This window comes from Alcaligenes sp. DN25 (genome assembly GCF_023674485.1).
In the GTDB taxonomy this organism is placed as follows: domain Bacteria; phylum Pseudomonadota; class Gammaproteobacteria; order Burkholderiales; family Burkholderiaceae_B; genus Alcaligenes; species Alcaligenes phenolicus.
The window spans coordinates 115,344-172,604 of record NZ_CP098408.1; the positions used below are offsets into that span (position 1 = coordinate 115,344).

Annotated in this window: 49 protein-coding genes and 1 pseudogene (2 of these 50 running past the window's edge); 22 read left to right on the forward strand and 28 right to left on the reverse strand. The window is 57.8% G+C overall.

Annotated features, from left to right (window positions below):
* From NBV64_RS00495 to NBV64_RS00515, 5 genes are all read right to left on the reverse strand, one after another.
* Window positions 1-928: the 5' portion of an ABC transporter ATP-binding protein gene (locus NBV64_RS00495; RefSeq protein WP_250756409.1), read on the reverse strand. It extends 77 nt beyond the left edge of the window; only the first 928 of its 1,005 coding nucleotides appear in the window; its start codon is at window positions 926-928; its stop codon lies off the left edge, out of view.
* The gene (locus NBV64_RS00500; protein ID WP_250756410.1) at window positions 925-1,899 is read right to left on the reverse strand and encodes an ABC transporter ATP-binding protein; all 975 of its coding nucleotides are present in this window, start codon (window positions 1,897-1,899) and stop codon (window positions 925-927) included. Before NBV64_RS00500 ends, NBV64_RS00495 begins: the two co-directional genes overlap by 4 nt.
* A 3-nt stretch (window positions 1,900-1,902) precedes the next feature.
* Window positions 1,903-2,817: an ABC transporter permease gene (locus tag NBV64_RS00505; RefSeq protein ID WP_009461211.1), complete on the reverse strand. Its 915-nt coding sequence runs from the start codon at window positions 2,815-2,817 to the stop codon at window positions 1,903-1,905.
* Between the two features lies 1 nt (window position 2,818).
* On the reverse strand, window positions 2,819-3,805 hold the full coding sequence (locus tag NBV64_RS00510) for an ABC transporter permease (RefSeq protein ID WP_009461210.1): 987 nt from the start codon (window positions 3,803-3,805) through the stop codon (window positions 2,819-2,821).
* 155 nt (window positions 3,806-3,960) lie between these two features.
* Window positions 3,961-5,532, reverse strand: coding sequence for an ABC transporter substrate-binding protein (locus NBV64_RS00515; protein WP_250756411.1), 1,572 nt, complete (start codon window positions 5,530-5,532; stop codon window positions 3,961-3,963).
* Between the two features lie 213 nt (window positions 5,533-5,745).
* Between NBV64_RS00515 and dinB the strand changes: the two genes are divergently transcribed.
* Window positions 5,746-6,915, forward strand: a complete 1,170-nt coding sequence (gene dinB, locus NBV64_RS00520) for a DNA polymerase IV (protein WP_274984787.1) — start codon at window positions 5,746-5,748, stop codon at window positions 6,913-6,915.
* Window positions 6,916-7,188: 273 nt separating this feature from the next.
* On the forward strand, window positions 7,189-8,379 hold the full coding sequence (locus NBV64_RS00525) for an acetylornithine transaminase (protein ID WP_035269332.1): 1,191 nt from the start codon (window positions 7,189-7,191) through the stop codon (window positions 8,377-8,379).
* A 116-nt stretch (window positions 8,380-8,495) separates the two neighbouring features.
* Here NBV64_RS00525 and NBV64_RS00530 read toward each other — a convergent pair whose 3' ends face one another.
* Entirely contained in the window at window positions 8,496-8,822 is a 327-nt protein-coding gene (locus NBV64_RS00530) for a helix-turn-helix domain-containing protein (protein WP_250756412.1), read from the reverse strand.
* A complete protein-coding gene (locus tag NBV64_RS00535; protein ID WP_035269329.1) occupies window positions 8,806-9,069 on the reverse strand; it encodes a type II toxin-antitoxin system RelE family toxin in 264 nt (87 codons plus the stop codon). Before NBV64_RS00535 ends, NBV64_RS00530 begins: the two co-directional genes overlap by 17 nt.
* A gap of 335 nt (window positions 9,070-9,404) precedes the next feature.
* Between NBV64_RS00535 and NBV64_RS00540 the strand changes: the two genes are divergently transcribed.
* The 10 genes from NBV64_RS00540 (at window position 9,405) to NBV64_RS00585 (ending at window position 20,202) form a co-directional block, all read left to right on the forward strand.
* Window positions 9,405-10,232 carry a MetQ/NlpA family ABC transporter substrate-binding protein gene (locus tag NBV64_RS00540; RefSeq protein ID WP_250756413.1) on the forward strand — a complete coding sequence of 276 codons (828 nt, stop codon included), beginning with the start codon at window positions 9,405-9,407 and terminating at the stop codon, window positions 10,230-10,232.
* The gene (locus tag NBV64_RS00545; protein ID WP_250756414.1) at window positions 10,232-11,074 is read left to right on the forward strand and encodes a MetQ/NlpA family ABC transporter substrate-binding protein; all 843 of its coding nucleotides are present in this window, start codon (window positions 10,232-10,234) and stop codon (window positions 11,072-11,074) included. The genes NBV64_RS00540 and NBV64_RS00545 overlap by 1 nt, the downstream gene beginning before the upstream one ends.
* A gap of 1 nt (window position 11,075) precedes the next feature.
* Window positions 11,076-12,281, forward strand: coding sequence for a methionine ABC transporter ATP-binding protein (locus tag NBV64_RS00550; protein ID WP_131071128.1), 1,206 nt, complete (start codon window positions 11,076-11,078; stop codon window positions 12,279-12,281).
* Window positions 12,253-12,915 (forward strand): methionine ABC transporter permease, encoded by a 663-nt coding sequence (locus NBV64_RS00555; protein ID WP_009461203.1) that lies wholly within the window; start codon window positions 12,253-12,255, stop codon window positions 12,913-12,915. The genes NBV64_RS00550 and NBV64_RS00555 overlap by 29 nt, the downstream gene beginning before the upstream one ends.
* A gap of 155 nt (window positions 12,916-13,070) precedes the next feature.
* Window positions 13,071-14,336: an SfnB family sulfur acquisition oxidoreductase gene (locus NBV64_RS00560; protein ID WP_250756416.1), complete on the forward strand. Its 1,266-nt coding sequence runs from the start codon at window positions 13,071-13,073 to the stop codon at window positions 14,334-14,336.
* Between the two features lie 4 nt (window positions 14,337-14,340).
* On the forward strand, window positions 14,341-15,540 hold the full coding sequence (locus tag NBV64_RS00565) for an SfnB family sulfur acquisition oxidoreductase (RefSeq protein WP_250756417.1): 1,200 nt from the start codon (window positions 14,341-14,343) through the stop codon (window positions 15,538-15,540).
* Between the two features lie 165 nt (window positions 15,541-15,705).
* A complete protein-coding gene (locus tag NBV64_RS00570) occupies window positions 15,706-16,530 on the forward strand; it encodes a MetQ/NlpA family ABC transporter substrate-binding protein (protein WP_250756418.1) in 825 nt (274 codons plus the stop codon).
* 16 nt (window positions 16,531-16,546) lie between these two features.
* Window positions 16,547-17,974, forward strand: coding sequence for an LLM class flavin-dependent oxidoreductase (locus NBV64_RS00575; protein ID WP_250756419.1), 1,428 nt, complete (start codon window positions 16,547-16,549; stop codon window positions 17,972-17,974).
* A 71-nt stretch (window positions 17,975-18,045) separates the two neighbouring features.
* Window positions 18,046-18,891: a MetQ/NlpA family ABC transporter substrate-binding protein gene (locus NBV64_RS00580; protein WP_250756420.1), complete on the forward strand. Its 846-nt coding sequence runs from the start codon at window positions 18,046-18,048 to the stop codon at window positions 18,889-18,891.
* 12 nt (window positions 18,892-18,903) lie between these two features.
* Entirely contained in the window at window positions 18,904-20,202 is a 1,299-nt protein-coding gene (locus tag NBV64_RS00585; protein ID WP_250756421.1) for an acyl-CoA dehydrogenase family protein, read from the forward strand.
* 123 nt (window positions 20,203-20,325) lie between these two features.
* On the opposite strand, the gene NBV64_RS00590 is transcribed toward NBV64_RS00585, so the two are convergent.
* From NBV64_RS00590 to msuE, 6 genes and pseudogenes are all read right to left on the reverse strand, one after another.
* A complete protein-coding gene (locus NBV64_RS00590) occupies window positions 20,326-20,883 on the reverse strand; it encodes a recombinase family protein (RefSeq protein WP_009461194.1) in 558 nt (185 codons plus the stop codon).
* Window positions 20,877-21,062, reverse strand: a pseudogene (locus NBV64_RS00595) (HepT-like ribonuclease domain-containing protein); the annotation flags it as partial. The pseudogene NBV64_RS00595 and the gene NBV64_RS00590, both read right to left, overlap by 7 nt.
* 32 nt (window positions 21,063-21,094) lie before the next feature.
* Window positions 21,095-21,385: a nucleotidyltransferase family protein gene (locus NBV64_RS00600; protein ID WP_250756423.1), complete on the reverse strand. Its 291-nt coding sequence runs from the start codon at window positions 21,383-21,385 to the stop codon at window positions 21,095-21,097.
* 84 nt (window positions 21,386-21,469) lie between these two features.
* Window positions 21,470-22,324 (reverse strand): amidohydrolase family protein, encoded by an 855-nt coding sequence (locus NBV64_RS00605; protein ID WP_250756425.1) that lies wholly within the window; start codon window positions 22,322-22,324, stop codon window positions 21,470-21,472.
* Window positions 22,321-23,481: an FMNH2-dependent alkanesulfonate monooxygenase gene (gene ssuD / locus NBV64_RS00610; protein ID WP_021447128.1), complete on the reverse strand. Its 1,161-nt coding sequence runs from the start codon at window positions 23,479-23,481 to the stop codon at window positions 22,321-22,323. Before ssuD ends, NBV64_RS00605 begins: the two co-directional genes overlap by 4 nt.
* Window positions 23,478-24,065, reverse strand: a complete 588-nt coding sequence (gene msuE / locus NBV64_RS00615) for an FMN reductase (protein WP_250756426.1) — start codon at window positions 24,063-24,065, stop codon at window positions 23,478-23,480. The genes ssuD and msuE overlap by 4 nt, the downstream gene beginning before the upstream one ends.
* A 432-nt stretch (window positions 24,066-24,497) precedes the next feature.
* Here msuE and NBV64_RS00620 point away from each other — a divergent pair, with 432 nt between their 5' ends.
* Complete coding sequence (locus NBV64_RS00620) at window positions 24,498-25,010, forward strand: 2,4'-dihydroxyacetophenone dioxygenase family protein (RefSeq protein ID WP_009461189.1); 513 nt, start codon at window positions 24,498-24,500, stop codon at window positions 25,008-25,010.
* On the opposite strand, the gene NBV64_RS00625 is transcribed toward NBV64_RS00620, so the two are convergent.
* Window positions 25,007-26,014 (reverse strand): AraC family transcriptional regulator, encoded by a 1,008-nt coding sequence (locus NBV64_RS00625; protein ID WP_250756427.1) that lies wholly within the window; start codon window positions 26,012-26,014, stop codon window positions 25,007-25,009. The genes NBV64_RS00620 and NBV64_RS00625 overlap by 4 nt on opposite strands.
* A 329-nt stretch (window positions 26,015-26,343) precedes the next feature.
* On the opposite strand from NBV64_RS00625, the gene NBV64_RS00630 reads away from it, so the two are divergent.
* A complete protein-coding gene (locus NBV64_RS00630; protein WP_250756429.1) occupies window positions 26,344-26,895 on the forward strand; it encodes a LysR substrate-binding domain-containing protein in 552 nt (183 codons plus the stop codon).
* Window positions 26,896-27,142: 247 nt separating this feature from the next.
* On the opposite strand, the gene modD is transcribed toward NBV64_RS00630, so the two are convergent.
* The 4 genes from modD to NBV64_RS00650 all read right to left on the reverse strand — a co-directional run bounded on the left by modD (window position 27,143) and on the right by NBV64_RS00650 (window position 31,854).
* On the reverse strand, window positions 27,143-28,045 hold the full coding sequence (gene modD / locus NBV64_RS00635; RefSeq protein WP_250756430.1) for a ModD protein: 903 nt from the start codon (window positions 28,043-28,045) through the stop codon (window positions 27,143-27,145).
* Window positions 28,042-28,695 carry a molybdate ABC transporter permease subunit gene (modB, locus tag NBV64_RS00640; RefSeq protein WP_250756432.1) on the reverse strand — a complete coding sequence of 218 codons (654 nt, stop codon included), beginning with the start codon at window positions 28,693-28,695 and terminating at the stop codon, window positions 28,042-28,044. The genes modD and modB overlap by 4 nt, the downstream gene beginning before the upstream one ends.
* A gap of 11 nt (window positions 28,696-28,706) precedes the next feature.
* Entirely contained in the window at window positions 28,707-29,417 is a 711-nt protein-coding gene (gene modA / locus NBV64_RS00645) for a molybdate ABC transporter substrate-binding protein (protein WP_021447124.1), read from the reverse strand.
* Between the two features lie 271 nt (window positions 29,418-29,688).
* On the reverse strand, window positions 29,689-31,854 hold the full coding sequence (locus NBV64_RS00650; protein ID WP_042484830.1) for a malate synthase G: 2,166 nt from the start codon (window positions 31,852-31,854) through the stop codon (window positions 29,689-29,691).
* Window positions 31,855-32,855: 1,001 nt separating this feature from the next.
* Here NBV64_RS00650 and NBV64_RS00655 point away from each other — a divergent pair.
* Both NBV64_RS00655 and NBV64_RS00660 read left to right on the forward strand, forming a co-directional pair.
* Window positions 32,856-34,358, forward strand: a complete 1,503-nt coding sequence (locus tag NBV64_RS00655) for an AMP nucleosidase (protein WP_026483878.1) — start codon at window positions 32,856-32,858, stop codon at window positions 34,356-34,358.
* Window positions 34,359-34,505: 147 nt separating this feature from the next.
* Window positions 34,506-34,964, forward strand: a complete 459-nt coding sequence (locus NBV64_RS00660) for a PaaI family thioesterase (protein WP_250756433.1) — start codon at window positions 34,506-34,508, stop codon at window positions 34,962-34,964.
* A 292-nt stretch (window positions 34,965-35,256) separates the two neighbouring features.
* Here NBV64_RS00660 and NBV64_RS00665 read toward each other — a convergent pair whose 3' ends face one another.
* The 4 genes from NBV64_RS00665 to NBV64_RS00680 form a co-directional block, all read right to left on the reverse strand.
* Complete coding sequence (locus NBV64_RS00665; RefSeq protein ID WP_009461178.1) at window positions 35,257-36,282, reverse strand: DctP family TRAP transporter solute-binding subunit; 1,026 nt, start codon at window positions 36,280-36,282, stop codon at window positions 35,257-35,259.
* Between the two features lie 45 nt (window positions 36,283-36,327).
* Complete coding sequence (locus NBV64_RS00670) at window positions 36,328-37,629, reverse strand: TRAP transporter large permease (RefSeq protein ID WP_009461177.1); 1,302 nt, start codon at window positions 37,627-37,629, stop codon at window positions 36,328-36,330.
* The gene (locus NBV64_RS00675; RefSeq protein WP_250756434.1) at window positions 37,626-38,147 is read right to left on the reverse strand and encodes a TRAP transporter small permease; all 522 of its coding nucleotides are present in this window, start codon (window positions 38,145-38,147) and stop codon (window positions 37,626-37,628) included. The genes NBV64_RS00670 and NBV64_RS00675 overlap by 4 nt, the downstream gene beginning before the upstream one ends.
* Window positions 38,148-38,475: 328 nt before the next feature.
* The gene (locus NBV64_RS00680) at window positions 38,476-39,276 is read right to left on the reverse strand and encodes an SET domain-containing protein (RefSeq protein ID WP_250756435.1); all 801 of its coding nucleotides are present in this window, start codon (window positions 39,274-39,276) and stop codon (window positions 38,476-38,478) included.
* Window positions 39,277-39,332: 56 nt separating this feature from the next.
* Here NBV64_RS00680 and ilvB point away from each other — a divergent pair, with 56 nt between their 5' ends.
* The 5 genes from ilvB to NBV64_RS00705 all read left to right on the forward strand — a co-directional run bounded on the left by ilvB (window position 39,333) and on the right by NBV64_RS00705 (window position 44,512).
* A complete protein-coding gene (gene ilvB, locus NBV64_RS00685; RefSeq protein ID WP_009463611.1) occupies window positions 39,333-41,102 on the forward strand; it encodes a biosynthetic-type acetolactate synthase large subunit in 1,770 nt (589 codons plus the stop codon).
* A 110-nt stretch (window positions 41,103-41,212) separates the two neighbouring features.
* On the forward strand, window positions 41,213-42,178 hold the full coding sequence (locus NBV64_RS00690; RefSeq protein ID WP_250757274.1) for a TRAP transporter substrate-binding protein: 966 nt from the start codon (window positions 41,213-41,215) through the stop codon (window positions 42,176-42,178).
* Between the two features lie 12 nt (window positions 42,179-42,190).
* Window positions 42,191-42,688, forward strand: a complete 498-nt coding sequence (locus tag NBV64_RS00695) for a TRAP transporter small permease (RefSeq protein WP_009463607.1) — start codon at window positions 42,191-42,193, stop codon at window positions 42,686-42,688.
* An 82-nt stretch (window positions 42,689-42,770) separates the two neighbouring features.
* Window positions 42,771-44,048 (forward strand): TRAP transporter large permease, encoded by a 1,278-nt coding sequence (locus tag NBV64_RS00700; RefSeq protein WP_009463605.1) that lies wholly within the window; start codon window positions 42,771-42,773, stop codon window positions 44,046-44,048.
* Between the two features lie 29 nt (window positions 44,049-44,077).
* The gene (locus tag NBV64_RS00705; protein WP_009463604.1) at window positions 44,078-44,512 is read left to right on the forward strand and encodes a CopD family copper resistance protein; all 435 of its coding nucleotides are present in this window, start codon (window positions 44,078-44,080) and stop codon (window positions 44,510-44,512) included.
* A 990-nt stretch (window positions 44,513-45,502) separates the two neighbouring features.
* On the opposite strand, the gene NBV64_RS00710 is transcribed toward NBV64_RS00705, so the two are convergent.
* A complete protein-coding gene (locus tag NBV64_RS00710; protein WP_009463602.1) occupies window positions 45,503-48,094 on the reverse strand; it encodes a DNA topoisomerase III in 2,592 nt (863 codons plus the stop codon).
* A gap of 113 nt (window positions 48,095-48,207) precedes the next feature.
* On the opposite strand from NBV64_RS00710, the gene NBV64_RS00715 reads away from it, so the two are divergent.
* Window positions 48,208-50,718 (forward strand): GDYXXLXY domain-containing protein, encoded by a 2,511-nt coding sequence (locus NBV64_RS00715; protein ID WP_250756436.1) that lies wholly within the window; start codon window positions 48,208-48,210, stop codon window positions 50,716-50,718.
* 245 nt (window positions 50,719-50,963) lie between these two features.
* Here NBV64_RS00715 and NBV64_RS00720 read toward each other — a convergent pair whose 3' ends face one another.
* The 5 genes from NBV64_RS00720 to NBV64_RS00740 all read right to left on the reverse strand — a co-directional run.
* Window positions 50,964-51,422 (reverse strand): Smg family protein, encoded by a 459-nt coding sequence (locus NBV64_RS00720; RefSeq protein ID WP_009463598.1) that lies wholly within the window; start codon window positions 51,420-51,422, stop codon window positions 50,964-50,966.
* A 389-nt stretch (window positions 51,423-51,811) separates the two neighbouring features.
* A complete protein-coding gene (gluQRS, locus tag NBV64_RS00725; protein WP_250756438.1) occupies window positions 51,812-52,720 on the reverse strand; it encodes a tRNA glutamyl-Q(34) synthetase GluQRS in 909 nt (302 codons plus the stop codon).
* A gap of 110 nt (window positions 52,721-52,830) precedes the next feature.
* On the reverse strand, window positions 52,831-54,843 hold the full coding sequence (locus NBV64_RS00730) for an acetyl/propionyl/methylcrotonyl-CoA carboxylase subunit alpha (RefSeq protein WP_250756440.1): 2,013 nt from the start codon (window positions 54,841-54,843) through the stop codon (window positions 52,831-52,833).
* Window positions 54,844-54,857: 14 nt separating this feature from the next.
* Window positions 54,858-56,465 (reverse strand): carboxyl transferase domain-containing protein, encoded by a 1,608-nt coding sequence (locus NBV64_RS00735; RefSeq protein ID WP_021447122.1) that lies wholly within the window; start codon window positions 56,463-56,465, stop codon window positions 54,858-54,860.
* Window positions 56,466-56,537: 72 nt separating this feature from the next.
* Window positions 56,538-57,261: the 3' portion of an acetyl-CoA C-acyltransferase gene (locus NBV64_RS00740; RefSeq protein ID WP_250756441.1), read on the reverse strand. Its footprint extends 458 nt past the window's final position; only the last 724 of its 1,182 coding nucleotides appear in the window; its start codon lies off the right edge, out of view; its stop codon occupies window positions 56,538-56,540.

Here is a 57,261-nt window from a genome sequence, read left to right on the forward strand (position 1 = left end):
CGCGGCGGCAGCGATCATTGGCCAGCGGGCAGCGTGGATGGAAGGTACAGCCCGATGGCGGGTTCAGTGGATTAGGCACTTCACCAGCGACCGGGATGCGGCTTTTGCCCGCTCCGCTCATGTCGGGAATGGCTCCCAGCAACATGCGCGTGTAGGGGTGGCGAGGCTGCGCGAACAAATCGTCGCGTGGCGCAATTTCCACAATCCGGCCCAAATACATGACGCCAACTCGGTCGGCCACGTGATGCACCACGGCCAGGTTGTGTGAGATGAACAGATAGGTCAGCCCCAGTTCGCGCTGCAAATCCTTCATCAGGTTCAGGACCTGGGCCTGCACCGACACGTCCAGCGCCGAGGTGGGCTCGTCACAGACGATGAATTCGGGTTGCAGAGCCAGAGCACGGGCAATGGAAATACGCTGGCGCTGGCCACCGGAGAACTGGTGCGGGTAACGCTGGGCGTCGCTGGGGTTCAGGCCCACTTGCGTCAGCAGCTCAGCCACTTTGGCGTCTTGCTGGGCGCGGCTCATGTCCGTGTGGGTGACCAGTGGTTCGGCAATGATGCGGCCCACGCGCCAACGAGGATTCAGGCTGGCATAGGGGTCCTGAAAAATCATCTGACGGCGTTTGCGCATGGCCTTCTGGCTGGCTTTGTCCATGGTTTTCAGGGACTGGCCATCAAACAGAATCTCGCCGCGTGTCAGCGAATACAGGCCCGTCAGCAAACGGGCCACGGTGGATTTCCCGCAGCCGGATTCGCCTACCAGGGCCAGGGTTTCACCCTTGTTCAAGGTGAAGCTGACGCCATCGACCGCGCGCAGGTTTACTTTGGGTTTGCGGTAGACCAGGCGCTCCAGCAAGGGCGGGGACACATCAAACCAGCAGGCAGCGTCCTTGACCTGGACCAGGGCTTGTTTAGGGGCGCTCATGCGGACTCCTGTGCATGCAGCCAACAGGCCGCCTGTGTTTGTGGGGGAACAGGCATCAGCTCGGGGCGTTCGACCAGGCAGCGATCAAAGCGACGATCACAACGCGGATTGAAGGCGCAGCCGGGCGGGATGGCGTTCAAGCGTGGCATGCTGCCGGGGATTTGCTCCAGACGCTCCAGCCCCGCGTGCAGATTGGGAATGGAACGCATCAAGCCACGGGTATAAGGGTGGCTGGGTTTCTGGATCACATCCTGTACAGGGCCGATCTCGATAATGCGACCGGCGTACATCACGGCCACACGGTCGGCGGTTTCCGCAATCACCCCCATATCGTGGGTAATCAGCATGACCGAGGTGCCTTGCGAGCGACAGAGTTTTTTCAGCAGGTCGATAATCTGCGCCTGAATGGACACGTCCAGTGCCGTGGTGGGTTCGTCCGCCACGATCAGCTTGGGCTCGGCCGCCAGGGCCAGCGCAATCACCACCCGTTGGCGCATGCCGCCGGAGAACTGGTGCGGATAGTGGTCGATACGCTCGCGCGCTGCCGGAATGCCGGTAGCTTCCAGCAATTCGATGGCGCGTTCCTGTGCCTGTTTCCAGGACAGGGGAAGGTGCGTGACGATGGTTTCAGCCAGTTGATGGCCCACGGTATAGAGCGGGTTCAGCGAGGTCAGCGGGTCCTGGAAAATCGCGCCAATCTTGCGGCCACGAATCTTGCGCATCTGGTCCTGGTTCAGATTATCGATGCGCTCGCCTTCCAGCAGAATCTGGCCGCCGCTGATGCGACCGGGGGCATCGAGCAAACCAATAATGGAGGAACCCGTCAGGGATTTGCCGGCACCGGACTCCCCCACCACTCCCAGCACTTCGCCGGGGGCGATGGAAAAGGACACATGATCCAGGGCTTGGAGCACACCACGCCGGGTCGGGAATTCGACACACAGGTCTTGGACAGTTAAGAGTGCAGTCATGGCTTAGCTCAATTTGGGGTTCAGGGCGTCACGCAACCAGTCGCCCAGGAGGTTGACCGACAGCACCAGCAGCACCAGCATCAGGCCAGGGAAAATCGTGATCCACCATTCGCCCGAGAACAGGAAGTCGTTACCGATCCGGATCAGGGTGCCCAGAGAGGGTGAGGTGGCCGGAACGCCGACGCCCAGAAAGGACAGCGTGGCTTCGGTAATGATGGCGGTGGCCAGATGCACGGTGGCCAGCACCAGCACGGGGCCCATCACATTGGGCAGCACATGACTGAACATGATGCGCGGCGAAGACACGCCAATGACGCGGGCAGCCTGCACGTACTCACGGTTTTTCTCCACCAGCGTGGAGCCGCGCACGGTACGGGCATATTGCGGCCAACCGGCCAACGCAATCGCTCCGATCAGCACCGGAAAGGCGACCACATCGTGCATGTTCAAGGGGAACACGGCACGGGCTACACCGTCGATCAGCAAGGCAATCAGGATGGCCGGGAAGGACAGCTGCACATCGGCCACACGCATGATGAAGGCATCCACACGGCCACCGGAGTAACCGGCCAGCAGGCCCAGCACGATACCGACCACCATGGACAAGGCTACCGAGGCCAGACCGATCAGCAAGGAGGTGCGCGTCCCGTACAACAGGGCCGAATACAAGTCACGCCCCTGGCTGTCTGTTCCCAACCAGTATTGGGGTGAACCGTTTTCCGACCAGGCCGGGGCCAGCAAGGCATCCATCAGGTCGATGGAGGTCAGATCGAAGGGATCGTAAGGAGCCACCCAGCGGGCACCCAGCGCGCCGATAAACAGCAGCAAGGCCATGATGGTGGCCGCAATGGCGACGGGAGAGTGGCGCCAGGACCAGACCAGATCGCTATCCCAGGCGGTTTTCAATTTAGCGAACATATTAGTGCCCCTTGGCGCCCGACAATTGGGTGCGCAGACGTGGATCGACCAGGAAGTACAGCAGGTCTACCAGCAGGTTGATCACAACAAATACCAGGGCAATCAGACAGAGATAGGCCGCCATCACGGGGATGTCGGCAAATTGCACGGCCTGGATAAACAGCAGACCCATGCCCGGCCATTGGAAAACGGTTTCCGTCACGATGGCAAAGGCGATGATGCCGCCCAGTTGCAGCCCCGTGATGGTGATAACCGGCACCATGGTGTTTTTAAGGGCGTGACCAAAGTGGATGGCGCGTTGCGACAGGCCACGGGCACGAGCAAACTTGATGTAGTCGGCGCGCAGTACTTCCAGCATCTCGGAGCGCACCAGACGCAGGATCAGCGTGAGCTGGAACAAACAGAGCGTGATGGCGGGCAGGATCAAATGCTTGATCCCGTCCCAGCTAAGCAGGCCGGTACTCCACCAGCCAAACTTCAGGACTTCGCCCCGGCCATAGCTGGGCAGCCAGCCCAATTGCACGGAGAAGATCAGGATCAGCAAGATACCGATCAGGAAGGTGGGCAGAGAGATCCCCAGCAATGAAAAGGCCAGAATGCTCTGCGCCATGAACCCATTGCGCTTCAAGGCGGTGTACACCCCTAGCGGCAGGCCTATCAGCAAGGCCAGTATGGCGGCCACCACGGACAGCTCTACCGTGGCAGGCAGGCGGTCTTTCAGTAGCGTGGAAACCGGTTGGGCTTGCCGCAGGGACAGGCCAAATTCGCCTTGTACGGCCTGGGATACAAAGCGTCCGAATTGCACGGGAGCGGGTTGGTCCAGCCCCAGGCTGGCACGCAGTTCCACGCGATCTTGTTCGGTGGCGTCCTGTCCCAGCATGATGGTGACCGGGTCACCAATGTAGCGGAACAGCACAAAAGCCAGAAGGCTGACCGTCAGCATCACCAGAACAGCCTGGATCAGACGGCGAATAATAAATACCAGCATAGGCGGTCTCCTGGTAGAGCGCGAGGATCACTCGCGACCAGTGTCGTCCTTAATGTGTAAAAAGGGCCCGGCAAGGGGGCTGGTGTAGAAACGGATGACTACAGCGTAATGGGAACCAGCCCCGCACGGAGGCGGGGCTGGGGTATGAAAACAACTTAGTCGATGGTGGTCCATTGGGCCAGCATGCGGTTGTCCGCACGGTGTACCACGTTGACCTTCTTGGCCATGGCCCAAGGAATGATCTGGTCATGCAGGGGAATGTGGCCCACTTCCTTGGCATGAATTTCCAGAACCTTGTGGATGGCCGCATCGCGCTTGGCGGTGTCGGTTTCGGTCTTGATCTGGTCGATCAAGGCGTCCACTTCGGCGTTTTCGTAGTTACCGAAGTTAAAGGAGCCGTCAGCGCCCTCGCCCTTGCTGTGCATCAGGCTTTGCAGGGTGTAGAGCGCATCAAAGGTTGGAACGCCCCAGCCAAACATGTAGGCGCTGCTGTCGTAGCTCTGAACTTTGGGGAAGTAGGTGGCGCGCGGCATGGCGTTCAGGTTGGCTTTCACGCCGACTTTGGCCCACATGCCCACAATGGCTTGGCAGATGGCTTCATCGTTGATGTAGCGATCGTTCGGGCAATCCAGGGTGAAGGTCAGGGAGTTGTCGTAACCGGCTTCTTTCAGCAGTTCCTTGGCACGATCCTGGCTGTAAGGCAGGCGCTGGGCCAGTTCCTTGGTGTAGCCGTGAACCTGAGGGGCCACCATGGTGCCGGTGGGGGCGGAAGAACCGCGCATTACGGCTTTCTTGATGGCTTCAATGTCGATGGCCACGTACAGGGCTTCACGCACACGCTGGTCAGCAAAGGGGTTCTTGCCCTTGATGCTGCTGTACTTCAGTTCCGGATTCTTTTGGTCCAGACCCAGGTAGATGGTGCGGTACTCGTTGCCTTCCACAATCTTGGTTTGCTGGCGCAGACGCTGCAAGTCCTGCGCAGGCGGGTCCAGAACCAGGTCCACTTCGCCCGACAGCAAGGCGGCGGTACGGGTGGCGTTCTGCTTGATGGGTACGTAGATCACTTCGGTGACGTTACCCACCTTGTTGCCCTTGTTCCACCATTCTTCGTTTTCGACAAAGACGGTGCGTACGTCCACTTCACGCGACTTCAGCTTGTAAGGGCCAGTACCGTTGGTGTTGCGAGCCGAGAAGGTTTCTTCGTTCTTGTTGAAGTCCTGGGGCTGGGTCACATTGTTCTTTTCCGACCAGGCCTTGTTCATGATGAACACACTGGTCAATTGGCGCAGCAGAACCGGGTTGGGAGCGGCAGTAACAATGTCCACCGTCTTGTCGTCCACTTTTTCTGCCTTGACGATGCCGTTCACGTAAGCCTTGAAGTTGGACGTAGGGGCCATGGCGCGCTGAATGGAGAACACCACGTCATCGGCGGTAAAGGGAGCGCCATCGTGGAATTTCACCCCTTCGCGCAGCGTAAAGCGCCACACAGTAGGTTCACGTTGTTCCCAGGCCGTGGCCAGGCTGGGCACAATCTGGAAATCCTTGTCGTAGTCCACCAGCGCCTCATAGACATACATGCTGCCTGTGATCGTGAGGTTTTCGTTCTGTGCGTGTGGGTCCAGCGTCATGAAGTCGCCCTGGCTGGACCAGGTAAGCGTTTTGCTGTGGCCCACCAAGGGCAGGGCGACCAGAGCTGCCAGCGCAGCAGCCAATACTGTTTTTTTCATGAAAACCTCCTGTTGGGGTGCTTGGTGTCGCTGATAGAGAGGCTGCATAGTAACCGGGCGCTTGCTGCCGATTCAATACGTAGTTTCAGCCTGCTGTCAGCTTAATGATGTTTAGTGATTTATATCATCCCGGCGCTTATTCAGTGGCTCTCGGTGCACCGCTGACTTGTCGCTATAATGGTGTACATATATACAGTTAACAGGCTGATCAAGGTGGCGGCACAAGAAGAAAAACCTCTGGAGCGGCGTATTGCTCATGTGGATATGGATGCGTTTTATGCCTCGGTGGAGCTGCTGCGCTACCCGCATTTGCGCGGCAGTCCCGTGGTGATTGGCGGGCGCAGTGCTGATGCGCCCAGGCAATTGTCCGATGGCAGCTGGCAACATGCCCGTCTGGCCGATTATGTTGGGCGCGGGGTGGCCACGACTTCGACCTATGAAGCGCGTCAGCTGGGTGTGTTCTCGGCCATGGGTTTAATGAAGGCGGCCCAACTGGCCCCCGATGCCATCTTGCTGCCTGCCGATTTTCAAGCTTACCGCCATTATTCGCGCTTGTTCAAACAGGCTGTGGCCACGGTCTCGGACCATATCGAAGATAGGGGTATCGACGAGATCTATGTGGACCTCAGCCATAAAACCGAAGACAGCCACGAGCTGGCCGAGCAGATTCGTCAAGCCGTGAACCAGGCTACGGGCCTGACCTGTTCGGTAGGCATCACTCCCAACAAATTGCTCTCCAAAATTGCCTCAGAACTGAACAAGCCCAATGGGGCCTGTGTGCTGACCATGGACGATGTGCCTACCCGCATCTGGCCGCTGGCTGTGGGCAAGATCAATGGCATTGGTCCCAAGTCGGTCGTGAAGCTGACGGAAATGGGCATACAGAAGATCGGGGAACTGGCCGCCACACCTGCAGAAAAATTGCAGGAACATTTTGGCCTGCGCTACGCGCAATGGCTGATGGCCGTGGCTCAAGGCCAGGACGAGCGCCCCTTATCCACCGACCGCACGCCTAAATCCATCAGTCGTGAAACCACCTTCGAGCGTGATCTGCACGTGCGCATGGATCGGTCCCGCCTGTCTGCCGTGCTGGAGTCCCTGTGTGAAAAGCTGGAGCAGGATTTACGCAAATCCGCCATGTGCGCCCAAACCATAGGCATCAAGCTGAAGTTCGAGGACTTCAAAACCGTGACGCGCGACCTGTCCCTGCCCGCTCCCGTGCTGGCGGCGGATGCCATTTTGGCCGCCGCCCGCCAGAATCTGAAACGCGCCGTGCTGGATAGACGCCTGCGCCTGCTGGGTGTGAAAGCCAGCGCTCTGCTGCCCATCAGTGAAATGCCGCAGGAGCAGCCTCGTCAACTGGATCTGGACGGTTTGTTTTAAGCAGGCAGATCTTTGGAAAGCCGCTTGGATGACAGGTTTTATACAAACGCGTCCCGGCGACTCCCACCCCGATACCGTGCAAAGATTTCAGGCTTAAAACGCTTTGGCGCCTGCCAGGGCGCGGATGTGTACCAGAAAAGGGACAATCCACGGCCAGATGGCCATTGTCCCAGGCATAAGCGTCCTGCTGGGGGTGTGCTGCGTTAGAATTAATTGTCCAGCCGCCGGGCTGGTTTATTTTTTCTTCTTTCATTTTCATCAAGGTTTGCCGTTATGGAATTCGATCGGGCCGGTGTACGTGCATTAATGGAAATTACCCAGCGTCCGGAGTTGGTCTTTGTGCGAGGAGAAGGTTCCTGGCTGCAAGATCACAACGGCAAGCGATACCTGGACACCGTCCAGGGCTGGGCCGTGAACGCGCTGGGCCACAGCCCTGCCAACGTGATCAAGGCGATCACCGAACAAGCGTCCAAATTGATCAACCCCTCGCCTGCGTTCTACAACGAGCCCTCTATCGAGTTGGCCAAGCGCATCGTGGAGCACTCCTGCTTTGACCGCGTGTTCTTTGCCAACAGTGGTGGCGAAGCCAACGAAGGCGCCATCAAGCTGGCGCGCAAATGGGGTCAGATCAACAAGAACAACGCTTACAAGATCATTTCTTTTGAGCACTCTTTCCATGGCCGTACCCTGGCCACCATGTCCCTGTCCGGCAAACCCGGCTGGGATCGCATGTTCGCCCCTCAGGTCGACGGCTTTCCTAAAGCCAAACTGAACGATCTGGAATCCGTGCGCGCGCTGATCGACGATCAAACCGTGGGCATCATGCTCGAACCCGTACAGGGCGAGGCTGGTGTTATTCCTGCGACCGTGGAATTCATGAAGGGCCTGCGCGCTCTGGCTGACGAGCACAAGCTGCTGCTGATCGTGGACGAAGTGCAAACCGGCATGGGCCGTACCGGCACCATGTTTGCCTACGAACACTCGGGCATCCGTCCTGACATCATGACCCTGGGTAAAGGCATTGGTGGTGGTGTGCCTTTGTCGGCACTGTGTGCCCGCGAAGAAGTGTCCTGCTTCCAGCCAGGCGACCAGGGCGGTACCTACAACGGTAACCCCCTGATGACCGCTGCTGGCGTGGCCGTGTTCGACGAACTGGCTGCTCCTGGCTTCCTGGCTTCGGTCAACGCCCGCGCCAAGCAGCTGTCCGAAGGCCTGCTGGCCATCAGCGCCAAGTGGGGCATGAATGGTGAGCGTGGTGAAGGCCTGTTGCGTGCTCTGATCCTGGATCAGGACGACGGCCCGGAAATCGTGGCTGCTGCTCGCGACCGTGCTCCAGAAGGCATGCTGCTGAACTCGCCACGTCCTAACCTGCTGCGTTTCATGCCAGCTCTGAACATCACGGCCGACGAAATCGACCTGATGTTGGCCTGGCTGGACGAAATCCTGGTCAAGGTTCGCGGCTAAGCGGCCAGCTTGCTGTAAAGAAATCCGCCTTCGGGCGGATTTTTTTTGGTCTTTGAATTTTTGTAGCCCTGCGGGTCTGGCGGCTTGGAGGGGGCCTGCAAGCTGCCGTTCCTGGCTTAGAAGTCGAGTTGCTCAGGTGTAATCCCAAGCGCAGCTGCAATGCGCTCCAGGCTGCTTTTTCGCAGTCGTTCGCTGCTTTCCTGCTGTGCATAGGCAGATTGGCTGATACCCAGACGAGCGGCCAGCTCTGCCTGTGTCAGCCCAAGGTGTTCACGCCATGCCCGAACCGGTGTTGCACCGTCGATCGTGCTGCTGACGACGGCGTGGGGGATCAGCCCGCCGTCTTGGGTCTGGCTGGCGATGTAGTCCTGGTAGGGAATCACGACAAAAGCGGGATTGCCGTCCGGGCCATTGATGATCTGAATATTAGTACGTGCGTTCATCGCGCTTTCTCACTTCCTGGATGTCGATAATTCTTATCTCTACGTCCCAATCAAACAGGACGCGATAGTTTCCGATGCGCAGGCGATAGCCATACTGGTGATTCGTCAGCGCTTTGATGTTCTGCGATCCGGAGCAATTGGGCATGTCAGCCAAGTTGCCGACACCGTCGCGGATAGCGCCCTGGTGTTGCCTGTCGATCTTGCGCAGTTGTTTGGCGGCTTTGGGTGTCCAAAATATCGAGTTCATGGACAAAATATAAGTTAATTATAAGTTAAGTTACTTGATATAAGTTTGGAAAAATTGCGCGGAGGACGGCAAAAAACCATTTTTGACTCCTGTTCTTGCACTCCCACGGCTAACTTGAAACGCGCATGAAATATCACAAATGCCATCGTTGGCAGTATTTAGTTTATTTTAAAAAATAATATAAATATCAATAACTTGAAGTAATTTCATCCAGCAGTTAGCCAGCATAAGTAAATGATTGTTCTGTTGTGGTGCCAAGGGAATGGAGTCGATGTAATAGAAGCTTCCAAGATTTGCCTGCAAGCGCAGGCCCACCCCGTGAGGCACTGTTTACCATGCTCCAGCAACTGTCCAAACTCATCGTAGCTAGTGCCCTTGTGCTGGCTGTTTCTCCGGCCATTGCCGCCGACTCCTTACGCATTGGCGTGGTGCCGGGCGCCTATGCCGATTCCATCAATGCCGCGGCCAAGGATGCCAAGGCCCAAGGCATTAATGTCGAGGTGATCGAGTTCACCGACTGGACCACGCCCAATGTGGCGGTGGATAACGGCGATATTGATCTCAATTACTTCCAGCATCAGCCTTTCCTGAAGAACGCCATCGAGAAAAACGGCTACAAGCTGGCCAGCGCGGGCACGGGTATTTTGGCCAATGTGGGAGTGTATTCGCTCAAGCATCAGGCGGTGGACCAGGTCCCCCAGGGCGGTAAGGTAGGCATTGCCAACGACCCCGTGAACCAGGGGCGTGGTCTGCTCCTGTTGCAAAAAGTCGGGCTGATCAAGCTCAAGCCAGAGGTCGGTTATCTGGGCAGCCTGGATGACATTGCCGAGAACCCCAAAAAGCTCAGCTTTGTGGAAGTAGAAGGCCCGCAACTGGTGCGTATTACGGGGGATGTGGATATTGCCCAGGGCTATCCGCATTTCATCGTGGCGGCCAAAGCCTTTGATCCTTCCAGTGGTCTGGCCTACTCCGGTATTGAAGATGCGCAGTTTGCCATTCAGTTCGTGGTGAACGCGGACCGTACCAACGATCCTGTCATTCAAAAGTTCATTTCCATCTATCAAAACTCGCAGTCTGTGCGTGACGTGTCGCGTGCGGCATTCAATAACGACGAGCGCCTCTACACCCTGGCCTGGCTGAATGCACAAGGAGGGGCGAAATAATGGCTGCGATCTTCTCCTCTCGCCTGCAGCGTTGGGCGCTGGGCATTCTGTTTGCCGCTGCCCTGCCGTTCAGCAGCTCTGCCGCCGTGATCAAAGTGGGCTCCATTCCCGGTGCAACCTCGGATGCGGTGCAAGCGCTGATCCCGGAAGGCAAAAAGCAGGGTCTGGATATTCAGTTGGTGGAATTTACGGATTGGACGCTGCCCAACGAGGCTGTCAACAACCGCGATATTGATGTGAATTTCTTCCAGCACCAAGCCTTTTTGAACAATGCCATCAAAGAGCGTGGCTACGACCTGGAATTGATTGGTCTGGGCTTGCTGCAAAACATTGGCCTGTACTCGAACAAGTATCAGTCTCTGGACCAGGTTCCCAAGGGCGCAACCGTGTCCTTGCCGAATGATCCGGTCAATCAGGGCCGTGGCCTGTTGCTGCTGCAAAAAGCGGGCCTGATCACCTTGCGTCATGGTCTGGATACCGGAGCCACGGTCAATGATGTGGTGGACAACCCCAAGCAGCTCAAGCTGGTGGAAATTGAAGGCCCGCAACTGATCCATTCCCTGCCGGATGTGGACCTGGCTGTCGTCTGGCCCAGCTATTTCGTCAGCGCTGGCCGCAAGGCGGATGCGGGCAAGGCCTTGGTCTATTCCGGCATTGCCGACACCTTTTATGCAATGGGTTTTGTCACGCGTAAAGACCGCGTCAACGACCCTGCCCTGAAACAGTTCGTGGAGCTGTTCCAGCAGTCGCAAGCGGTACGCAACACGATTGCAGACCGCTTTGATCACAACCCCCATCTGTACACCTTGCCCTGGCAAGGCAGCAGCACAGCGAGCAAGTGATATGGCATACACATCAGCACTACGGCGTAATTTGGACGAGCTGCGGGACACCGCCGAACAGGCCGCAGGACAGCGCGAGGTTCACAAGGCCAGTGCGTCTGTCAAAGCGGAACTGGAACAGCAGCCCAGCGTCGTCAAGGCGGGCAGCGTGGCCTTCCGTAATCTGTCCAAAATCTATCAGTCCTCGGCAGGTGCCGTGCCTGCCTTGCAGGACATTGATCTGGACATCGCGCCAGGCAGCATCTTCGGCATTATTGGCCGTAGCGGCGCGGGTAAATCCAGCTTGCTGCGCACCATCAACCGGCTGGAGCGCCCGAGCAGCGGCCAGGTACTGGTGGATGGCGTGGATATTGCCCGCTTGAATGAATCGGAACTGGTGCAGCTGCGTCGCCGCATTGGCATGATTTTTCAGCACTTCAATTTGTTGTCTGCCAAAACGGTGTACGAGAACGTGGCTTTGCCCTTGAAGGTGGCCGGGGTGTCGGCACAAGACATTGCTCAGCGTGTTCAGGAACTGCTGCAACTGGTCGGCTTGCAAGATAAGGCCGATACCTATCCCAGTCGTTTGTCGGGTGGGCAAAAGCAGCGCGTGGGCATTGCTCGCGCCTTGGCAACCGGCCCGGAGATTTTGCTGTGTGACGAAGCCACTTCGGCGCTGGACCCGGAGACTACGCAATCCATTCTGAGTTTGCTCAAGGACATTAACCGCCGCCTGGGCATTACCGTCGTGCTGATTACGCACGAGATGAGCGTGATCCGTGAAATTGCCGACCGCGTGCTGGTGCTGGAAAAAGGCCGCATTGCCGAACTGGGCGAGGTCTGGCGTGTGTTTGGCAAACCGCAGCATGACGCCACCAAGGCGCTGCTGGCCCCCTTGCAGCACACACTGCCGGAGGACTTGCAGGCACGTCTGGTACAGCAGCCTCCTGAAACTGGCACGTACAGCCGCATCCTGCAATTGAGCTATAGCGGCGAAGGTGGCTGGGAGCCGGATTTGCTGCGCATTGCCCGCAGCCTGCCCGGCCAGCCGCAGCTGGTTCATGGTGGCGTGGACCGCATTCAGGGCCATGCACATGGACGTTTGCTGGTCGCCATTGAGGGGCATGTGAGCCTGCCCGATTTGACATCTTTGACGCAAGGCCCGGCGGCCATCGCGCATCACATTGAGGACATTGGATATGTTGTGGAATCTGAGTATCCCCGCTGAGCGTTATTGGCAGGCTTTTCTGGACACGTTGATGATGGTGGGCGTGTCTGGGGGCATTGCCTTTCTGGCCGGTATTCCGCTGGCAGTGCTCTTGATTGTGACGGCCCCCCATGGGTTTTGGGAGTCGCCCAAGATCAACCGGGCGGTGGGTAGCGTGGTCAATGGTTTCCGGGCCACGCCCTTCATTGTTTTGCTGGTTGCGTTGATTCCTTTCACGCGCTTGCTGGCAGGCACCACGATTGGGGTGTGGGCGGCCATTGTGCCCTTGGCAATCAGCGCCACGCCTTTCTTTGCCCGTATTGCCGAGGTCAGCCTGCGCGAGGTGGACTCGGGCCTGATTGAAGCGGCTCAAGCCATGGGCTGCAAGAAGTGGGACATCGTGCGCCACGTCTACTTGCCCGAGGCACTGCCCGGCATTGTGGGTGGCTTCACCATCACCATCGTGGCTTTGATCAGCTCGTCTGCCATGGCCGGTGCGGTCGGTGCCGGTGGCTTGGGTGACTTGGCGATCCGCTACGGCTACCAGCGTTTTGATACGCAGGTGATGTTGATCGTGATTGCCGTGTTGATTGCTTTAGTGACTGTGGTGCAGTTTGCTGGCGACCGCTACGTGCAGTGGCTGCGCGCACGTTGATCCGAGTTCAGCCAAGGGCTGGCGCACGTAGTGGCGTCGCCTTGGCAACGAGTGTGATGTTCTTTGTTTGCTCGGACGCTCTGTCTTGAGCCGGGACGCAGGTGCTGGAGGCTGCGTCTATCCCTACCGTTTTTAGTCATTGAAAAGAGTGCCGTATGAATGATCGGATTACTCAGGGCGGAGCTTTGCCCGAAGCATCTGCAAAGCAGCGTCTGCCCTTGCCCCCCCAACAGCCTCATGTGATTGGCAGCGAGGCCGAAGCCCTCGCCATTGCCCGGCAATTGGCTGCTGAATTTGCCCAAACTGCTGCCGAGCGCGATCGCCTGCGCCAGCTTCCCTGGGACGAGATAGAGCGCTATACCGCCAGCGGCTTGGGTGCCATCACTATTCCCAAAGCCTATGGCGGCCTGGAAGTTTCCAATGAAACGCTGGTACAGGTTTTTGCCATCATCAGCGCGGCTGACCCTTCTCTGGGGCAGATCCCGCAAAACCATTTCGCGCTGATCCAGAACCTGCAAGACACCGGCACTGAATCTCAAAAGCAGCGTTGGTTCAAGGCGGTGCTGCAAGGCGCGCGTTTAGGTAATGGCGGGCCGGAAAAAAAGGGCAAGGCAGCGGTGATTACCGACATCACTGCCCATCTTGCTCGGGCAGCGGATGGCCGCTTGTGCGTTAGCGGCACACGCTTTTATTCAACCGGGGCCTTGTTCGCCCATTGGATTCCTTTCCGGGCTGCGGATGAGCAAGGCCGTGGCGTACAGGTCTGGGTGCGTCGTGATGCGCCCGGCGTGCAGGTGATTGATGACTGGAACGCTTTTGGGCAACGCACCACCGCCAGTGGCAGTGTGGTGTTCGAGCAGGTCCTGGTCGAGGAAGACCATGTGCTGGAAAGCTGGCGTTTTGCGGACAAGCCTTCCTTGTCGGGTCCTATTTCTCAACTGATTCAAGCCAGTATTGATGCCGGTATCGCTCAGGGGGCCTTGCAGGATGCACTGGAATTTGTCCGCAATCGTGCGCGCCCCTGGACCGATTCGGGTGTGGCCAGTGCCACGCAGGACCCTCATATCATTCAGGAAGTCGGGGCCTTGCAGATTGAGGTGGATGCTGCTCAGGAAGTCTTGCTGGAGGCAGCGCGTTTGCTGGATGAATTGGCCGCCAAGCCCGTGGATGCAGACAGCAGCGCCCGTGCTTCTGTAGCCGTTGCCGAGGCCAAAATCCTGACGACGGAAGCGGCCCTGAATGCCAGCGAACAGCTCTTTGCCTTGGCCGGCTCGTCGTCCACCCGTGCAGCTCATAACCTGGACCGCCACTGGCGCAATGCCCGCGTGCACACCTTGCATGATCCGGTGCGCTGGAAATATCACTTGCTGGGTAATTACCTGCTCAATGGCGCCTCGCCGTCTTATCACCAATGGAACTGAGGCCATGACAACACAGCTTTCTACATCCGTACACATCATCCAGTCCGAGGCCGAAGCGCTGCAAGCCGCCGAGCAGTTTGCACAATCCATTGCCCAGGATGCGCTGGAGCGTGATCGCGACCGTATCTTGCCGCATCGAGAGGTGGAGCAATTCAGTCAAAGTGGCTTATGGGGCATTACGGTCCCCAAAGAATACGGCGGCGCGGGCGTTTCCGCCGATGTGCTCACCCGTGTCGTGCAGCGCATTGCCAAGGCCGATGGCAACTTTGGCCATATCCCGCAAAACCACTATTACGCGTTGGAAGTGTTGCGCGTGGGGGCGACGCACGAGCAAAAGGCCTTTTTCTACGATCAAGTGCTGCAAGGCAAACGCTTTGGCAATGCATTGGCAGAGATCGGCAAGAAGGACTTTGTCCGTCGCACGCAGTTGCTGAAAGAACCCGATGGCTGGTTTGTGGATGGCCGCAAATTCTATTGCACGGGCTCGCTGTTTGCACACTGGATTCCCACGCTGACGACTTCGCCTGATGATGGCCGCCTGTATCTGGTTTTTGTACCGCGTGGGGCTGCAGGCGTCACGCTGACAGACGATTGGGACGGCTTTGGCCAACGTGTCACAGGCAGTGGGTCGGTGGAGTTCACGCGTGTTCCTGTGCAGCCGCAATGGGTTGTGCCGTTCACGGATTCCTTCGAGCGTCCGACCACCATTGGCCCCTATGCCCAGATCATCCATGCAGCACTGGATTTGGGCATAGGCCAAGGGGCTTTTGCGGCCACCTTGCCCTTTATCCGCGAGCACAGCCGCCCCTGGATTACCGCTGGCGTGGACAGCGCCGCACAGGACCCCTTGCTTCTGCAGGAGGTGGGCAATGTGCATGTGCGTTTGCGTGCCGCGCAAGCGCTACTGGCCCGCGCCGCCCGCTTTGTGGACGCCGCCCAGCAAGCACCGGATGAGGACAGCGTGGCTGAGGCCTCCATTGCCGTTGCGCAGGCCAAGGCTTTGGCGACCAGTGCCAGTGTGCTGGCAGGCAGCAAGTTATTTGAACTGGCAGGCACCAGCGCTACGCAGGCCCAGCATGGGCTGGATCGCTACTGGCGTAACGCCCGAGTCCATACCTTGCATGACCCGGTGCGCTGGAAGTACCACGCCATTGGCAATTACGCCCTGAATGGAGTGCGCCCGCCGCGCCATGGTGCTTTGTGATGCCACCTGGAAAGCTGTGTTTGGGCATGGCTGCAGGGGTGAGGAAGCGTTGCGCAGTATGGCTCAAAGCATGTCAGTAAATACGTTCCAGCAAGACACATATGCGCTTCGATATGGCCTGTTTTCCAGGCCACAGATCTTTCTCTTTTATCTGGATGTTGATTGATGACTATCTCGAAGATTTTGAAAAAACTGACGGCGTTTAGCCTGGTTTCTACTGCCGTTTTGTTGAGCAGCACAGCGACCGCTGCGCCATTGAAAATCGGCGTTGTTCCCGGCATTTTTGCGGACTCGGTGGCCGTTGCCGCTCAGGAAGCCAAGAAGCAGGGGGTGGATGTGCAGGTGATCGAATTTACCGATTGGGCCACACCGAATGTGGCGCTGGATGCGGGCGATATTGATTTGAACTACTACCAGAACAGCAATTACCTGGCCAATGCCGTGCGCGACAAGGGCTTCAAACTGGTCAGCGTGCAGCCGGGCATTTTGTCTTACCTGGGCCTGTATTCTCTCAAGCACGCCACGCTGGCCGATTTGCCCGATGGCGCAAAAGTGGCGATTGCCAGTGACGCCGTCAACGTAGGCCGTGGGTTGCGTCTGTTACAGCATGCAGGTTTGATCACGCTGCGCCCCGAAACCGGCTTGCTGGGTACTCCCGATGACATTGTTTCCAACCCCAAGAACCTGAAGTTTGTGGAAGTGGAAGGCCCGCAATTGGCACGTGCCACACAGGACGTGGATCTGGCTCAGGGCTTTCCGTATTTCATCCTGGCCTCCAACGCCTTTGATGCTACGAAAGCCTTGTCCTTGACCAGTTACGAGGACGACTCCTGGGCGATTCAGTTTGTGGCCCGTAGCGACAGGACGGAAGATCCGCGCATTGCCCAGTTCCTGGAGGTCTACAAAACATCGCCTGCGGTGCGCGAGGCAATCGATCAGTTCTACCAGGGCGAGAAAAAGCTGTATCGCCTGACCTGGTTGCCGCATTAAGCAAGGAGAATGCCCCATGACGCAGCCCAAGAAACACATCCATATCAACGCTTTCAACATGAATTGCGTCGGCCACATCCACCATGGTTTGTGGACGCATCCGCGTGATCAATCCACGCAGTATCACACTCTGAAGTACTGGACGGACCTGGCTCAAACGCTGGAAAAAGGCTTGTTCGACGGCATCTTTCTGGCGGATGTGGTCGGCTATTACGACGTTTACCAGCAAGGTGTGGACTTGACGCTGCGCGAGGGTATTCAACTACCGGTGAACAACCCCTGGCTGCTGGTCTCGGCCATGGCAGCCGTCACGCAGCATATTGGCTTTGGTCTGACAGCGTCAGTGGCGGCTCATCACCCCTACACCTTCGCACGCGATGTCAGCACGCTGGATCAGCTAAGCAATGGCCGCATAGGCTGGAACATCGTGACTGGCTATGTGGATAGCGGGGCGCGGGGTTTGGGGCAGGATGGTCTGGATGCACACGACAGCCGTTACGACCGGGCCGAGGACTTTCTGCAATTGGCTTACAAGCTGTGGGAAGGCAGCTGGGAAGATGGCGCGCTGATTGCCGACAAGCAGCGTCGTATCCATGCCCTGCCCGAGAAAGTGCATACCGTGCATCACGAAGGGCCGTTTTATCGCAGCAATGCAATTCATATGAGCGCGCCCTCTCCTCAGCGCACGCCTCTGCTGTTCCAGGCAGGCACTTCGGCGCGGGGGCTGCAGTTTGCCGGGCAACATGCTGAAGGGGTTTTCATCGGTGCGCGGGACCCGGAAGCGGCCAGGGACTCGTCCCGCAAGCTGCGTCAGGCAGCGGTCAATGCGGGACGGCAAGCGCAGGACCTGAAGATTTATGCGGGTGTAGCGGTCGTTACGGGTGCTACGGAAGCCGAGGCTAAAGAGAAGTATGCCGACTATCTGGCCCATGCCAGTTCCGAGGGCGGCCTGGCGCATTTTGCGGCCAGTACCGGCGTGGACTTTGCCCAGTATGACCTGGATGAACCCATCCGCTTTGGCCCCAGCAACGCGATTCAATCTGCAGCGGCCGCAGCCCAGAAACAAGGCTGGACGACGCGTCGCAAGCTGCTGGAGCAATTCACGCTGGGTAGCCGCTACAAAACCATTGTGGGCGACCCGCAGCAAGTGGCGGATGCGCTAAGCACCTGGATTGATGAAGGCGAGATCGACGGCTTCAATCTGACCCGCATCGTCGTGCCCGAAACCTGGGAAGACTTTGCCAGCTACATCGTGCCCGAGCTGCAAAACCGGGGCCGCTATCGCACGGCGTATGAAGGTGGAACCCTGCGCCAGCAATTGTTTGGACAAGGAGATCGGGTATCTGCCACGCACCCTGCCGCGCAGTGGCGGCATTTGGTGCCCGGTTCGACCCCGGAGGCGGGATCGGATGAGGCCGCTACCTCTGCCTTGCAGGCAAGCTGATTAAGGCGAGAAAGAGCCAGTATCTGCTGCGTTGGATCATTTTTTACGACCCCTTTTTTAAGGTCAGGATCATGTTGTTTGCCCGTTTTTCTATTCGTGCCGTGTTTGCCTTGGCAGCTTTGAGCCTAGCGGGCCATGTGTCTGCTGCTGCATTGAAAATCGGCGTCACGCCCGGCTCTTTGGCCGATTCTGTTGCCGTGGCAGCCAAGGAGGCCAAGAAACAGGGTCTGGAGGTCGAGGTGATTGAGTTCACCGACTGGACCACGCCCAATACGGCCTTGGCCTCCGGGGATCTGGATTTGAATTACTTCCAGCATCAGGCTTTCCTGGACAATGCCGTCAAGGAAGGCGGCTATGCCATTGAAAGTGTGGCTTATGGTTTATTGCCCAATATTGGCTTGTATTCCAAGCAGTATTCGTCCTTGGATGCGCTGCCCGAAGGCGCTTCTGTTGGGGTGGCGAGTGATCCGGTGAATCAGGCGCGCGGCCTGCTGCTTTTGCAGACGGCTGGCCTGATTCAGCTGAAAGAGGGTGTGGAGGCACGTGCCTCGATTCATGATGTGACGGCCAACCCCAGAAAGCTGCGCATTGTGGAAGTCGAAGGGCCGCAATTGGTGCGCGCAGCCGATGACCTGCCCTTGGTCCAAGGCTATCCAGCCCATTTTGTGAACGCCGGGCAGTCCGAGCTGGCCAGCAAGGCCTTGCAGTATTCCACGGTGGATGATCTGTACTACGCGATTCGCTTTGTGGCTAGAAGCAGCCATAGAGAGGATCCGCGCATACGCCAGTTTGTGGATCTTTATCAAAATTCCCCTGCCGTGGCCGCGCAGATCGACAGGTCTTTTGCGGGAGACAAGAAGCTGTATGCCTTGCCGTGGAAGACGGCGGGTCATGCCTCCATTACGCAGGTTCCTTGAGGGCTGCACATCATGATTACTGACACTGCCGTTTTTTCCTCTGATGTTGCGCCACGCCGGACTGTGCCAGAAAGGGCAGAGCCAGCAAGTGCACGAGCTTCCGATCTGGGCGCCTTGCGTGCCCGTTTCAGCGCCCTCTTTCAGCGCATTGCCGATACTGCGGCGGAGCGCGAGCATACCCGTACCTTGGCCTATGCGCCCATTCTGTGGCTGAAAGATAGCGGTTTTACGGCTCTGCGTGTGCCGCCTCAATGGGGTGGCAGTGGTGTCTCCATTTCGGTGTTCTTTGAGCTTTTTCAGGACCTGGCCGCGGCCGACTCAAACGTCGCCCAAATTCTGCGCCCTCATTTCGGTTTCATCGACCGATTGTTGATTGATCGGGATGAGGCCACGCAAGCGCAGTGGCTGCCATTGGCAGGCCAAGGGGCGATTTTTGGTAATGCCACGACCGAGACTGGTTTGGGCGCTGTAGGCCAGTTGCAAACCACGCTGGAGCCCGATCCAGAGCAGGCCGGTCAATGGCGTCTGAATGGCCGCAAGTTCTACAGCACGGGCACCTTGTACGCGGATTGGGTCACGGTGGTGGCTCGCAGCACAGGAACGGAGAAGGAGGATGAAACGGTACATGCCGTGGTCGCCACCGATCAGGAAGGGGTGGAGCGTCTGGATGACTGGCATGGCTTTGGCCAAAGGCTGACGGGATCTGGCACGACGGTGCTGACGGATGTGCTTGTGCCTGAGAGCGCCATCATCCGTTTTCCGCGTCAGGAACCCACACCGTTGGTGGCTTATTTCCAGCTGGTGCATTTGGCGACCTTGGCGGGTATCGCCCAAGCCTTGCAGCGTGATGCAGTGGCCTATGTGCAGGCGCGCAAGCGTGTCTTTAGCCATGGTAGTGCGGCGCTACCCAAGGACGACCCCTTGGTGCAGCATATTGTGGGAGAGCTGGCCAGCACGGCCTATATTGCCCAACTGGCGGTACGTGATGTGGCGGCTCATTTGCAAAGCATTGCGGATCAGCGGCAGGCGGGTGTGGAGGTCTCCCGCGAAACTTTGGACGCTCTGGAGCTACGCACTGCACAGGCGCAAGTAGCCGTGGTGGAGCCCGTCTTGCGGGCGGCCACGCGCCTGTTTGATGTGGGTGGCTCTACGGCCCTGGAGGAGTCCCGTCGTCTGGATAGACATTGGCGTAATGCGCGAGCCCTGGCCTCGCACAATCCGGTGATCTACAAGGCTCGGTCGGTGGGGGATATTTTGCTGAACGAGGCCGAGCCTGTGTACTACTGGCATGTGGGGACCAAGGGGAGTTGAGCTAATGCGGCCAGAGGCGGGGCCGCCTCTTGGAAACATAAAGGGCATGAATTAATCGTGCCCTTTATGTTGTCAGCCTTGAGCGCGCAGCCTCTCAGGGTAAATCACCGACAAAATAGTACGCTAAGCGCGTGATGAGGCTGGCACCCAGCGATAAAGCGTAGGAACGGATACGTCCAGGTTCTTGGCCACGTCCTTGAGTGGTACACCGCTGGCCAGCAGCTTCTTGGCTGACTTGATTTTGTTGTCGTTCATCTTGGGTTTGCGACCACCCTTGCGGCCAAGCTGCTTGGCGACTTCCAGCCCGGTACGGGTACGTTCGACTGTCAGTTCGCGCTCCATCTCGGCCAGGCTGGCCATGACGTGGAAGAAGGACCGACCAGACGGCGTGCTGGTGTCGATGGAGTCGGTGAGGCTTCTGAACTGGATACCTTGTGTGCGCAGTTCGTTGACCAGATCGACAAGTTGCTTGACTGAGTGGCCCAAGCGGTCCAGCTTCCAGACCACCAATGTGTCGCCCTCGCGCAGCATTTCGAGCGCTTTGACCAAGTCTGGACTATTTGCTCGCGTGCCACTTACCTTGTCTTCAAAGACCCTCTGGCACCCGGCCTGAATCAAAGCTTCGCATTGCAATTCAAGGTTCTGATCTTGCGTCGAGACGCGCGCATAGCCTATCAGCATGGCGTGTCGCCGTCTGCATCCTGACGAACGGCAAGTAACTGTTGAAGCAATTCCGGTAGTGCTGTCTGCACGGTGTCCCACACGACATCGAGGTTGACGTCGAAGTAGCCGTGGGCGATGCGGTTGCGCATACCGCGCATATTACGCCACGGCACTTGTCCATGAGCCTGAGCGAACTCGAGGTCAAGGTAATCCGGAAGACGGTACTTGCTCATACTGGTTGCGCCTCTGCAAGCACTTGGGCACGGACTTTAGGTGGTAGGTCACCGGGCGTCAGCAAATCGACTTGAATACCGAGCAGTGATTCCAGCTCGTCTTGCAGGCCTCCCAGGTCAAACAGCGTCGCACCAGGCAGTGCGTCAACCAGCAAATCAATGTCGCTGCCATCCTGGTCGGTGCCATGTAGTACCGAACCGAAGACGCGTGGATTCGCCGTGCGAAAGCGGCTTACGGCTTCACGCACTGCATCTCGGTTCATGTCGAGCACAACAGATGGACGCATGGTCATCCCTTCTTATCAAAACTCATCAAAACGGTAAGTTATCGAGAATGGGATTTCAAGGCCTGGTTCCTCAGATCGAAATTATTACGAGAGTTGAAACAGCCTGGCCGCATTGTCATAAAACAGCTTGTCCAGAATTGCATCCTTGAAACCCAGCTGCTGGAAGTCCTCAATACTCTGGCGAATCGGGCGGAAGGTATAGGACGAACCAAACAGCAATTGCTCGGACAGGAAGCTATTGGCTGCCTGCACATAGCCCTCGTTTCCCGGCTGGAAAATGTACATATCCGGCACCAGATGCACGTTCTCGTGCAGAAAGGCCAGGCCTATGGCCTGTTGCACATTGGGCCAATAGCCGTGATAGACCACTAAAGGCAGATCCGGGAAGGCTTTGGCCACTTTGGCCAGCCCGGCCGGGTCGTTGTAGCGCGGGTCCGGCGTGGTGGGGCCACTCATCAAAAAGACGGGTACTTTCAGGTGGCGCGCCAGTTCGTAAACGGGCCAGTAAACCGGGTCATCGGGGTGACGTGCTGGAACACCAAAACCCGGCTCGATATCAATGCCGGACAAGCCCAGCTCCTTGATGGCGCGTTCTGCCTCGGCCAGGGCTTGCTGCTCGCCTTGCAGAGCCGGATCAATACCGGCAATGCCCAGCAATTCATCGTGTCCGTGCACGATCTGATGAATGGTGTCGTTGGGCAAATGTTGCGACGGTGTGTGGCGGCCTACGACGACCGCTTTACTCAGTCCGGCCTGGCGCACTTCTTCCAGAAAGCCTTCCTGGCTAAGTGACTTTTCAAAGTGAGTATCGCTGCCACGAGTGCCAACGCGGCGATTCAGCCAACGCGCGGTGGCATGTTCTGGCGTACCAGGTTCGGCCCCGAAAAACTTGTGCAGAAAGGCAGGTCGGCAGCGTAGATCGATTATTTTCTGGCTCATGATGCAGAAGAAAGTTGCTGGTTTTGAACACCGCGCGCGTCAAAGGCGCCGCCGGTCTGGGCGCGATCACTGACGGTGACGGCGCGTTTGCCCAGAAGTGGAAATACCAGCTCGGCAAAGCGGATGGATTCTTCCAGATGCGGATAGCCCGATAGCACGAAGGAGTCCGCGCCCAGGTCTATGTATTCCTGCAAGCGCTGGGCCACGGTTTGGGCGTCGCCCACCAGTGCGGTGCCTGCCCCGCCCCGTACCAGTCCCACCCCTGCCCACAGATTGGGTGAGACTTCCAGTTGATCGCGACGGCCACCGTGCAAGGCGGCCATGCGTTTCTGGCCTACCGAGTCCATGCTGGCGTAATTGGCCTGCGCCTTGGCAATGTCCTCGTCCGTCAATTTGCTGATCAGGCGATCCGCCTCGGCCCAGGCTTCCTCATTGGTTTCGCGCACGATCACGTGCAGGCGTACACCCAGCCTTAATTTGCGGCCACGGGCGGCGGCACGGCGGCGGATGTCCTCAAATTTCTTGCCCACAGCAGCCGGTGGTTCGCCCCAGGTCAGGTAGGCATCGACATGCTCGGCAGCCAGTTCATGGGCGGCGTCTGAGGAGCCGCCAAAGTACAAGGGCGGATAGGGTTTTTGCACAGGCGGGAAAAAGTTGCGGCCATTCTCTACCTTGAAATGCTTGCCCTGAAAATTCACGGTGTCGCCAGAGAGCAATTGACGCCAGATCGTCAGGTATTCATGGGCGTATTCATAACGGGCATCGTGGTCCAGAAACACGCCTTCGGCGGCCAGTTCGGTGGCATCGCCGCCGGGCACCACATTCAGCAGCAAACGGCCATGCAGGGCCTGGTCCAAGGACGCTGCCTGACGTGCGCTGGAAACGGGTGCGCCCAAGGAGGTACGCAGTGCCACCAGCAGCTTGATGCGCTGGGTAACAGGAACCAGGCTGGCCGCCACTACCCAGGGGTCCAGGCAGGAGGCGCCGGTGGGAATCAGCAAGCCGTCATAACCCAGGTTCTCGCTGGTGACGGCAATGCTGCGCAGATACTCGTTGGTAGGCGCGCGGCCAAAGTCGGATTTGCCCAGATAACGGGTATCGCCCGAGGTGGGCAGGAACCAGAAAATATCGGGTGTGGTGGAGGTGATTTGGCTCATGCTGCCTGCGCCTCCAGAATAGAGTTTCGCAGTGGCAAACGCGTCTGAATACTGTGCAGTACCGGCACGGCCAGATCAACGGTGCGCTGGATGTGCTGTTGCAGGGCGGCGCTGGTGACTTCGCCGTCCTGAATCTCCTCGGGCGTGGCATAGACCCCGATGGGCAAGGTCAGAGCCTGGAAGAAGCTGAACAGGGGCCGTAGCTGATGTTCGATGACCAGGGCATGGCGTTGGCTGCCGCCAGTGGCGGCCAGCAATACGGGGGTGCCATTCAGGGCATTCATGTCGACCAGATCGAACAGGTGCTTGAGCAAGCCCGGAATGCCCGCGCGAAAGATGGGCGAGCCCACGATCAGAAAGTCGGCCTGCTCAATGGCGGTGATGGCCTGATGCGCATGGGCGGGCAAGGCGTCGGTGGACAGGGCCGCGCCAAGTTCGGGCAGCAGGTTGACCAGCTCGATGTTTTGCACGTCCAGTGCCAGTTGGTCGTTCAGTGTGTCGCGCAGCGCATCCAGCAGCACTTGCGTGCGGGAGGGACGGTGCAAGCTTCCATTCACAATAACGGTTTTCAGAGGGCGGCTCATGGCAATTCCTTGCAGTGAAATCAGAACAAGGTGCCGCCAGAAAACGGGGGCACCTGTGCGAGTCAATGCCTTGTATTACATGCCTGATCGCCGCTGCCACGAAAGACAATTCGCTCATGTGTTTATGGTCGATAAGCGTCCTTACTCTTTTGATTTGCTTATGAAAATCAGTATTGTTGAATGTGAAAAAATGAGCTGCCAAATGGCATGGGCATGAACTGTGTCAGGAGTTCGTCGCCGGTCTTTTTCGGGGTCAAATAAAGCGATCGGAGCGGGAGTGCCAGAACTGGATAGTGCGCCGCTACGTTGTGCCAAAGCTGGATAGTTCGGCACCAAATGGCTTCATAGAATGAAACCAGGTCAATCCGGGGGGATTGGCATCCGACTGTGTGGGAAACACAGCGGCTTTTATTTCTATGAGAGAGACAAGTCATGACTCAAAACAGCACCCCACCCTATATCGACATTGAAAAACGCATCGACAAGGTACGCGACGAATACGCGCTGGTTGAAGGCCACTTCGATACGTCCGAGGAAACCTCCCCCTGGATTCCTTTCGGCCCCAATATCTGGCTGCGTCACCTGAGCTTTGATATTCGCAACAACACCTCGGTGCACATCATGCGCGCTGACAAAGGTGGTTCTTTGGGGCGTCATCGCCACCGCGCTGTGGTGACCGGCTACATTCTGTCCGGCAGCCTGCGCTACGAGGAATACGATTGGGTGGCCCGCGCCGGTCATTACATCCACGAAAGCCCCGGTCGCACGCACACCCTGGTGTCCGACGAAGGCATGGAAACCCTGTTCCACCTGGGCACGCCCATCGAGTTCCTGGACGAGAACGACAACATCCTGGAAATCATTGATGTGTTCTGGATGATCGACCACTACACCAGCTACTGTAAGAAGCACAATCTGCCCATCAACAAGTCCATGTTCATCTAAGACTGTTTGATGCTTGTGTGCCGTGTCTGCCCCGTTTGATGGGGCAGTTCCTTGAAGCGTTGCTGGTAGTAGGCAGAAAACCGCCCCAGATGCCCAAAACCATGCGCCAGTGCCACCTCGGTGACGTTGGGGCGGGGCCGGCTTTGCAGCACCTGATGGGCGGCGTCCAGACGCAGATTGCGTACCCAGCTCATGGGGGACTGTTTGTAGTGACGACGGCACAGCAGATGCAGGAAGCGGGGACTCACACCCGCTGCCTGCGCCAGATCATCTAGTGAGATGTTGCTGTGCAAATGCGCCAGCACATAGTTCCTGGCCTGGAGCAGACGCATTTGCCCTGCCCGGGCTGCGGCTCCCATGGATTCATCCACCAGAGCCTGCACAGCCTGTTCGTCGGCGGGATGACACAGCAGGAATAAAGCCAGGCTGCTTTCAATATGCTGCGTCCAGTTGGCTGGACGGTCGCCATGTTGCGCCGGTAGCAGAAGCAGGTGTTGGATGAGGTTGGCCCATTGCGGGCCCATACAGGGGTCTAGCTTGTAGACACAGCCTCGGGTCATGCCCTCTTGTGCCAGCGTCTGATGGCCCACGCCATCAAACAAGCTGTAGGGGATCTTCACGATCAGCTGTTCGCAACCGGCTTGCCACAAGGTGCGCACATGGTGGCGAGGGGATACCACCGCAATATCGCCGGGATAGGCGGTTAATCTGTGATGGCCATCGCTGATGAATTCGGCCGTGCCTTGCAAGGGCATTTGCACCAGACAGAAGTCCCCGAAGGCATCGGCCTGGATTTCCACTTCGGCACCGTAGCCCAGTCGCATCAGGCTGATCTGATCAATATCGCGACGGTACAGGCTGGTGTTGATGCGCCCGCGACCCCAATGCAGGGCATGCCGGGAAATGGCCCGGCTAAGCGGCTGATGAGACAGCTCGGCGCTGTGCGAATGAAAGACTGGATGACGGTACAACACCGACAGATCCAAGCCATTTTCTGCCGACATTGGGAACCCCTTGTTCCAGAGCATAAGGATGCGCGTGACCAGTGCCTAGTGTAAAAGTTGCGCGGCTGGGCGGGCATGGGGGCTATCCCTGATCGGGGATTTTTGGTTTCAGAATATTCTTTATTTACAGAGGGATAGCCGGTTTTTTTATTTTATTTAAGTTTAAAATAAGCATTCTGATTCTTGATGCTGTGGTTGAGGCTTGAAGAAGTTGGCAGCATGAACTTTATCGCCCCTGTGCCCGATCCCCTTTCAAGGTCATGACAGCGCTTTCCACTGTCGCAATCATCTTGCCGTCTTCGCGCTGGATTTCACAGTGGTAATGGCTGATGCTGCGTCAGCATGCTCTGCTGAAAGGCGAATTGCAGGATTTCGCTGTTGGAGCGCGGGGGACTTTGCATCTGTATGCGAATACGGCGGCCTTAACCGAGTTTCTACCGTCGCGCTTGGCTCCCTGGCTGGCACGGTGCCCCAATCTGCATATCGAACTGAAAGAGCGTACCAGCGCAGATATTGTGCGTACGGTTGCCGCCGGTTTGGCCCAGGCCGGTGTGGTGTCGGATGCAGTGCAGGCACCGGGGCTGATGCTGGAGCCGGTGGCCAAGGATCATCTGGTACTGATTATGGCTGCGGCTCACCCTTTGGCGGCACACAGCAAATTGAGCTTGCAGGATGTTCTGCATGAGCCCTGCGTGGGCCTGGGGATTGTGCCGCGAGGCGTGGCCAGCAGCCGCTACAGGCGTCGCCATGGCTTTGTCGCGCGGCCTTTGAGCGACTCCTGGGCCAAGCGCTCCTTGTGCCTGTGTTATCAGGACTGGGGCGCCCTATCCAAACCCATGCAGCGCTTGTTGCAGCATTTGGGGTCTAAGGAGACTGTCTGAGCCCACCTTTTTTGTGAAAACGTGTTCACGGAGCTGCATGCTTTCCAAGCCGCCAGGGGGCAGATGCCAGGCGTAAGGTTCGTGCTGGTTTCCGCATTTGTTGGCGGACTCAGCGATCTGTTTTTCTATTGGTGGTGCTTTGCAACTCTGTCGTTTGATGACTGGCTCTAATGCCGGAGCTCACCTTCCTTGTTTTCGCTTAACACCCTAGTGGGCCAGGCTGACAAACAGTGAGCGGCCGGTGACCTTATTCCAGCCCTTCCAGTTTGCTGGCAACAAGCGGCTCTTGCGATTCTGCTGGCTCTGCCAAGTTGATCTTCACTCCAATATCGGCCGGTTTCGCGTAGTGCAGGCTGCTGGTCACCAAGGCATTGACACCTGTTGCGGCATAGGCGGCTGCGTTACCTGCATGAATCCCGCCCGCTGCCAGAATGGTGACGTTGGGATGCGCTTTGCGCAGCGCAGGCACAATTTGTGCCAGGGTCTCGGGCGGGATTTTGTCGAACTGCACCACGTCCGCACCCGCCTGAGCCGCGCTATAGGCTTCATCCAGATCTGTCGCTTCGATCACGATTTTCTTTTCGCACAAGGCGTATTTGTGACGGGCAATCGCATGGCCCACCTCCTCCCAGCCACCCATCAGCGCGCGGTGCTGGGGGAAGATCAAAATGGTTTCGCCCAGTCCCAGCCGATGCGGCATGGCTCCGCCCGATAGTGTGGCTTTCAAGGCCAGCTTGCGTACCCCAGGCGCATGTTTGCGAGTGGTCAGCACAGCCACCGAGGCATTTACCGTTTGCACGGCTTGCACGACTTGATGTGTCAGGGTGGCGATGCCGCAGGCAAACTCCAGCAGGTTCTGGCCGACCTTCCAGGCGCGCAGCAAGGCTTTGGCGGGGCCTTGTGCCAGCAAAATGGTCTGGCCGGGCATCGCTGCCACGCCGCTGGGGGTGTAGTGCTGAGTCTGGCCGCCGCAAGAGCGCACAATCTCGGCCACCTCCTCAGTGCCTGCCACGCGGATATGGTCACGCACGACGTAACGCAGTGTGGTGTTCTGGTTGTGCAGTCCCAGCATGTGGCTGGTCAGATCCAGGTAGGAGGCATCCTCGCCAATCCATTGGTCGATTTGGCTTTGTTCAAAAAAAACCGTCATTTTTGATTCCCGTAGCGCCGCAGCGCCCAAAAGCAGGCTAATGCCGTCAGCCCCAGCAAGCAGGACAGCGCATTGGCACAGTCTGTGTCGCCATCCAGGACGGCGTTGTAGATAGATAAAGACAGGGTTTCGGTACGACCCGCGATATTGCCACCCAACATCAGCGAAATGCCCACTTCTCCCATGGCCCGTCCGCCTGACAGAATCAGTCCGGTGGCCAAGGCAGGACGCAGCAAGGGCAATTCCACCCGGAAGAAGTAGGACCAGGTGCCGTGGCCCAGTGTGGCTGCTGCTTCACGCAGCCGTGGCGACAGGCTGTTCATGCTGTTTTGCACGGGTTTGACCATCAATGGCAGCCCGGCGATAAAGGCGGCGATCAGCAAGGCCGCAGGCTGAAAAACAATATTGGGTGACCAGCCGGTGGCACTGGCCAACCAGCCCTGCCTGCCCAGGGCAAGCAGCAGCAAGTAACCGATAACAATCGGTGGGAAAACCAGCGGCAGGCTCACCAGTGAATCGAGTAATCCGTGGCCTGGGAAGCGCTTTCTGGCCAGTACCCAGGCCAGGGTTACCCCCAGAACCAATTGGGCCACCAAGGTGGCAGTCAGCACATATACACTCAGGCCCAGCGAGCTACTGGAGCAGCTCATCCAGGCGGACATCACAGGCCGTGGCGCTCAAGAATGGACTTGGCCTTGTCCGAGCCCAGGAACTGGGTCCAGGATTGCAAGGCAGGGCTTGCAGGACGGTCCTTGAGCACGGCCAGGCTCAGATCAATCGGGTCGTGACATTGGGCTGGCATGGGCAGGATGGTACCCAGCTTGTCCTTGTGGGCCAGCGCTTCGCTGCGGTTGATGAAACCGGCGTCCACCTCGCCATTGAGCAGGTAGGTGGATACCTGCGGCAGCATGGCGACTTCAATGCTGCGACCCTCGGCCTGGATTTTTTCGCGTTCCATGCAGGTGGTGGCGGCGCGGCCGTAGACAGTTTTCTTGGCATCACCAATGGCAATGCGGGCATAGCTGGGCTGCTGCAAGTCCTGGATGGAATCAATGGTCTTGCCCTTGGGCACGGCCAGCATCAGGGCACCCTGGCTGATGTTCACGAACTGCTGGGCAATGCCCATGGGCTCCAGAAAAAAGCGGTCGCCAATAATGGCAGCAATGTCTGGATTTTGCTCGCTCTGGGCGCGGACCTGCTGCATATTGCCAAAGCTGCTCTCTACCGTCAGGCCTGTTTCTTTATTGAAGGCTTCCATCAATTCCGTGACGGGCTTGCGGTAGCCTGCGCCAGTAGCGATTAGCAGGTCGGAAGCGTGAGCGGTGGTGGTGATGGCCAGCAGGCAAGCGGCGGAAAACAGCAAAGATTTCATGGGGTTTCCTGTCGGTCAAAATCGTTATGAGTTCGAGTTTATAACGAGATGAGGCAAACAGGGATGTTCGCCAAGCTCCGAAGCCGGAGCCCCGAGACTCAAACCTGCTTGAAAACTTGGAAATGCTGCTTGTGCCGAGCGACGATTCAAATTCCTCTTTGCCGCAAAGCTGGAAACAGGAGACGAAAAAAAATCCCCATCCTGAACCAGCAAGATGGGGATTTTGGGGGTACTGTTACCCGGAGGTGAACTCCGGGCAGTATGGTGTGCTTCAGGCTTGAGCGGCTTTGAAAGCCAGACGCCATTGGTGCAGCAAAGGCTCGGTGTAGCCGTTAGGCTGTTCCAGACCCTTCAGAACCAGATCTTGAGCAGCGCGGAAGGCAAAGGAGCCTTCAAAGTTGCCGGCCATGTTCTGGTAGGCTGGGTCCCCCGCGTTTTGCTGGTCCACCACAGCAGCCATGCGCTGCAGGGTTTCAACCACTTGTTCGTGGGTGACGATGCCGTGCAGCAGCCAGTTGGCGATGTGCTGGCTGGAGATACGCAGGGTAGCGCGGTCTTCCATCAGGCCCACGTCGTGGATGTCCGGTACTTTGGAGCAGCCCACGCCCTGGTCAATCCAGCGCACCACGTAACCCAGGATGCCCTGAGCGTTGTTGTCCAGTTCTTCCTGGATTTCCTTGGCGGACCAGCTGGTGTCAGTGGCCACAGGAATGGTCAGGATGCTGTCCAGGTAGTCGTTGGTGTCGCCTTCCAGACCCTTCTGGACGTCGACCACGTTGACTTGGTGGTAGTGCAAGGCGTGCAGCGTGGCAGCGGTAGGCGATGGCACCCAGGCGGTGTTGCCACCGGCCTTCACGTGACCAATCTTCTGTTCCAGCATTTCAGCCATCAGGTCAGGCATGGCCCACATACCTTTACCGATCTGGGCACGACCACGCAGACCGCATTGCAGGCCGATCTGAACGTTGTTGCGCTCGTAGGCAGGCTGCCAGTCAGCTTGTTTCATGTCGGCCTTGCGCACCACGGCACCCGCTTGCATGCAAGTGTGGATTTCGTCGCCCGTGCGGTCCAGGAAGCCGGTGTTGATGAACACGACACGCTCGGTGGCCTGGGCAATAGCTGCTTTCAGGTTCACGCTGGTGCGGCGCTCTTCGTCCATGATGCCCAGCTTGACGGTGTTGGGAGCCAGACCCAGCAGGCTTTCCACACGGTCAAAGATCTCGCTGGCAAACGCCACTTCGTCAGGACCGTGCATTTTGGGTTTGACGATGTACAGCGAGCCGCTGCGCGAGTTTTTCTTCAGTTCCAGATCGCGCATGCCGATCAGGGTGGTGATCACGGCGTCCAGAATGCCTTCAGGGATTTCGCGACCTTCGCCGTCAATGATGGCGGGGTTGCTCATCAGGTGACCGACGTTACGCACGAACATCAGGGAGCGGCCAGCCAGAGTCTGGGTAGCGCCTTTCAGGTCGGTGTACTGGCGATCGTCAGCCAGGCGGCGGGTAAAGACCTTGCCGTCTTTCTTGATTTCTTCGGTCAGCGAACCGGTCACCAGACCCAGCCAGTTGCGGTATGCCAGGACCTTGTCGTCGGCGTCCACGGCAGCCACGGAGTCTTCGCAGTCCATGATGGTGGTCAGTGCGGCTTCCAGAACGATGTCTTTCACGCCAGCCGGGTCGGTCTTGCCGATGGGGCTGTTGGGGTCGATCTGCAGTTCAAAGTGCAGGCCGTTGTGCAGGAACACGATGGCTTCAGGCGCATCGGGCTGACCGCGGTAACCCAGCAGGGTCGAGGCGTCTTTCAGACCGGTGGTGCCGCCGTTTTCCAGGGTGACACGCAAAGCGCCGTCAGCGATGGTGTAGGAGGTAGCCTGATCGTGGCTGCCTTGAGCCAGAGGAATGGTGTCGTTCAGGAACTGACGGCCAAAGGCGATAACCTTGGCACCGCGCACGGCGTTGTAGCCACCGCCACGCTGAGCACCGTCAGTGTCAGGGATGGCGTTCGTGCCGTACAGCGCGTCGTACAGACTGCCCCAGCGTGCGTTTACGGCGTTCAGCGCGTAACGTGCGTTCATGATGGGCACAACCAGCTGAGGGCCACCTTGTTCGGTGATTTCGGTGTCGACGTTGGCCGTGTTGACCTTGACGTTGGCAGGCGCTTCTTTCAGATAGCCGATGGAGCTCAGGAAGCTCTTGTAGGCAGGCATATCGGTGATGGGGCCTGGGTTGGCCGTGTGCCACTTGTCCAGTTCGACTTGCAAGCGGTCGCGTTCGGCCAGCAAGGCGCGGTTTTTAGGTGCCAGATCATGGACCAGCTTATCGAAACCAGCCCAGAAGGCTTCGGAGGAGATACCTGTGCCGGGCAGGGCTTCTTGTTCGATGAACTGATGAAGCACCTCGGCGACTTGCAGTCGCTGGCAGGAGATTCGAGTGGTCATGTGTACCCTTGCTGATAGTTAAAAGTGATTCGGTACAGTGGCAGGCCAAAACGGCCTTGCTAACTGCAATTACCTGGTCAAGAGCACTTTCAGATCTTGCTGAAATCGCGGGTGACAAGACCCACGCGGCGCCAAGACACAAATGACATCAGAGGGCGAGCAAATGCTTGAAGCGAACATCATTAAAATACGCTAACCCATTGTAAATTAGCCTAAATACAAGCTAATTTGCGCGATGACGAGCTATGTCTCACACGCATGCCGAGCACACTGCCAGGTTGGATAACTTAAATTATGAAGGACTGACGCTAGCTGGATTTAATACTAAAAGTATTAAGACTACATACTTAATGTATTTACTGGATTTGGGCAAGTCTTATATATGAGGTAGAAGACGTGCCTGACTTCCACTTGCCATCATAAGCTGCCTCATCTGGTCCCGCTTGAAATACCTGATATGCCCGCCAAGCCGCTTGTCTAGCGCCATTAGCATAAAAACAGGGTCTTGGGTCAAGGGCTTGCGCCAGGGCTCGACCTGCCTGATCCCGGAAAAATGGAATTTGCCCAAAACCGGGGTAAAGCTGCCTGTTTAAATGGGGCCTGTGAGTAAATTCAGTCTCAAAACTAACGATAGTCGTGTCCATTGTGCGGACAGTAGGGCTTGTGATTCAGTCAAAAACCAGTAACGACATTTGCTTTGAGTGGGACTGGGTCTGGGTTGCCTTGCTCGGATATGGCAAGACGCTGGGGCGCTAGGCGAGCCATTGCAAAGGTATATGGTTGATGGCTTTAAGCGCAGGCGAAACCGATAGCCGAACATCTGTATTGGGGAGCGATGGTTCGCGAAAGCGGCAGACGGTCAGGCCTGTCTGTTCGGCTGGTACATGAGCGTCAGAATCAGGCGGCTGAATTTGTCATGGAGTCGTGTAGGAGGCGGAACAATAAACAGCTTATGATGCTTGCAGATCTGCTTGTCTTTGTTTCCCCTTGGAATACTTGTTATGTCTGATCCCAGCGGTTTTTCTCGTATCACGTCCACGCCGGAGCTGATTCCATTCAATGGCTATCAGGATGCCGGCCAGGCTTTGGAGCAGCTGCGCCATATTTACGACCGCAACACCGCTTTTTTGCGCGACTCTTTTGCCCAGTGTCTGGAAACCGGATTTCCACGCGGGCAGCGCTTCAGAGCCTGCTACCCTGCAGTGCGTTTGCGCGTCGATACCTATCAGGAAGTGGATAGCCGCCTGTCTTATGGGCATGTGGTCGAGCCCGGCGTGTACATGACCACCATTACCGCTCCTGGCCTCTATCACGATTACTTGCTGGAGCAACTGGAACTGCTGCTGCGCAATCACGGTGTGCAGGTGGAAGTGGGGGAATCCTCCGTGCCTATCCCGCTGCATTTCGCCCTGAATAATGGTGTGCAGTCCACGGTGACAACCGTGCCTGAATCGCCCGGTGACACCTTGCGCGATCACTTCGATGTACCGGATCTGGCGTATATGGACGATGCCATCGTCAACGGTACGTGGGAGCGCGTGCATAACGAACCCTTGCCGCTGGCGCCTTTTACTGCGCCGCGTATCGATTACTCCTTGCATCGTTTGCAGCACTACAGCGCTACTCGTCCCGAGTACTTTCAGAACTTTGTGCTGTTCACCAATTATCAGTTTTATGTGGACGAGTTCTGCCAGTGGGCGCGTGAAGTGCTGCAGGCGGATGATCAAGGCTATATAGATCTGGTGGAGCCGGGCAACATCATCACTCCGGCGGGTGCGAATGCATCGACAACCGGTTCGCCTTTGGCTCGCGCGCCGCAAATGCCCTCGTATCACTTGCGCCGTGCCGATCATTCCGGCATCACCCTGATCAATATCGGCGTGGGGCCATCCAATGCCAAGACCATTACCGACCACGTTGCCGTTCTGCGCCCTGCTGCCTGGCTGATGCTGGGCCATTGCGCCGGTTTGCGTACTACTCAGCGCTTGGGTGATTACGTACTGGCACATGGCTATGTGCGTCAGGATCACGTGCTGGACGAGGATTTGCCCACCTGGGTGCCTATCCCTCCTCTGGCGGAAATTCAGGTCGCCCTGGAGCAAGCCGTGGCCGAGGTGGCCGGGCTGTCCGGCTGGGAGTTGAAACGCATCATGCGTACAGGCACGGTGGCGTCCATCGATAACCGTAATTGGGAATTGCGTGACCACCACGAGCCGGTGCGGCGCTTGTCGCAGTCGCGGGCGATTGCGCTGGATATGGAGTCCGCCACCATTGCTGCCAATGGCTTCCGTTTCCGTGTCCCGTATGGCACCTTGCTGTGCGTGTCGGACAAGCCCTTGCATGGCGAGCTGAAACTGCCGGGCATGGCCAGCGAATTCTATGCACGTCAGGTTGGCCAGCATCTGCATATTGGCATCCGGGCGCTGGAACTGCTGCGCGAGATGCCCAAAGAAAGGCTGCACTCGCGCAAGCTGCGCAGCTTCCTGGAAACGGCGTTTCAATAAGATATTGCAGGCCTTGTTAGTGCCTACGCTCCTGGGTGGGTTGTTGGCTCGTAGCGCTGACAAACTACCTTTAGTGGCTTAAGAAATAGGCCGTGCTACCAAGTGGAGCACGGCCTCTTGGTTTCTTTGAGGACAGCAGATACTCATATGGTTAAAGCGTTTCAAGATTTTTATGCCGACAACTTCAGCCATTGCTACGGTTGTGGCAAACATAATCCCGACGGGCATCAGCTTAAGAGCTACTGGGACGGCGACGATACCGTGGCCCGCTACACCCCCAAGCCGATTTACAGCGGTGGCGTGCCCAACCATGTATACGGCGGCTTGATTGCTTCCTTATTGGACTGCCACGGTACTGCTTCTGCGGCAGCCTTCATCTATAGGGATCTGAATATCGAGATGGGCACCAGCGAGGAGCCAATTCGCTGTGTGACAGCCTCCCTGAAAGTGGAGTTTCGGCGTCCCACTCCAATGGGGACAGAGCTGACGGTACAAGGCAAGCTGCGTGAGCTGGATGGACGCAAGGTCTGGGTGGACCTGTTGCTTAGCGCGAATGGCGAAGTTTGTGCGACGGGTGAAATGCTGGCGATACGCTTCAAGGAATAAGCGGGATTTTTTTGGGGCTCAGCGGTCAACGTGCTTTGAGACGGTGTCTTGGACTTGCTGATCGCTCAGAAGGAAGCTGGTTTTTGATATTTGTAGGCTGTAAAGAATGCCCTCAGGTTGTGCCGCCGATTTATGGCATTTCTTTCTTCGAGGGTAACCCGGAGGTTGAAAGTATCCCCACGCTGCGCTCGTAGGCTGCTGCTTTCATGAGGTTTGTTTTGTGCGGGGCAGCCAGACAATAAAAAAGCCGGGCCCATTCAGGCCCGGCTTTCAGTCTTTCAAACCCAGCTAATTAGCGGCTGGCAGCAATCGCGTCGCGTGCTTTCTTCACCAGATCTTCACCAATGGTCTTGGTCCACTTCTCGACCACGCCTTCGGTTGCCTTGGCAAAGGCAGCATGTTGCTCTGGAGTCAGGCTGGTGACCTTCACACCGTGGCTTTCGATCTCTTTGAGCAAGGTAGGATCTTCCGCCGTGATGCCGGTACGGGCAATCACGATTTCACGTTTACCGGCTTCAATAGCAGCTTCACGCACGATCTTCTGGTCTTCCTCGCTCCAGGATTTCCACACGTCGCGGTTCACCACAAACACCAGTGGGTCAGACACGTAGTTCCACAGGGTCAGGTACTGCTGCTGCACGTCGTACAGCTTGGCACCGGCGTAAATGGACAGGGGGTTTTCCTGGCCGTCTACAGCCTTATTAGCCAGTGCAGGTTGTGCATCTGCCCAGCTCATTTGCGTGGGGTTGGCACCCAGGGCGCTGAAGGTGTCCATGTACAGCGGCGAACCGACCACGCGCAGTTTCAGGCCCTTCATGTCTTCAGGCTTGGTCACTTCGTGCTTGGAGTTGCTGAGCTGACGGAAACCGTTTTCACCCCAGGCCAGAGGCACCACACCGGCTTTCTCGATGTAGCCAAACAGGTCCTTGCCCACTTCGCCGTTGATCAAAGCGTCGGTGGCTTTGGCATCCGGTTGCAGGAATGGCAGGGAGAACAGGTTCAGCTGCTTGATCTGGGGGGACCAGTTGATGGTGGAGCCCACGGCCATATCAATCATGCCTTGGCGAATGGCAGTGAACTCGCGTGTCTGGTCGCCTTGTACCAGCGAGGTGCCGGGGTAGATCTTGATATTGATGCGGCCATCGGTGCGCTCGCGCACCAGGTCGGACCAGATCACCGCCCCTTGGCCCCAAGGGAAAGTAGTACCCACCACGATGGACAGCTTGTACTCGGATTTGTAGGCGGCTTGGGCAGCGGGAACCACGGCCAGGGTGGCGGCTGTACATGCCAGAGCGGCCAGAATGTGACGTAATTTCATGGGTCAGGTCTCCCTTTCTATGAGTTGTGTTTCAGTCTTGTGGTTTTAGTTAAAGCCCAGGTAGCGCGGCAGCCACAGGGCAATCTCGGGTTGTGCGATAACGAGCAGCATGGTCGAGCCCATGCCCAGTAGCAGCCAGCCTACCCAACGCAGGGTGCTTTCCATGGGGACGCCCGCGATACGGCAGGCGACCATCAGGTTGACGGCGACGGGTGGAGTGAACTGGCCCAGAGCCACGTTCAAGGTCAGCAGGACCCCGAACCAGACGGGGTGCCAGCCAAAGTTGTAGGCAATAGGCATGAACAGCGGCACGAAGATCAGGAAGATCGAGATGCCATCCAGGAACATGCCCAGCACAATCAGCATGACAATCATCAGCGCCAGAATGCCGTACTCGCCCAGACCGGAATTGATGATGGCATTGGTGACGGGGTCGATAATGCTCAGGGTGGACAGCGCCCAGGCAAAAATACCGGCCAGTGCCACAACCATCATGATGACGGCTGATAATTCGGCGGCTTCCCGCAGGATCAAGAAAAGATCGCGGAACTTGATGGTGCGATGGATGACCATGCCCACGAACAGGCCGTAGAACACAGCCACTACAGCGGCCTCAGTAGGGGTGAACAGACCCAGGCGCATCCCGCCCAGAATGATGACCGGGGCAATCAGGCCCCAGGCGGCTTCTCGCAGGCTGCGCCAGAATGGCGGACGTGGCAGCTCGGCTTCGGCCAATCCCAGCTTGTGACGGCGCGATAGCCAGATGGCCGGAATAATCAGGCCAATCCCCGCCAGAATGCCGGGGAACATACCAGCCGCAAACAGCGCGGGTACGGAGGCTTCGGGCACCAGCACCGAGTAAATAATGAAGGCGATGGAAGGGGGAATCAGAATGTCGGTGGCAGCACCCGCGCCCACAATACTGGCCGCAAAAGGACCGGGATAGCCCGCGCGTTTCATGGCGCCGATCATGACCGCGCCCACGGCAGCGGCGCAGGCCGGGCCGGAACCGGAAATGCCACCCAGGAACATGGCCACGCCAATGGCAACAACGGGCAGCATGCCAGGGCCGCGGCCAACCAGCGCTACCGCAAAGTTCACCAGACGGCTGGCTACGCCCGAGCGGTCAAAAATGGAACCCACCAACACGAACATGGGAATGGCCAGCAAGGGGTATTTGGCCAGACCGGCATAAAAGCTTTGCGGCACGGCCATCAGGCCAAACCAGTGCGTATCCAGGTTGGACATCAAAATCGCAAAGGCACCACCTATACCCAGAGACACGCCCACCGGCACGCCCACCAGCATCAGGCCGATGAAGATGACAAACAGCAAGGTTGCAATCATGATTTAGCCTGCCAACGACGCACCCACATGCCCAGCAAACGCAGGCTCAGGGTAGTGGACAGGATGGGCAGCCACATGCTGTACCACCAGGTCGGGACACCAATGGAGGGCGAGGTATCGCCCCACTCGAACTCGTCCAGGGCCATGCGGCCGGACAGAATGGCCATGCCGACAAAGAACAGCAGGCTCATGCCAATGCCAAACAGGGCCAGGCGGCGTTGACGACGCACCGTGCCCGCATCGGCAAAGACTTCAATACGAATGTGCAAGTGGCGCACACAGGCGCTGGCACCGGCATTCATGGTCAGGACCACCAGCAGAAAGATGGAGATTTCCTCGGTCCAGGCAAAGGAGCTATCGGTCAGATAGCGCACAAACACGTTGGCAAAGGTAATTAAAGCCAGGGTCGCCATGATCAGGACCGAAGCCCAGTCCTCTATTTGCAAAGGAATACGCAGGCCGGATTCGGCGGGCGAGGCGGCGGGATTATCGGGTGTATCTGTAGAACTTGAATCCATGAGGTCTGTCAGATTTGGCAATAAAGCTACATGCTAGCGGTCAAAGACGGGGCTGGCAGTGAGTAATTTCCCCCGGTGCAATAGCACCCGCGGGCCATCATTGGCCTGGGGAGAGACGATAGGGATGGGGGCGAGGGCACACGCAATATGGGGGTTGGTGCTTCGCCTAGCTGATGAGGTCTGAAACCTGGCCCGGCACGACAGATGGGCCTGTGTGTGGCGCTCTGATAGGCCCGGCTGGGGTGTTGCCGGGCTTGCTGTGCGGGTGATTAGCAAGGGTGCAGGCTGCCGGTGAGGCAGCCTGGGCTAATGCAAGCTGGGGGACAGCTTACTCTTTTTTACGGTCCTTTTTCCCTTTTTTGCCTTCTTTGTCCTTTTTGGAAGGCTTTTTGTCTTTATTTTTATCCTTGTTTTTGGCTTTTTCTTTTTTCTTCTTTTTGCTCTTCTTATCCTTTTTGCCTTTCTCGCTTGAGGATTCTTTATCGTTATCCGCGTCCTCATCTTTATCCTGATCGGACTCGCCCTTTTCTGCCTGCTTAATGGCAGTGGCCTTCAGATCAGCGGCTTTTTGTTTGGATGAAACCGGCGTTTTGCGGGCCTGTTCCATTTCCGCATCCAATTCTGCGGCCACTTCGCGTAGCTCGTCGGCAACAGCCTGGGAGCGATCTGATTGCAGGGCAATCATGGTGCCACGGCACTGGGGAGCGCCACACAGGCAGCGGTAGTTCTGCTTGAGCTCCTCGGTAATTTCATCGTCGATGACCAGCGAGTAGTCATACAAAAGCTCTTCCCCGGCAGGAATATCGCGCATGGCCACAATAAAGACGCGCGAGCCATCGGCGTTCTCGTGACCTTCACAGTTGGGGGCGCAAGAGTGGTTGATCCAGCGTGAATCATTGCCTCCCTGACCACCGTCCACGATTTTGCCATTGCTCAGTGCAAAGAAAAAAGTGTGGAAAGGCTCATCCGGATTGACGGGGAACAAGGCATCGGCCTGTTCCGGCGTAAGCCGCTTGCCAGCATATTGCAGGATGCGCGTTCCGGCTGGAATATCGCGTAGCGCAAAGACGCCATTGCCATGCAGTTTGGATGGTTTGACGACGTGCCAGGGTTGGCGTTGAGTGACCATGGGGAATCAGCCTGTAAAAGGGGATAAACTGGACGGCGATCTCTATCTTACAAAACATGCAGGGCTACGCAACCATGTCACTTGAAACGACCGCCCACAACGGCGCGCAAATCTTGCTCGAAACCTTGATCGCTCAGGGTGTAGATACCATTTTTGGTTATCCTGGCGGAGCGGTGTTACCGCTCTATGATGCTCTTCATGCCCAGCCGCGAATTCGTCATATTTTGGTTCGTCACGAGCAAGCTGCCGTACATGCGGCCGAAGGCTATGCCCGCAGCACCGGCAAACCTGGCGTGGTGCTGGTGACATCAGGCCCCGGTATGGCCAATACCACCTCCGGTTTGCTCGATGCCTTGTGTGATTCTATTCCTGTCCTGTGTATTAGTGGTCAAGTAGCGACCACCGCAATTGGTACCGCCGCTTTCCAGGAGTGCGATGCGATTGGCATTTCCCGCCCTGTGACCAAGTGGAATGCCCAGGTTCGTCGTATTGAAGACGTGGCCTCCCTGACGGCCAAGGCCTTGCGCCTGTGTACCCAGGGCCGCCCCGGTCCGGTGCTGCTGGACTTCCCCAAAGATATTCAGATCGCCACCCTGCCCGCTGCCAGCAGCGACGCGCCGGCCCAGGACGAGGCTGACAGCCTCTTGGCTCCTGCCGCTCCGGCCTCTGCCCAGGAAGCGGCGATCAAACGCGCCGCCGCCATGATTGCGCACGCTCGCCGCCCCGTGTTTTACGGTGGTGGTGGCCTGATCAACTCCGGGGCCGATGCCAGCCACGCCTTCACCAGCCTGGTTCAGGAAACTGGCGCACCTTGCACACTGACCTTGATGGGCCTGGGTGCCTACCCTGCACGTGATGAGCAGTTCGTGGGCATGTTGGGCATGCACGGCACGCTGGAAGCCAACTTGGCCATGCACCATGCGGATCTGATTATCTGTGTGGGCGCTCGCTTCGACGACCGCATTACCGGCCGTCTGTCCGATTTCTGCCCCCATGCCAGCAAGATTCATATTGATATCGACCCCGGTTCCATCGACAAGGTGGTGCGTGCTGATGTGGCTCTGGTGGGTGATTGCTATCCCCTACTGCGCGCCCTGCGCAAAGAGCTGTCGCATCACGAATTGCCCGAAGGTCGCTTGAAAGATTGGTGGCAGCGCATTGGCGTGTGGCGTGCTCAAGAGTGCTTGAAAGTGACGCCTCATAGCGACGCCATCTTGCCGCAGCACTTGCTGCAACGTCTGGACGCGCATCTGGAAGGCCGTGATGCCATCGTCTCTACCGATGTGGGCCAGCACCAGATGTGGGCTGCGCAGTACATCAAGTTTGATCGTCCTCGCCGTTGGCTGACTTCGGGTGGAGCCGGCACCATGGGTTACGGCGTACCTGCTGCGTTTGGGGCGCAGATTGCGCATCCGGACAAGCTGGTGGTGTGTGTCAGTGGTGACGCGTCGGTACTGATGAATATTCAGGAACTGGCCAGCGCTGTGCAGCATCGCACGCCGATCAAGGTGATTCTGTGCAATAACCGCCACATGGGCATGGTGCGCCAGTGGCAAGAGCTGATTCACGATGGTCGTTACAGCCACAGCTACAACGAAGCCATGCCCGATTTTGTGGCCTTGTCGCGCGCCTTTGGTTGGGAAGCCGAACGCGTGGAGCATCCCGATCAGCTGGATGCGGCGCTGGAGCGTTGTCTGGCCCACGATGGCCCGTTCTTTCTGAACGTGGAAGTGCTGGCGCTGGAAAACTGTTTCCCCATGATGCCAGCAGGCTATGGCCATCAACAGGTCATGTTGTCCGAAGATAACTGGTACGTAGAAGAATAAGGTGCCCGGCTGGGACACAGGCGTAAAAACCCCTATGTCCCAGCCCGAGCACTACGCATTAAATACACTGATCCATTCAGACAGGAGGGGCATGCATGATGTACCGTCACATGAAGAACCGTCTTTTGGCCGCAGGTTTGATGCTGGGCTTGGGCCTGGTGGCGGGAGCGGCCACGGCCCAGACTTCCTTGAAGCTGGCTTACGCTTTGTCCACCAGCTCTCACTATGGTGCGGGTGCAAAAGCCTTTGCCAGTGCCTTGGAAAAGGACGGCAACTACACCATCGAGGCCTTTCCCAACAGTGCCTTGGGCGGCGAGCGTGAAGTTATTGAAGGCTTGCAATTGGGCACGATTGATCTGGCCATTGTCTCTACCGGCGCAACCCTGAACTTTGTGCCCAAGACCGGCGTGTTCGATATTCCTTTCCTGTTCCGCGACCTGCAGCATGCCCGCCATGTACTTGATGGCAAGATCGGTCAGGACATGCTGGCTGAATTTCCCAAACGCGGGATTGTGGCGCTGGCCTGGGGCGAGCAAGGTTTCCGTCACCTGACCAATAATGTGCGTCCTGTCACCACCCCGGCTGATGCCAAGGGCCTGAAGATTCGCACCACAGAGAACCCCATCCATATTGCCGCTTTCCGTGAAATCGGTATTCTGGCTACGCCTATGGCCTGGCCGGAAGTGGCAACCGCACTGCAACAGGGCACCATCGACGGTCAGGAAAACCCCTTGTCCGTGATTGTGTCGGCCAAGCTGCCGCAGCTGCAAAAGTATTTGTCGCTGACTGCTCACGTGTATGGCCCGGCCTTGGTGCTGATGTCTCCGGCGGTGTATGACGGCTTGTCCGATCAGGACAAGCAGTTGATGAAAGATGCCGGCGTAACGGCTGCCCAGGCCATGCGTGATTACGTGGACGACATCGAGAAAACCGGCGTGGATGCCGTCAAGGCTGAAGGCATGCAGGTCAATGCAGTTGACCATGCCGCGTTTGCCAAAGCGGTAGAGCCTGTCTATCCCCAGTACTACAAACAGTTCGGCCAGGAGCTGGTCGAGTCTATCCGTCAGACTCAGTAAACGGCATTCATCATGAAAGCTCTGTTGTCCGTTCTGGATAAGGGCCTGTTTCGTCTGGTGTCCTGGGTGACGCAGTTGCTGCTGCTCTCGGCAGTGGCGGCTGCGTTCTATCAAGTGATCGCTCGTTTCGTGCTCCAGTCGCCCGCCGACTGGAGCGAGGCCTGGTCACGTGCCGCTCTTATCTGGACAGTCATGCTGGGCCTGTGTCTGGCCTTGCGTCAGGGCGCCATGCTAAGCGTGGATGTGTTGCGGCTCTGGGTCGGCAAGCGGACGCAGCATTGGCTGGATGTGGCCGTGCTGATTACGTGTCTGGCTTTTTTCGGCCTGTTGACCTGGGTCGGCATTCAAATGACCTGGCGGGTGCGCTTTCAGACCATGCCTAGTCTGGAGTGGTCCATTTCCTGGGTGTATATCGCGATCCCGATTGGTGCCGTGCTGGCCATTTTGGGCCTGCTGGCCCGTTGGCTGGAGAAACCTGCGCCTGCTGTGGTCGATAACACGCAGCTCTAATTCAAGACCTGATTCCGTGCCTGTAAAGCACCACCGAACTCTCGATGCCTTACGGGCATCTGTTTAGACCGGAGGCCGTATCGTGTCCCAGATCATGCTTGTGTCCATGCTGCTGTTTTTTGTATTGACGGTGCCCGTGGCGATTGCCGTGGGGCTGGCCAATATGGCGGGGGTAGCCTGGGAGGGGCGCATGACTTTTCTGGTCATCGCCCAGCAGTTGTATGCAGCTCTGGACAAGTATCCTCTGGTTGCTGTGCCCTTCTTCATTCTGGCAGGCAACCTGATGGAGTCGGGCGGCATGTCCAACCGTATGGTGGAGTTTGCCAAAAGCCTGGTGGGGGGTGTTCAAGGGGGCCTGGCTTGTAGCTGTGTGCTGACCTGCATGATTTTTGCGGCAGTGGCCGGTTCCAGTGTGGCAACCACTTTTGCGGTCGGGGCAATTCTTATCCCTGCCATGGTCCGGCATGGCTACCCGGCACCGTTCGCGGCATCCTTGCAGGCCTCAGCGGCGGAGCTGGGGGTGATCATCCCGCCGTCCATTCCCATGATTCTGTTTGCCGTATCCACGGACACGTCGGTAGGCGAGCTGTTCGTTGCAGGTATTGGCCCTGGCTTGCTGATCGGCGGCGCCTTGATGCTTTATGTGTGGCTGTATGCACGTCGCCATGGTCTGGGTTTGCAGGACGGCGTGGGTCGTTTGGGTGTCTGGACGGCATTCCGTCAGGCGTGGTTGGCCTTGTTGATGCCGGTGATTATTCTCGGCGGGATTTACGGGGGTATTTTCACGCCTACCGAGGCTTCGGCGGTGGCGGTAGTCTATGCCTTGATCGTGAGCATGTTTGTCTATCGCAGCGTTAAATGGGGCGACTTGTCCAAGGTGCTGCATCGTTCCGTGGTGTCCACGGCGGTCATCATGTTCATCATCGCCAATGCGGGTGTGTTTGGCTTCCTGCTCAATCGCACCGGCATTCCGGCTGCCATGGGGATCTGGTTGGGGGAATTGTTCAGTAGCCCCATGATGTTTTTGCTGGGTGTGAACGTGGCCTTGTTTGTGGTGGGCATGTTTGTCGAGACCTCGGCCTCGATTGTGGTGCTGGCACCGCTCTTGCTGCCGGTGGCCATGCAGTTTGGCATTGATCCGGCGCACTTTGGCATCATCATGGTGGTCAATCTGGCGCTGGGAATGGTGACTCCGCCCTTTGGCGTGAACCTGTTTGCCGCCTGTTCAGTGGCCGGGATTTCTTTGGAAAAACTGATACGTCCCCTGCTGCCTTTTGTAGTCGTCATCCTGGCTTGCTTGATGCTGATCAGCTATGTGCCAGAAGTCAGTTTGTGGGCGCGAGACCTGGTGTACCGTTGAAGAATCGTCTGCTTTCCTGAGCGCTGTTCATGAGCTATTTCCTCCTGTTGTTGGTTCACCTTCTGGCTGCGATTTTCTTTATTGGCACCGTATTTTTCGAGGTGCTGATGTTGTCGCCTTTGGCGCGTCAGGTTTCCCGGCCATCGATGCGGGAGTTTGAGTATGCCCTGGGGCGTCGCGCGCGCCGCATCATGCCTTGGGTTCTGTTGTTGCTCTACGGTGCTGGCTTGAGTCTGGCCTGGCAGCATCGGGCCTTGTTTGAGGTCGGCGGCGCTCGTGCCTGGATACTGGGTGTAAAGATCACCCTGGCGCTAAGCGTATTCGGGCACTTTCTATCTGTAATGGTGATGAGCCGACGCAAGACCATGACGGCGCGGCGTTCACGGATTATCCACCTTAGTGTTTTTGCACACGTCCTGCTGATTGTGGTGCTTGCTAAGGCTTTGTTTTACTTACCGCTTTAGTTGCGGTTTTGATGCTGCTGCATTGTGGTTTAGAAGGGTTTTGGCTCTGGAGTAGTGCTTGGGACGGAGCTTGGCATAGGAGAGGTGATTAAAAGCCAGGCTCGAGTCCGTGGGGCGTTGGGGGTGGGCTGAGCACTTGCCGGTGCTGCGCACCGGTTTCCTAGTCAGGAGATAGCGCAGGGCGCATCCTGAACTCGCACGATGGTTTGTCCACCGGACAAACCATAAGCGTCGTGCTCAAACAGCAGGATGCTTGTACCCCTGCGCTATCTCCTGCCCGCGGCAAGTACTCTGACCCGCCCACCCCCAACGCCCCACGGACTCGAGCCTTCACACCGTTCTAATACCTCGGCCTTGCAACACTGTTTCGGTTGGGTTTGCATTGGCTGTGGCTGCGTGCAGGGTGTCGTGTGCTTTGCACTATGTGTGTGTGTTGTTGTTGTTGTTGTTGTTGTTGTTGTTGTTGTTGTTGTTGTTGTTGTTGTTGTTGTTGTTGTTGTTGTTGTTAGCTTTTCGATGCTTATGCTTGCTTAGCAGCCTATGTTTCGCTCGTTTCTTTATGCCATGCCCAGGGGCGTACATAAGTATTTGGGTGGAATTGAGGTCATAAGGGTAAGAAGCCTTACAGCTTCTGGGCAAAGAACTATTGTGAGCCGTTCAGGGACCGGGTTTGGGTCTCGGGGCGGTTCAGAGTACTTGCCGCAGGCGAGTGCGGGATCCGGGATGCAAGCGCCCTGCTGTTTGAGCCCGGCGTTTGTGGTTTGTCCGGGGGACAAACCACCGGGCGAGTTCAGGGTGCGCCCGGATCCTGTACTCGACAAGGGAACCGGTGCGCAGCACCGGCAAGTGCTCAGCCCGGAGACCCAAACCCGGTCCCTGAATGGCGTTTTCACAGAGACTCTCTTCCCCAGCCTGCAAGCCCTACACGACTACCCATAAAAAAAGGCCCCCCAAAAAAGGGAGGCCATTCTTTCAAACAAGCCGAGCTTTTTACTCCGCCTTGCTGGCCGTCTTTTTAGCAGCTGTTTTTTTAGCTGCCGTCTTCTTGGCCGCCGTCTTCTTCACTGCTGTCTTTTTAGCCGCTGCTTTAGTGGCCGTTTTCTTGGCGGCTGTTTTGCGACCTGGCTTCTCTGGACGCGGCTCGAACTCAAAGCCGATCTTGCCGTCTGCCTGACGCACCAGGAAGGCCTTGAACTTGCGGTTGGTACGCGAGGACACGAAACCATCCAGCAGGTCTGTCTTGCCTTCACCCAACAGTTTGGCCATCTGTTCGCGGGTAATTTCCTGCTGCAGAATCACCTTGCCGCTACGGAAGTCGCAGCTCTTGGACGGGCCCACGGACTTCTCGCACAAATAACGCAAGCCGTGCTCAAAGACGGGAGACTGGCACTTGGGGCAGGGGCCGACCGGGGTCTGGCCGCTGAAATCCAGGGCTTCGTCATCATCGTCATCGTTCTGGCCGAAGTCGAACTCCAGCTTGTACTCGTCGGTAATGCGCAAAAGTGCCGCAAAGGGACGACCCATCTTGCTGATGAAACCGGGCAGTGGGCCCAGTTCTTTCTTGGCCAATAGCTCTTCAACTTCAGGCAGCTCAAAGGTGCGACCACCCGGATGCTTACCGATAGAGAAATCGCAAGCCGTGCAGGCATAACGACGGTAATTTTCTTTGACCACGCCACCACATTTAGGGCATGGCGTCTGCAAGGTCGCGTAATCACCAGGAACCGTGTCGCGTTCGTACTCTTTCGCACGCTTGACGATAACTTGCGTCATCTGCGCGATTTCACGCATGAATACGTCGCGATCCAGCTGACGTTGCTCGATCTGCTTGAGCTGGTGCTCCCATTCGCCAGTCAGTTCGGGCGAAGTCAGTTCGCTAACACCCAGGCCGGACAGCAAAGTCATCAGCTGACGCGCCTTGGCGCTAGGTACCAGCTCGCGGCCTTCACGACGCAAGTAGGCTTCGTTCAGCAGACCTTCAATAATGGCAGCACGAGTGGCTGGCGTACCCAGACCGCGCTCGGACATGGCTTCGCGCAAGGCTTCGTCATCCACCAGCTTGCCGGCGCTTTCCATGGCCGACAGCAGGGTCGCTTCCGTAAAGCGTGCAGGTGGCTTGGTAGCCAGGGCCTTGGTGCTCACGTCTTCAGTGCGAACCTTCTCGCCATCGGCAACCGGCACCAGGGACGCATCTTCACCTTGGGCATCGCGGCCATAAATAGCCAGCCAGCCCGGTTTGACCAGCACTTTGCCTTCGGTCTTGAAGTGGTGACCGGACACCTGCGTAATACGCGTGGTGACGCGGAATTCCGCAGCCGGGAAGAACACGGCCAGGAAGCGACGGCTGATCAGCTCGTAAATCTTGTGTTCGGCATCGCTCAGCTCCCGAGGCACCTGCAAGGTGGGGATGATGGCAAAGTGATCCGAAACCTTCTTGTTGTCGAAAATCCGACGGTTGGGCTTGACCCATTTCTGCTCGACCACTTCCTGCGCAAACGGTTGCACCGAAGCGCTGGCAGGCGTGCCGCTGTCAGCCAGCGCACGCATGGTTTCTTGCACTGTACTTATATAGTCTTCAGGCAGATAGCGCGAATCGGTACGGGGGTAAGTCAGCGCCTTGTGGCGTTCGTACAGCGTCTGCGCCAAGGACAAGGTGGTCTTGGCAGAGAAGCCGAAGCGCGAGTTGGCTTCGCGTTGCAGCGAGGTCAAATCAAACAAGGCGGGCGACATCTGCGTGCTGGGCTTGGATTCCTCGGTGACTACGCCGGGTTGCTCGCGGCACGCGGCCACAATGGTTTGGGCAGCCGTCAGGGACCACAGACGCGAGTCTTTTTTCTCGGGGTCATGCTCGTCTTTGACGAACTTGGGGTCGAACCAGCGGCCGGTGTACAGGCCTGCAGCGGCAATAAAGTCCGCGTGTACTTCCCAGTAATCGCGCGACACGAACTGGCGAATGCGGTTCTCGCGCTCGTTCACGATAGCCAGCGTGGGGGTTTGCACACGGCCCACGGGGGTTTTGAAAAAACCGCCATCCTTGCTATTGAAAGCCGTCATGGCACGCGTGCCATTAATGCCCACCAGCCAGTCCGCTTCGGCGCGCGAACGGGCAGCCGCTTCCAGCGGTTTCATGTCTTCATCGTCGCGCAGGTTTTCAAATGCTTCACGGATCGCCGATTGTGTCATCGAACGTAACCAAAGCCTTTTTACCGGTTTTTTCGCACCGGCGTACTGCATAATGTAGCGAAAAATCAGCTCACCCTCGCGCCCCGCGTCACAGGCATTGATAACAGCGGTGACATCCTTTCGTTTGATCAGCTTGACCAGCAGTTTCAAGCGCTCAGTCGATTTCTTGTCAGTCGGGTTGAGCTCAAACTGAGGGGGAATAACAGGTAGATGTGTGAAGCTCCACTTGCCGCGGACCGGATCATTAGGGGCCACCAGGCCCAGCAGATGGCCGATGCTGGAGGCCAGCACATAGCGATCGCTTTCGAAATAATCACCTTCTCGAGTGAAACCGCCCAATGCCCGCGAGATATCTACGGCGACTGAAGGTTTCTCGGCAATGATTAGTGTTTTATCCATATGATTCCAGTGACAGCAACTGCGCTGCAATGCGCGAAATGATACGAGGTGCTTATCCCTCTATGCAAGTTATGAGACCTGACAAGACTAACGTATGGCCCACAGACTGGCGAGTGTTTCTGACAAAACTGGCCTGGGGTTTGGCCGTTTTGCTGCTCGCTAGTGGTCTGGTGACCTGGATTGCGGCCAATTGGGAAAACTGGGGGCACGTAGCCAAATTTGCCCTGGCTCAAGGCGCCGTGCTGGTTTCTGCAGGGCTGGCCTTGCTGTTTCGCCGACGTTCCGGTGGCTGGGGTCATGATCTGGGAGTGCCGGCTGCCTTGACCGGCCTGGCCGCCGTGGCCACGGGCGGTTTGCTGGCGCTGATTGGCCAGACTTATCAGACCGGCGCAGACCCTTGGCAGCTTTTCGCATTGTGGACTGTGCTGATCATACCTTGGGTATTCACAGTGCGCAGTGTCTTTCTGTCGGTGCTGTGGCTGGTACTGATCAATACCGCCTTGTACTTATGGATAGATGTTGCCCGCTTGGGCTGGTTCGGGCGCAGTTACACCACGCAGACCTTGCTGGCTCTGGCAGTCAATGTGCTGCTGTTGCTGGCAGCCGAAACCATCTGGCGTGCGCGTCATGACCCGTGGCGCATCGTGCCGCGTGTGGCAGCAATTGCGGTGGGCTTTTTCATCGGTGCCCAGGTCATGGAAGGCAACTCCTTGCTGGGACTGGTCCTGTTCCTGGTGCTGTACGGTATTTATCACTACCGCCGCCCGGATTTGCTGATCATGTCCTTGGCCTCGTTCGGCGCGTATGGCTCCTTGAGCATGCTGATTATCGAGTATGCAGGCGATGCGTTCCTGCTGATCGTGGTGGTTATTGTGGGTCTGGGCCTGGGCTTGCTGCGCTTCCTGCAGCAACAGGTCGTCCATTGGCGACGGACTCATGCTGGAGCTGAAGCGGCTGCAACCCAAGCATCAGTGAACGCAGCAAGGACAACAAGTCCTGCCGCCCCAACAGCAGAGATCCTGGCCAACGCACAGGCTAGTGTTCAAGCTGACGCTCAGGATAGTGACGAGCATCACCCCTGGTATCTGCGCGTGATCAAGCTGTTCTTATACCTGCTGTTACCGCTGATTATTCTGCTGTACCTGGGTGTTTCTCTGGAATTGAGTCTGGAAGCGTTGGGTGTACTGGGCGGCATCATGGCTCTGGTGTCCCCCGTGCTGTTTGCCAAGGCTCACACAGTACCCAGCCAGGATCTGGTCGGCGGCTGGGTTGCGTGTGCGTTGCTCTTGCTGAGCGTGCCGGTTATGGACTTGCGCTACCCCTGGCCACTTGAGGCCAGCGCCATGATAGCCGTCGTGATCAGTACCTTGCTGTACAGGCTTGCCAAAGGCCAGTTCGTATTGCGCATGTTGCTGGTGATTTGGGCACTGGCCGCGATCGAGTTTCTGGTGATCGAGCGCTTGTTTGATCGCTGGACCATGATGCCTTATTGGGTGCTGGAAATGCCCGCGGCATTCATGTTTTTTGCCGCCTTGTGGCTGGGGCATCTTTATTTGCGTGGTGAGCGCAAGCCGCATTTCTGGCTGCCCTTGTTCTGGTCCTTGCTGCTCGCTTCCCAGATTCATCTTATTTGGGCGGGCACACTGTTTTATTCCATGCCCTTTTGGGACGAGTCGCGGCCGTACCTGACCGTAGCTGGCTTTCTGCTGGCCATGGCTCCTTTGGCAATACTGGCGTTTTATTGGCGCGGTTGGCGTGACCAACCCCTGGTCTATGGCATTGCCTTGCTGGGGATGGCCGCTTTGTGCGCAGTCTGGACTCCCTATCCGCCGGTGGCCCTGGCCTTGAGCTGGATTCTGGTAGCTTATGCCTGGCGTTATCTCAGCTTGTTGGCGGTGGCCGTGGCAATGGGCCTGTTCTGCCTCTGGCGTCTGTATTACATCCTGAATATCAGTTTGCTGGACAAGGCCGAGCTGTTGCTGGCAACCGGGGTGGGATGTCTGGTCTTTGCCTATTTGGGTCAGTTGAGCCGCAAGAAGGCAGGGACGGCAGCAAGCTTGCAGGACGCGCCCAAAGGTATGGTTGCCAGCGTTCTGCTGGGGACCATGCTGGTGCTGGGTGTGGCCAACGTGGCCATCGTGCAAAAAGAACGTATCTTGAGCGATGGTCAGACGGTGTTGCTGGAACTGGCTCCGGTGGACCCCCGTTCGCTGATGCAGGGCGACTATATGTCCTTGAACTTTGCCCTGTCGCAGAACTTGTCTGCCCTGTCCTGGGGCTTGCCCAAGGATGCGCTTGCCAAGATGGACGCTCAGCAATGGGTTGTTGTGGCGGTGCAGCTGGATGAGAACAAGGTGGCGCAGTTCAAGGGTGTTTATCTGGAGCAGGACGGCCAGGAGCGTCTGTGGAGCGAAGAAGGCCCTGTGGCTGAACCTTCCGATGTGATGCGCTTGCGCATGCGTCGTCACCGCAGTAACTGGACGCCTGGAACAGATGCCTGGTTCTTCGCTGAAGGCTCGGCAGATCGCTTCGATGCCGCCCGTTATGGCGAGTTTGCGGTGGTCGAGGATGGCCAAAGCCTGCTGCGCGCGATGCTGGACAAGGACAGAAAGGAAATCAAGTAAGCCTGAGCTGAACAACTGCGTTCAATAGCCTGTAGCCGGATTGTCTCTAATAAAGACAATCCGGCTTTTTTGTATCTGGGGTTTGTTTCGCTAGAGGCAGCCAAGCCAGAGCCAGTCAGCAGCAAGCCTAATCAAAAAGGCCCGAGTCCGATGTGGCGTCGGATTCGGGCCTTGGCTTTTTGTGTTGAAGGACCCTCTTTATCGGGGCCGGTTCTTGAACAAAAAATAGGTTCCTGTGTATCAGCTTAGTGGGACTGACGGGTGGAGTCGTCGCTGAGCAGCTCTTCAAAGATCAGGTGATCGATTTCGGCTTCGTGGCTCCACAAAACCATCAGGGCGACAATTTTTATTTTGTCCAACGAGACCGGGCTTTCGTCCACCGTCATGGCGCTTTCAATCAGGATTTCGCGCAGGTGGGCGGTAAGAGCGCCGGAATTCTGCAAAAAGGTGATGAAACCCATGGCATCAGCGCCCAGCACATGTTGTTCGTGCTCAGAAAAAATACGCTGACTGTTGGGACTGAGTTGAGCCGTAGGCTGACACTGCTGCGAGGTCTCGCCCAGTGCATGTAACCAGCCCAGTGCGTCGTTGATGTCCTCGTCTTCAAAGCCAATAGCGGCCAATTTGTGGGCCAGAACCTCCGCCTTGGGACAGGACTGGGGGTTGTAATACGTCTCGAATAGATAAACCAGGATATCAAACATGGGTATAAGGTTGCCGTCCTAAGTGATTAAAAAAACTGCGTGATTTCGGTAACCAGTGACCAAACTTTACGCTGATTTGCGGTAGGGGGCAAATGGGGTGTTCAGGGGATGGATGGGTCTTGCCTTGCGCATCCAGACTGCTTTTTGCCTGGGTCTGCTCTGGCAGACGCCCTTTGCGGCGGGGCGTCTTTATGATTGAAACATAAATCGATTGTTGGGGCAGAAACTGTCGTTTATTTGAAACCCTGCAAGTGGGACCGCAGCGGTTGAAAGGCCACTAAACTAGCTGGCATCCGCATCCGCATCCGCATCCGCATCCGCATCCGCATCCGCATCCGCATCCGCATCCGCATCCGCATCCGCATCCGCATCCAGCCTCGGCTCGTGGCTCAACTGTTCGGGCTTGGCTCCGCAGGCAGCGGGAAGCGCTGCGCCCACGCACTGATGGCCTGGCTCCAGAACTCGTCCAGGGTGTTCGCAGCCACGGGAGCAAACCCCAGAAAGGCCCAGACGCGTTGCAGTGTCTCCATAGGATGCTCCAGGTCAAAGGCCGGGGCATGGTTCTGTTTGGAGAGCTTGCGGCCTTGCTCATCGCAGGCCAGCGGCACGTGCAACGTGCGCGGTACAGGCAGGCCCAGGACTTTTTGCAGTACGCGTTGGCGGGCGGTGGAGCTGAGCAAGTCGGCACCGCGTACAACATCGGTGATCTGGCTGTCTGCATCATCAATGACCACAACAAACTGGTAAGCCCAGAGCTTGTCGGCGCGCTTAAGAATGTAGTCCCCTACTTCTTTGGCTACGTCCTGTTGCTGCGGCCCGGCCCAGCGATCGGTGAAGTGTTCCACCCCTTCCGGGACACGCAGCCGCCAAGCACGGATGGCACGGTCTACCGGGATGCCGTGGCGGCAGGTGCCTGCATAGGGATATTCGTGCGAATCCGGCGCGACTGGCAGGGAAGCCGCCAGAATTTCCTGACGGGTGCAGGCGCAGCCGTAGACAAGATCTCGCTCGCGCAGGCCATCAAACACTTCTTGATAGCGTGCCTGCCGCTGGCTTTGCCAAAGCACCTCGCCATCCCAGCGCATGCCCAGACCTTGCAACTGCTGCATGATGATCTGGTCAGCCCCTGCGACCACGCGTGGCGTGTCTATGTCTTCAATGCGTAGTAACCAGCGCCCGTTCTGGGCGCGTGCATCCAGGTAGCTGGCCATAGCGGCCACCAGTGAACCCTCGTGCAAGGGACCACTGGGACTAGGCGCAAAGCGACCACAGTAAGGGGTAAGGGGCTGGGCGGTCATGAGTCGTTCTTAACGGCAAGAGCCCCTGGACGGGGGCTCTTGTTAGTGCGACTTTACGCCTATTTTTCCAGCCCGGCAATGCGTTTTACACGGGCTGGAAGGGAGGAGTTTCAGCTCTCCATGGTGACCAGTTCTGCGCCCTCGGGCACTTGATCTCCCACGGCAAAGAACAGCTCGGCCACGGTGCCATCAGCCGGTGCCTGAATGGAATGTTCCATCTTCATGGCCTCCATGACCAGTAGCACATCACCCTGCTTGACGCTGTCACCAGCGCCCACGTTCAGGGCAATGATCTTGCCGGGCATGGGAGCGGTCAGACGGCCGCCGTGGGCTTCCTGGCTGTTGGTACCGGCGCTGGCCAAGGTGTCGATCACGGCCAGAGTCCAGTCCGAACCGGCCTGGGCAACTTGTAGATGGTCGCCATCTTGCAGCACCTGGGCGCGATATTCGACCTGATCCAGCCACAGACGTAAGGTCAGGGTTTTGGCCAGACCAGCGGTTGTCTCGGCTTGCCAGCGCAGCACGTGTTGAGCTTCGCCCAGTGTGATCTGCCACTGGTTTTCACGACGTTGTAGTAGTACTTCGTGAGTTTGTTCGCCTAGTTGCAAGGCTACTTTCTGATCGTAGTCTCCGCTTAGACGCCAGGCGTCATGCACCGCCCAGGGGTCGGAGTTGGAGGCTTGTCCGCTCAGACCCTGGTGAGTCAGCACGGCGCAGGCGGCGAAGGCCAGCACAGACGCTGGAACGTCCTGATTGCTGGGGAACAGCGCATCGTGACGGCGTGGGATCAGACCTGTATCCAGATCGGCCTGGGCAAAGGCTTCATCGCCCAGCAGGCGTTGCAGGAAAGTCTTGTTGGTGTGTACGCCGGCCACTTGAGTATCGGCCAGCGTGCGAATCAGGCGACGACGGGCCTGCTCACGATCAGCACCATGGGTGATCACCTTGGCAATCATGGGATCGTAGAAGGGGCTGATGACGCTGCCTTCACGCACGCCGCTGTCGATACGCACATCACCGGAGGTGAAGGACGCATGGGCGGGGTACTGCAAGCTGCGCAGCGTACCGATGGAGGGCAGGAAGTCCTTATCGGGGTTTTCTGCGTAAATGCGAACCTCGATGGCGTGGCCATTGATGCTCAGCTCTTCCTGCTTGGCAGGCAAAGGTTGGCCATCGGCCACACGCAGCTGCCATTCCACCAGATCGTGGCCGGTAATCAGTTCGGTGACGGGGTGCTCCACTTGCAGGCGGGTATTCATTTCCATGAAGTAGAAACGTCCGTCCTGCTCGGCAATGAACTCCACCGTGCCTGCACCCACATAGTTCACGGCGCGTGCTGCTGCAATGGCCGCTTCACCCATGGCCTGGCGACGCTCGGGCGTCATGCCGGGGGCGGGAGCTTCTTCAATCACTTTCTGGTGACGGCGCTGTACCGAGCAGTCGCGTTCGAACAGGTAGACGTAGCCACCGTGCTGGTCACCAAAGACCTGAATTTCGATATGGCGTGGCTTGGTGACGTAGCGCTCGATCAGTACGCGGTCGTCGCTAAAGCTGCTGGCGGCTTCGCGCTGGCAAGAGCGCAGGGCTTCCAGGAACGCGCCGGACTCTTCCACAATGCGCATGCCCTTGCCGCCACCACCGGCACTGGCCTTGATCAGCACGGGGTAGCCGATCTGGTCGGCTTGTTTGTGCAGAAAGTCGGGGTCCTGATTGTCGCCGTGGTAACCGGGCACCAAGGGTACACCGGCTTTTTCCATCAGGGATTTGGCGGCGGACTTGCTGCCCATGGCCGCAATGGCTTGAGCGGGCGGGCCTACAAAAATAATGCCGGCTTCTTCACAAGCGCGAGCAAAGTGTTCGTTCTCGGACAGAAAACCGTAGCCAGGGTGGATGGCATTCGCGCCAGTGGCACGGGCGGCTTCCAGAATGGCGTCGATCTTCAAATAACTGTCGCGTGGCTCGGGGCCACCGATGCGCACGGCTTGATCACAAGCACGTACGTGCTGGGCGTCGGCGTCCGCGTCGGAGTAAACCGCAACGGTACGCAGCCCCAGGCTGCGGGCAGTGGCGGCCACCCGGCAGGCAATTTCACCGCGATTGGCTATCAGCAGGGTCTGAAACACAGTGTCTCCTTGTCTTACATGCGGAACACGCCAAAGCGGGTGTCTTCAATAGGGGCGTTCAAGGCGGCGGACAGGCCCAGGGCCAGAACGCGCCGGGTATCCGAAGGCTGGATGATGCCGTCATCCCACAGACGCGCGGTGGCGTAGTAGGGGTGGCCTTCATGTTCGTATTGCTCACGGATGGGGGCCTTGAAGGCTTCTTCTTCCTCGGCACTCCAGGTCTGACCACGGGCTTCCAGGCCATCACGGCGCACGGTAGCCAGCACGCTGGCCGCCTGTTCACCACCCATGACCGAGATACGGGCATTGGGCCAGAGGAACAGCAGGCGTGGGCTGAAGGCGCGGCCACACATGCCGTAGTTACCGGCACCAAAGGAGCCGCCCAGAATCACGGTGAATTTGGGCACGGCCGCGGTAGAGACAGCAGTCACCAGCTTGGCTCCGTGGCGAGCGATCCCTTCGTTTTCGTACTTGCGGCCCACCATGAAGCCGGTGATGTTCTGCAGGAACACCAGAGGCGTCTTGCGCTGGCAGCACAGTTCGATGAAGTGGGCGCCCTTCTGGGCCGCTTCGGAGAACAGAATGCCGTTGTTGGCAATGATGCCTACAGGCATGCCGTGGATATGGGCAAAGCCGGTCACCAGCGTGGTGCCAAAGCGGGCCTTGAATTCATCAAAATCCGAGTCATCCACAATGCGGGCGATGACTTCGCGCACATCGTAGGGTTTGCGGGTGTCGGCAGGGATGATGCCGTTCAGCTCTTGCGGGTCGTAGCGTGGCTCGCGCACTTCTTTCAGCGGCCAGGGCAGTTTCTTCTCACGGTTCAGGCGGCCTACGCAGCGGCGCGCCAGCTCCAGCGCATGCAGATCGTTTTCCGCCAGATGGTCAGCTACGCCGGACAGACGGGTGTGTACATCGCCACCGCCCAAGTCTTCGGCGCTGACCTCTTCACCGGTTGCGGCTTTGACCAGTGGAGGGCCACCCAGGAAGATGGTGCCCTGGTCGCGCACGATGATGGATTCATCACTCATGGCTGGAACGTAGGCACCGCCAGCGGTACACGAACCCATCACGACCGCAATCTGGGCAATGCCCTGGGCCGACATATTGGCCTGGTTGTAGAAGATGCGGCCAAAGTGGTCACGATCCGGGAACACGTCTTCCTGATTGGGCAGGTTGGCCCCGCCCGAGTCCACCAGGTACACGCAGGGCAGATTGTTCTGTTGGGCAATTTCCTGGGCACGCAAATGCTTTTTGACGGTCAGCGGGTAGTAAGTACCGCCCTTGACCGTAGCGTCGTTGCAGACCACCACGCATTCAATGCCTGCAATGCGGCCAATGCCGGTGATGATGCCTGCGCCCGGGGATTCGTTGTTATAGACATCCTGGGCAGCCAAAGGCGAAAGCTCCAGGAAAGGGGTGCCGGGATCAAGCAGACGTTCGACGCGTTCACGGGGCAGCAGCTTGCCGCGACCCACATGGCGTTGCCGGGAGGATTCGGACCCACCCAAGGCGGTTTTCTGTAGCTTTTGGCGCAGATCAAGGATCAGGGCCTGCATGATCGAGGCGTTGTCCTGAAAGTCTTGGGAACGCGGATTGATGCGGGATTCAATAACTGACATGGCGTGCCTGGAAAGAGAACAGAGAAAAGCCCATAAAATCAGCCGGGCCGCAGCCCGGCTGATGAGCTTGCTTTAAACCAGCTCGACGGCCAGGGCGACAGCTTCGCCACCGCCAATGCACAGCGAGGCAATACCGCGCTTGCCGCCGGTCTTGCGCAGTGCGCCGATCAAGGTTGCCAGAAGGCGAGCACCCGATGCACCGATGGGGTGACCCAGGGCGGTAGCACCACCGTGGATGTTGACCTTGTCGTGCGGGATGTTCAGCTCTTTCATGGCAGCCATGGTCACCACGGCAAAGGCTTCGTTGATCTCGAACAGGTCAACGTCAGCCACGCTCCAACCGGTTTTATCCAGCAGTTTCTGGATAGCAGCGACTGGAGCGGTCGTGAACCAGGCCGGTTCTTGCGCGTGCTGGGTGTGAGCCACAATGCGGGCCAGCGGTGTGGCACCCAATTCCTTGGCTTTTTCTTCGGTGGTGATCACCATGGCGGCGGCACCGTCCGAAATGGACGAGGCGTTGGCAGCGGTAATTGTGCCGTCTTTCTTGAAAGCGGGACGCAGCGTGGGGATCTTCTCGGGCATGGCTTTGGTGGGGGCTTCGTCCTTGGCAACAACGACATCACCCTTGCGGCCAGCGATGGTGACTGGCGCAATTTCCCATTCAAAGCTGCCGTCATCGCTGGCTTGGCGAGCGCGGCGCAGCGACTCCAGCGCGTAGGCGTCCTGCTCTTCGCGGCTGAACTCGTATTTGCTGGCGCAATCTTCGGCAAATACACCCATGGCGGTGCCACGGCTG

What these genes read in the sequence shown, in the direction of transcription:
- NBV64_RS00705 (WP_009463604.1), top strand. Translation starts at nt 44,078, where the DNA reads ATGAGCTATTTCCTCCTGTTGTTGGTTCACCTTCTGGCTGCGATTTTC.
- NBV64_RS00665 (WP_009461178.1), bottom strand. Translation starts at nt 36,282, where the DNA reads ATGAAATTACGTCACATTCTGGCCGCTCTGGCATGTACAGCCGCCACC.
- NBV64_RS00510 (WP_009461210.1), bottom strand. Translation starts at nt 3,805, where the DNA reads ATGCTGGTATTTATTATTCGCCGTCTGATCCAGGCTGTTCTGGTGATG.
- modD (WP_250756430.1), bottom strand. Translation starts at nt 28,045, where the DNA reads ATGACGGTTTTTTTTGAACAAAGCCAAATCGACCAATGGATTGGCGAG.
- NBV64_RS00600 (WP_250756423.1), bottom strand. Translation starts at nt 21,385, where the DNA reads ATGCGTCCATCTGTTGTGCTCGACATGAACCGAGATGCAGTGCGTGAA.
- NBV64_RS00680 (WP_250756435.1), bottom strand. Translation starts at nt 39,276, where the DNA reads ATGGTCACTCAACGCCAACCCTGGCACGTCGTCAAACCATCCAAACTG.
- NBV64_RS00695 (WP_009463607.1), top strand. Translation starts at nt 42,191, where the DNA reads ATGAAAGCTCTGTTGTCCGTTCTGGATAAGGGCCTGTTTCGTCTGGTG.
- NBV64_RS00650 (WP_042484830.1), bottom strand. Translation starts at nt 31,854, where the DNA reads ATGACCACTCGAATCTCCTGCCAGCGACTGCAAGTCGCCGAGGTGCTT.
- NBV64_RS00735 (WP_021447122.1), bottom strand. Translation starts at nt 56,465, where the DNA reads ATGTCAGTTATTGAATCCCGCATCAATCCGCGTTCCCAAGACTTTCAG.
- ssuD (WP_021447128.1), bottom strand. Translation starts at nt 23,481, where the DNA reads ATGAGCCAAATCACCTCCACCACACCCGATATTTTCTGGTTCCTGCCC.
- NBV64_RS00505 (WP_009461211.1), bottom strand. Translation starts at nt 2,817, where the DNA reads ATGTTCGCTAAATTGAAAACCGCCTGGGATAGCGATCTGGTCTGGTCC.
- gluQRS (WP_250756438.1), bottom strand. Translation starts at nt 52,720, where the DNA reads ATGACCGCCCAGCCCCTTACCCCTTACTGTGGTCGCTTTGCGCCTAGT.
- NBV64_RS00530 (WP_250756412.1), bottom strand. Translation starts at nt 8,822, where the DNA reads ATGAACGCACGTACTAATATTCAGATCATCAATGGCCCGGACGGCAAT.
- NBV64_RS00525 (WP_035269332.1), top strand. Translation starts at nt 7,189, where the DNA reads ATGGAATTCGATCGGGCCGGTGTACGTGCATTAATGGAAATTACCCAG.
- NBV64_RS00585 (WP_250756421.1), top strand. Translation starts at nt 18,904, where the DNA reads ATGATTACTGACACTGCCGTTTTTTCCTCTGATGTTGCGCCACGCCGG.
- modA (WP_021447124.1), bottom strand. Translation starts at nt 29,417, where the DNA reads ATGAAATCTTTGCTGTTTTCCGCCGCTTGCCTGCTGGCCATCACCACC.
- NBV64_RS00655 (WP_026483878.1), top strand. Translation starts at nt 32,856, where the DNA reads ATGTCTGATCCCAGCGGTTTTTCTCGTATCACGTCCACGCCGGAGCTG.
- NBV64_RS00540 (WP_250756413.1), top strand. Translation starts at nt 9,405, where the DNA reads ATGCTCCAGCAACTGTCCAAACTCATCGTAGCTAGTGCCCTTGTGCTG.
- NBV64_RS00675 (WP_250756434.1), bottom strand. Translation starts at nt 38,147, where the DNA reads ATGGATTCAAGTTCTACAGATACACCCGATAATCCCGCCGCCTCGCCC.
- NBV64_RS00690 (WP_250757274.1), top strand. Translation starts at nt 41,213, where the DNA reads ATGAAGAACCGTCTTTTGGCCGCAGGTTTGATGCTGGGCTTGGGCCTG.
- modB (WP_250756432.1), bottom strand. Translation starts at nt 28,695, where the DNA reads ATGAGCTGCTCCAGTAGCTCGCTGGGCCTGAGTGTATATGTGCTGACT.
- NBV64_RS00660 (WP_250756433.1), top strand. Translation starts at nt 34,506, where the DNA reads ATGGTTAAAGCGTTTCAAGATTTTTATGCCGACAACTTCAGCCATTGC.
- NBV64_RS00670 (WP_009461177.1), bottom strand. Translation starts at nt 37,629, where the DNA reads ATGATTGCAACCTTGCTGTTTGTCATCTTCATCGGCCTGATGCTGGTG.
- NBV64_RS00515 (WP_250756411.1), bottom strand. Translation starts at nt 5,532, where the DNA reads ATGAAAAAAACAGTATTGGCTGCTGCGCTGGCAGCTCTGGTCGCCCTG.
- NBV64_RS00625 (WP_250756427.1), bottom strand. Translation starts at nt 26,014, where the DNA reads ATGTCGGCAGAAAATGGCTTGGATCTGTCGGTGTTGTACCGTCATCCA.
- NBV64_RS00545 (WP_250756414.1), top strand. Translation starts at nt 10,232, where the DNA reads ATGGCTGCGATCTTCTCCTCTCGCCTGCAGCGTTGGGCGCTGGGCATT.
- NBV64_RS00570 (WP_250756418.1), top strand. Translation starts at nt 15,706, where the DNA reads ATGACTATCTCGAAGATTTTGAAAAAACTGACGGCGTTTAGCCTGGTT.
- NBV64_RS00580 (WP_250756420.1), top strand. Translation starts at nt 18,046, where the DNA reads ATGTTGTTTGCCCGTTTTTCTATTCGTGCCGTGTTTGCCTTGGCAGCT.
- NBV64_RS00535 (WP_035269329.1), bottom strand. Translation starts at nt 9,069, where the DNA reads ATGAACTCGATATTTTGGACACCCAAAGCCGCCAAACAACTGCGCAAG.
- NBV64_RS00555 (WP_009461203.1), top strand. Translation starts at nt 12,253, where the DNA reads ATGTTGTGGAATCTGAGTATCCCCGCTGAGCGTTATTGGCAGGCTTTT.
- NBV64_RS00590 (WP_009461194.1), bottom strand. Translation starts at nt 20,883, where the DNA reads ATGCTGATAGGCTATGCGCGCGTCTCGACGCAAGATCAGAACCTTGAA.
- NBV64_RS00565 (WP_250756417.1), top strand. Translation starts at nt 14,341, where the DNA reads ATGACAACACAGCTTTCTACATCCGTACACATCATCCAGTCCGAGGCC.
- ilvB (WP_009463611.1), top strand. Translation starts at nt 39,333, where the DNA reads ATGCAGGGCTACGCAACCATGTCACTTGAAACGACCGCCCACAACGGC.
- NBV64_RS00560 (WP_250756416.1), top strand. Translation starts at nt 13,071, where the DNA reads ATGAATGATCGGATTACTCAGGGCGGAGCTTTGCCCGAAGCATCTGCA.
- NBV64_RS00575 (WP_250756419.1), top strand. Translation starts at nt 16,547, where the DNA reads ATGACGCAGCCCAAGAAACACATCCATATCAACGCTTTCAACATGAAT.
- NBV64_RS00620 (WP_009461189.1), top strand. Translation starts at nt 24,498, where the DNA reads ATGACTCAAAACAGCACCCCACCCTATATCGACATTGAAAAACGCATC.
- NBV64_RS00550 (WP_131071128.1), top strand. Translation starts at nt 11,076, where the DNA reads ATGGCATACACATCAGCACTACGGCGTAATTTGGACGAGCTGCGGGAC.
- NBV64_RS00605 (WP_250756425.1), bottom strand. Translation starts at nt 22,324, where the DNA reads ATGAGCCAGAAAATAATCGATCTACGCTGCCGACCTGCCTTTCTGCAC.
- NBV64_RS00630 (WP_250756429.1), top strand. Translation starts at nt 26,344, where the DNA reads ATGCTGCGTCAGCATGCTCTGCTGAAAGGCGAATTGCAGGATTTCGCT.
- msuE (WP_250756426.1), bottom strand. Translation starts at nt 24,065, where the DNA reads ATGAGCCGCCCTCTGAAAACCGTTATTGTGAATGGAAGCTTGCACCGT.
- NBV64_RS00710 (WP_009463602.1), bottom strand. Translation starts at nt 48,094, where the DNA reads ATGGATAAAACACTAATCATTGCCGAGAAACCTTCAGTCGCCGTAGAT.
- NBV64_RS00720 (WP_009463598.1), bottom strand. Translation starts at nt 51,422, where the DNA reads ATGTTTGATATCCTGGTTTATCTATTCGAGACGTATTACAACCCCCAG.
- NBV64_RS00500 (WP_250756410.1), bottom strand. Translation starts at nt 1,899, where the DNA reads ATGACTGCACTCTTAACTGTCCAAGACCTGTGTGTCGAATTCCCGACC.